This is a genomic window from Mesorhizobium sp. M1217, assembly GCF_040318275.1.
Lineage (GTDB): Bacteria > Pseudomonadota > Alphaproteobacteria > Rhizobiales > Rhizobiaceae > Mesorhizobium.
In genome coordinates this window covers 113,078-169,457 of the sequence record NZ_JAMYMA010000015.1, presented here as the reverse complement: position 1 = coordinate 169,457, position 56,380 = coordinate 113,078, and the positions used below count along the sequence as shown (strand labels likewise).

Sequence of the window (56,380 nt, the reverse complement as noted above, 5' to 3'; positions counted from 1 at the left end):
ATGAAGGGGTCAGTTCTTCAGTTCGCCAAAGGGGTCAATTCCTGGATTCGTTTGACAGCTATGGCCCAAGGGATCACGTACCGGATGCGGATGTTTGCCAGGCAGGTACGCATAGGTCGGAAGACTCTTTACGGGCAGCAAGCGAGGACGAGACATCGGCCTAGCAAGCATGAAAAGCGCGTTGATGGCAATTCATGTCACATGGGAACTGGCATTCGTCAGAGCTGAGGCCTTGAATGGGATGAGTTCCGGTTTCTGGAGATTTCCCTCCCAATTCCACACTGCCTTTCATGCGACTTTCGAAGCACAAAACATGAACATCCGTTGAGCCTGAACTTGCTAACTCAACGTCGGCTTTGCGCCTCAATGTCAGACGCTAGAGTCACCTTCTTCGTTGCCTGTAAGCAGACATTCGATCGACTGAGCCGATAGGTGACTTTTCCATACGTCCATTTGGACAACCGCTATCGCGCGTGGTCGCCTTAGATCGAGTGGTGGCGAAACAGCCACGTGTAACTTGCACCCAGCTAGGCCTTGCGAGCGAAGCCGGAAAGCGCAGGGCAAGCACTTGGCGGTTACGCGAGATCAGCACCAACACCGCGATGGCCGCCAGGTAGGGCAGGGCCCGATAGCTGCTCCGAGGGGGCCTGAAGGCCCGCGCCTGTCCCTGCAGGATCGTCAAGCCGCCGAGCAGGACGCGCAGCGGGGCGCCATATCGCGAACACTGCCAGCGCCAGCGCTATCCAACCTTTGCCGGCGGCCAGTCTGATTTGTCGTTAAGCAGTCACTAAAGCAGTCAGCCCGCCTGCGGCCGGACGGCCGCCGCGAGAGCGCTTATGCGGCTGCGAGACCGGCAGCAGGATCCGCCGATGATCACGCTTTACGATACGAGCCGTCCGGCAATTGCTACAAGTTGCTCACAGCGGCTATTCCCTGCTCGAAGCGGTCTCTTCGACGTTTGCGGGAGATCATCCGCCCTTGCAACGGTCGGTCATGGACCTTCGCATTGTCTGACCGATACTTCCGTTTGATGGTCGCGCAGGCCGCGGCGGCGCAATCTCGTGTGCAGACGCCGTGTGGCCGTCCGCCGATCCACGGGGCTAGCGGCGGAGGCGGCCGACATGGCCGTGGCAAAGGCGATCAACAGGAGACAAACATGAGCACAAACATGGACGTGGACGACATTTCCGCTCGACCGGGGCCCGACGAGCTGGTTCCATCGCGCTACGCACTTAAGATCGGCGAGATTGACGTGCTCGTGGTCAGCGATGGGATTCTACCAATTCCAGCCCCGACCATCGCATACAACGTCGACCCGGCCGTCCGGACAGCCTGGCTGGAGGACGAATTCCTCTCGCCGGAGACGCTCGAGTGGCCGCTGAACGTGGCTGTGGTGCGCAGCGGCGACCAAACCATACTCGTCGACGCTGGGCTGGGGGCGGACCCGGAGTTGCACTTGCCGCGGGCTGGGCAGTTGATCCATCGACTGACGGCCGCTGGCATCGATCTGGCATCAGTGACTGACGTGGTGCTGACCCACATGCACATGGACCACATTGGCGGGCTGCTCATCGACGGCGTGAAGGAGCGGCTGAATCCGCACCTGCGGATTCACGTTGCAGCCGCTGAGATCAAGTTCTGGGAATCGCCCGATTTCTCCCGCGTGTCCATGCCGCAAGGGTTTCCAGACGCGCTTCGGCGGGCAGCCAAGCGATTCGTCAATGAGTACCGCAGCCAGCTGCGCCCGTTCGAAGACGAACACGAGGTGGCGCCGGGGGTGGTCGTCCGTCGCACAGGCGGCCACACCCCCGGGCACAGCGTGGTCCGTCTGGCGTCAGGCGGCGACCGGCTGACGTTCGCCGGGGACCTTGTGTTCCAGGTCGGATTCGACCATCCCGACTGGCACAACGGCTTCGAACACGACCCCGAGGAGGCGGCCCGCGTCCGCGTTAGTCTTATGCGGGAACTCGCGGCGAACCGCGAGCCGCTGGTGGCCACTCACCTGCCGTTCCCGTCGGTCTGCCATGTGGCGGTCGACGGCGACGCCTTTCGTTGCGTACCGGCGGTTTGGGACTACTGACCGCTTGCCGGGTGACGACCAACCTAGCCAATCTCCGTCGAAAGCCACCGCGCCATGATCATCTGTTCATGCAATGTGTTGAGCGATCAGGATGTCCGCTCCGCCGTCGAGGCGGGGCGGACGCGCTCGATTAGTCAGGTCTATGGCTGTCTCGGCTGCAGTCCCAAGTGCGGCCGTTGCGTGCGCGGCATCCTGCAACGGCTGCGCGCGGTCCTCCCAATCGTGACTCGGCTGCCGCAGGCCGGCTTTCTGGGAGTGACGGCCGCTTGTTGAGTCAACATCGAACCACGACGAACACACGAGTTTGAACAACTGCTCGAGCGCCAAGGAGTCGCGGGTTGACGAAGGGGGCACGGACGCTGTCGCGCTGCAAAATGCGCGAGGGTTCGATAATTTCGATTAATAGAGCGTTACGGCTTCCCCACACTCGCGGATCCCTGCGATTTTTCCATGGACATGATGTATTGTCTCGCTGCTGCTAAAGAGCAGTGGCGAACGGGAAAGTCTGACCGTAGACCGACTACGTTTTCCACGACGCGAGCCGCAGCTTTGCGCTGCGCATCTCGGTCGAAGAGTTCGATTTTGCTATTTGGCCGAAAGTCGCCCTCTCCGCTGACCTCACGCTGCTGATGAATGTGGCCTTCTGATCGCTCCCTGGCCGCATGTCGGTTGGCTAGCAGATGAGACACTGTCTCCTTGCTGACTAGAGTACCCAATCTACGGATGCATCTATCCTAGACCTTCGCACGACATGACAGATGCTTCCGTTCGATAGTCTGGGCCTGCGCCCCGATGCATTGTCCGAACGACGGGAGCTGATCCGCCAGCGGTTGTCCGCTCGGTCAGGCAATCAATGCCGAAACGCCAACGAGGAAGTCGTCATGAAGATCGTGGTTATTGGTGGCACCGGGCTGATCGGCTCGAAACAGTCGAGAGGCTGCGTAACAAGGGCCATGAAGTCTTCGCCGCGTCACCGAACGGCGGCGTCAACACCATTACCGGCGAAGGCCTCGCGAAAGTGCTCGCCGGAGCGCAGACCGTCATCAACCTGGCAAATTCGCCCTCCTTCGAGGATAAGGCAGTTCCGGAGTTCTTCGAGACCTCCGGCCGGAACTTGCTCGCAGCAGAAAAGCTGGCGGGCGTGACGCACCACGTCGCACTTTCGATCGTGGGGGCCGAGCGTCTGCCCGATAGCGGCTATATGCGCGCCAAGATTGCCCAGGAAAGGCTCATTCGGAGCTCCGGCATCCCCTACACCATCGTCCACTCGACGCAGTTTTTCGAGTTTCTTGGCGGCATCGCGCAGTCAGGAACGGTCGGCGACATCACCACAGTCCCGAGTGCCTATTTTCAGCCAATCGCGTCTAACGACGTCGCGGACATCATGACCGAGGTTGCGCTCTCGCCGCCGGTCAACGGCGCGATCGAGATCGCGGGTCCGGAGCCGGTCCGCATGAGCGAGCTTGTCGCGCGGTTTTTGAAGGCTACGAACGATCCGCGCAAAGTTACCGCGGATCCCCATGCGCGATATTGGCACGCTGCTGGACGACCACTCGCTCGTGCCAAGCGACCATCCGCGCATCGGCACAACGCGCTTCGAAGACTGGTTCAGCCACGCCTCGCTCCACGGATGATGTGTGGCCCGCGCGCCTCAAGGTCAAGCAGGATGAGACAATCCTGAAGCTCAACCTCCTTCGGGTCCAGCTATGAGACCGCAAGAAATAAATGCAGGAAATGATGAAATGCCTTACCATGTAAGAGAACAAGCCGACGGCAATGGTTCCTCTGGATTCTACGTCTACAACGACGAGAAATACATCGCCGGCCCGCGGCTCGAAGGTTGTCAGGCTACGAACTACATCGAGACACTGACTGATGGCCGCTATATAGCAAAGGCTGACAGAACCACGGTCATGCGAGACCGCAGAAGTAACGGCAAACTTGTACTGCGCGAGAAACGCGATCATCAACCCCATCTGCTCGCGCCGCATCCCCTCGGCGAGAGCCTGATCGCCGGCCGCCCCTCCCATCGGCTGGCGATCCCCCATCACAACTAGGAGCCAAGACAATGACCAGGACTACACTCCTCATCGCTGCTGTCGCAGCCATCTCCGCAACCGGCGCTCTGGCCGACGATTCGCACGGCCCCAGGGCCACGCTGGTCTACGACCAGCCGCTACCCAACGTTCCAGGCAAGAGCATCAAGGGCGTGCTTGTCGAATATGAGTCCGGCGGCAGTTCCCAGGCGCACACTCACGCAAAGTCGGCATTCATCTATGCCACGGTCCTTGAAGGAGCAATCAACACTCAGGTCAATCACGGTCCGATAAAGACTTATCGGGCCGGCGAAAACTTTTCTGAGTTTCCGGGTGATCATCACACCTTCGAGGAGAATGCCAGCAAGACGGAACGCGCGCGCATGCTTGCCGTGTTCGTTGTCGATACGAACGACACCAACCTGACGACATCCGAAAAATGAGCTCGACAGCAGGCGATCTCTCGGAGGATTTTGATGCAAATCGAACAACTCAACTCGATGACGAAGGCTCGCCTGATGGTGCTCGACGCCAATGCAGCGGTGCAAGTCGCTGCTCTTTCGCTTTCGAAGCCCGGTATTGGCCTCGTCGTCGTGTATGACGACAATGGAGCGGCTGCAGGCGTGCTAAGCAAATCCGACCTCATCCGCCACCTCACCGGCGCAGGATCGCCGACGCCGCCTGCCTCGGCCGCACAATGCATGGATTTCCATAGGGTGCAGTCGGGACGTGGTGGGACTAGGTTGCTGAGGTGAGTCCATCAGTCCAGATTCAATTGCTGAGCAAGTTGCTGCACGAAGCGCCAACAATCCCCTGAAGGGAGGTCTGCGCCGTGACTGATCATATTGTCTTCGTGGTAGATGATGACGAGCGCGTTCGGGAGGCTCTGAGCGAGTTGCTCGCTTCACACGGACTGCGTGCCCTCGCCTTTGGATCGGCTGGGCACTATGTCAGCGCGGACAAGCCAGACCTTCCAGCCTGCTTAATCCTCGATGTCGAGTTGCCGGATATCAGCGGGCTCGATTTGCAGAAGCAGATCGCGGGAAGGGATCATCCACCGATCGTCTTCATAACAGGGCATGGCGACATCCCGTCATCCGTCCGGGCTATCAAGGATGGCGCGGTAGATTTCCTGACCAAGCCTTTCAGCGATTCTGATCTCATGGCCGCAATTCGCGTGGCGATCACCCGCGACCGAGAAATCAGATCGGAGCGCGCTGAACTTGGCGTGTTGAAGCAGTGCCATCAGGAACTCACGCCACGCGAGCGTGAGGCGCTGCCGCTTGTGGTGAGTGGCCTGCTCAACAACCAGGCCGCCGCCGAGCTTGGGATCAGCGAGGTCACTTTGCAAATCCACAGAAGAAACGTCATGCAGAAGATATGGCAGCATCCCTTGCCGATCTCGTGCGTATCGCCGAGCGACTGGAAATACCGATAACCCACTCGCGCCGGGCGGCAGGGAGTGAGCGTGAGTAAGCATAAACCTATTGTGGCGGTGGTCGACGACGACCCAAGACTTCTCGAGTCAATGGAGGAGCTCCTCGAATCCGCTGGCTATGTGGCCCGCAGCTTCTCGTCGGCGCAACAACTGTTGATCTGCGGGCTAACGGGGTTCGATGTGCTGATCACCGACATCGGAATGCCTGGCATGGATGGCTTTGAACTTCGTGACCTGGTGAACAGGGCACGCCCGGAGCTGCCGGTCTTCCTGATCACAGGTCGTCACGAGATAGTCGATCAGGACCGAGCGAAGGGGATGAGCGGGTTCTTCCGGAAGCCCTTCGATGCCCACGCCCTACTTGGGGCCATCGGCGAGACTTTGCGCAACCATGACGCGGAGGACGGACATGAGAGTTGACCAGCCGCTCTTATGGAGATCGGCGCCGTTATCGCAGCAGCGGAAGGGTGAAGCGGACCCGGTGCTCGTCATTATTGTCGATGACGATACGTCTGTTCGGGAGGCCCTGTCGGAATTGATCCTGTCGGCGGGTTTCCAGCCAGTCTCCTTTGCCTCGACCCGCGAATTGCTTGACTCCGATGTGTTGGACAGTCCAGGTTGCCTCATCGTCGACGTGCGCAGCGGTCTCGATCTGCAGCGTCATCTGGCCCAAAACGAAGGCGATATGGTGCAACGGCGCTGGAGCTGGCCCGGACCGAACAAGCGGCCCGTTTATAATTTCCGTTCAGAGGGCCGAGAGTTCTCGTCGAACCGGTGCCTGATCGTGGCGGACGGCTTCTACGAGTTCACCGATCCGGAAGACCCCAAGAAGAAGCGCAAGGACAAGTGGCTCTTCACAAAGAAGGAGGAGCCGATCTTCTGCATCGCCGGCATCTGGCGTGAAATGCCTGGGGTCGGCGAGGCATTCACCATGCTGACGATGGAGCCAGGACCCGACATCGCGCCCTACCACGACCGGCGGATCGTCATCCTCGAGAGCGGATTGGCTCGACCCTTCGGTGTCGGCCAAGTCGCTGATCAAGCCCCTTCCACCCGGCACGCTGCAGGTGGAGCAAGTCGGATGAAATGAAGCGATCGGCGACCGATGCCGATCAGGGATGGGGCACGGAACGCACCACCTGCCGGGCCGGCTTGTCCTGCCGCTCACCTTGATACGAGACCTGACGCAGGAGATTGTCTTCCGTCCAGGTGAGATAGGCGACCTCGACCACCATTTCAGGCCTGACCCAATGCACGCGCGACAGCTCAAGGGGCGAGCCGAACCGGCTCTCACGTGGCGGTGGGGCGTCGAGGGGCATTCGAGCTGCCTGAAGTGGTTCAAGCCGGCCAGCCAATCGCTTGAGCTCTGCAACCGTGATGCCGGTGCCGGCGCGGCCCCGTACATCAGACGACCATCATCGGTGTAGTAGCCCAGAAGCAGCGAGCCGAGATGCGGCCGGCTTCCAGTCGGATCGGTCCAGCCGACGACGATGAATTCCTCTCTGTTGAGACACTTTGACTTGATTGCCGGATGCATAGGCGCTGTCGATCCGCTTTGAGATAGCGCCCTCGAGTGCAAGCCGACAGGCATGCTTGCGGAACGCAGGCCCGTCATCGATGACGTGGTCGCTGAAGCGCAGGCTAGGCATATCGGACGAAAACAGGCCTTCCAGTCGCGCCTTGCGATCTATCAGCGGCAGCTTCGCAATGCTTTCTCCGTTGAGGAACAGAAGGTCGAAAGCAAAGAAGACAAGATCGCCCGTGCGGCCTTCGTCCATGGCGACCTGCAGGCGGCTGAACGAGGTGACGCCGTCCGCCCGGACAGCGCACAGCTCCCCGTCGACATAGGCGTCTTTCACCGGGAGCGCGCGCAGGGCCGCTATCGTCGCTCGATAGCGATGCGACCAATCGAGGCCGGTGCCGGTGAGCAAGCGGATGTCGCTGCCGTCGATCCGCGCGTGCATGCGGTATCCGTCGTACTTGATTTCGTGAAGCCAATCGGGGCCGTTGGGCGCTTCGTCGACCAGCCGCGTCAGCTGAGGCTCGGTCCATTTCGGCGGATGCGTTTTATTCGGCTTTGTGGGGTTCACCGTCTTCCGCGCCAATTGAGATAAAACGTCGTCATGCGGGCCAGACTACCACATGATGACGGTATATCCGCTGCAGCTTCTATCGGAAATCCCGCGTCTTCACCTTGATGCGATCAATGTGCTCGTCGGGATCGACGATATCGCGCGTTTTCGGCATCACGCGCGGATCGATTCCCGATCCGCCGTGATGAGCCTCGTCCCCACGGCCGCGCGGCAACGGAAACGGCGTCTCGCGGTTTCCCACGCTGGCCAGCTCGGCCGATAGATCGGTCAACTCGTGCGCGACGAGATGCACCACCTCCCCTTCCCGCTGGATGCGGCCGCGCGCGCCGAGCATGGCCGACGAGAGAAGCACGCGACGGGGACGCGAGGGCTTGGCACAGGCCGGCTCGATCTTCTGTTCTTCCGCGTCGACAATCGCATCGAGGCGATCCGTGTCGGCACCGCACTGCCGGTGCGCGATGTCGACGGCAGGACCGACACCCGCCAGCGTGTCTCGGCGGCGGTTGGCTGACCAAAATCGGTCGCTTCAGTCTGTCGCCGCCAGCGGCGAATGGCGATGCCGATGGCGCCGGAGCTTTCGGCGGCAAGCTGCAGGCGCCGTGAGGCCGTCATCGACAGCCGGGCTATCTCGGCAACGACAGCGCCAAAACCGCCACGAAGACCCTCTTCGAAGCAGGCGAGAACGGATTTCTCGTCGCCGGCTTCGACATAGATCACCCTTCCCGGAGGCAGGCCGGCCTGTTCGATCGCCGGCGCGAACAGATCGGGCCGGGTAACGCACCACAGCACCTTGCCGACAGTGCGTGCGGCAATACCGGCAGCGAAGAGTGCCGCGGCCGCGCCATCGACAGCGCCATTCCCTCCGCCTGCGACCTCGTGCAGACCGCCAAGAGCCAGTCCTCCTCCCGGCAGAACCCTGTCGATTGCGATCACTCCAAACGGCAAAACGGTGCGAGCGCGCGCGTTTCCGCCTTCGAGACGCGCAATGCGTTCTCGAAGCTCGGAAATGGCAGCAGGGGGCGCCGATACACTCATCTGACCCTTGAAACGCGGAAAGCCTGTGATATGTTCTATATTTGTTCTCGTCGTGGCTAAGAGTTAACCGGGATAATGTCGTGCCCCTGCGGAGGAGGCATTCCATACTCGGGCCACATCTTCAATGCGGAAATGCGAGTCCATTTTTGGAAAAGGCCATGCAGATCCACATGCAGCGCATCGTCGGGTCGTTCGTCGGCTCCGCCTACGGCGCCGGGCAATTCTACAGCCGCGCGGTCACCGAGGCTCGTGATCTGACCACGAAACTCTCCAACGATACCATAGACGAGGACCTGGACGGCCCTGTAGGCTTCGATATCGCGCCCAACGCAAGCGCGAGTTCGCAGCCGACATGGGCCTGCAGGCCCACGTCGTTCGCATGGCAGCCGAAGGTGCCGTCTCGGCTTACCAGGACATTACAGGCGAAACCTGGAAGCCCTACGCTCGCCCGGTCGAGCAGCCTGCAAACTCGGTCGACCAAAAGGCCGCAACGGTCCAAATGGCAGCCTTCGAATAGGACGATCGCGGGGCTTTGCCCCGCCTTCCTTCAGCGTCCGCAACGCCATTGCGACCTGGTTCTGAAAAAGAAAAAAGGGCCGACGGAAAACCGCGGCCCATAACGTGTGAAGGTCATGGACCTCCAGAGGGGAACAGCTGCTGCGGCGGAACTGGGAGGAAGCCGCCATGTGCATCAACTGAAGTCTGTATGGACGAATCACGCTGCACTTAATTTTTTGTGCAGTGCAGCTATGCGCGGCTCGTTTGACCGCAATCGTCGCGCTGGCGGTTTTCGCTTTGATAGGCCGTTCAAGCCAACCCTACCCAGTGATCAACGGCAACTTATGTAGCCACCGATCCGTGGTGACTTGATCCAGCACGAAGGCCGCAACGTTTTCGCGCGAAATGGAGCCTCCGCGGAACTGGTTCAAGTTCGTGAGCGTCTGGATCGTGGTGCGTGCAGGCTTGTTGTTGAGAACTGAAGGACGGACAATAGTCCAATCCAGATCGCTGCCCTTGATGATTGCCTCCTGACGATTCTTGTCGGCATAAACCTTGCGCAGGAGCAAAGGGAAGATCAGCTTGTCGAAGAGGAAACCGCCGTGCCCTGCGCTGTCGCCAGCGCCCATACCGGTGATGGCGACGAGACGCGAGACGTGTTCCGCTTTCATAGCGCTGACAAGCGCTCGGGTCGCGGTCGAAAGAAGGGTGACTTCGCGAAATGGGCTTGCGGGTGTGCCGAGCGCGCTAATCACGGCATCGCGACCCTTGACGGCTTGGCGCAACACCTTCTCGTCACGGGCGTCTCCAACGACGATCTTCACTCCCTTCATGTTTGCGGCCTTTTCCGGCGAGCGCACCAGGAGGGTGACATCGTAGCCGCGGCTTACGGCCTGGCTGACGATATGGCGGCCGGTCGGCCCGGTGGCACCGAGCACCAGGATATTCGGTACGGCGGCGAAACGTGTTTCAGAGACGGGTGTGGTCATGATTTTGGTCCTCTTGAAAGCCTGGCGCCTCTCAGGAGGCCGCCCTGTTGGGTTGGATGCTGGTGATAATCAGAGGCGGCCCTCTGCGAGCAGTTCGCGGGTCCGCTTCAGCGTCGACAGCAGGGCCGACTTGTAGCCCTTGTCGCTGTCGAACTGCGTCTGCTCGGCCTGTTCCTCTGGGCCATCAGCCTCCTTGCCGCGCAGGCCGAGGTAGCAGTAGAACTTCAGCTGCAGTGCGCCGGCTTCGTCCTCGAAAAGCTCATTGATAATGGCGCCTTCGCGTGGGCCGGTCGCCTGGAAGAAGGTGACCTTGCTCTGCGGCTCGAGGGTGATGATCTCCCTGATGTCAGAGCTGGCGATGGTGGCTTGGCGCACGAAGTGGGTTTCACTTTCCTCCACGACATCGCAGCGGGTGCAGAGACCCGGCGGGAGGAACAGACGCGCGTCGCGCGCCTTCAGTTCCAAACCCTTCCATACTTGCTCCCGGGTGAGCTTTGTTTCGCCTTCCGGATTCACCGGGACGGTTGCGGTCGAATAGATCATGTCGATGGTCCTTGTTTGAAATTGTGGCTGATTGCCTCAGGCAGAGGCAGCGGTTTCCGAGGCAAAGTCGCGGTAGGAGCGGAGCGGACGTCCAAGAAGCGTCGTCAGGCGCTCGACATCAGTGCCCTCGGGCAGCATGCCATCGGTCAAAAATCGCTCGCCCATCATGCGCATGTCGTAGGCCATCCATGGCGGCATGAACTGCTTGAGGTTCTGCTCGAAGGCAGCCGTATCGCCGCCGCCATAGTTGATCTGGCGAGCGAGCACGTCCGACCAGATCGCGGCGAGATCCGCTCCGGTAAGGGTATCGGGACCGACCAGGTTGATGCGAATGATCGGGAGCGGCTGTGCGGCCTGTTCGCGGCGCAGCAGCTCAAGGGCAGCAACCTCCGCGATATCGCGAACGTCGATCATGGCAAGCCCCTTGTCGCCGACGGGCATCGGGTAAACGCCGTAGCCTGCGATGACGTCCTTGATCGTCAGATCGTTCTGGATGAAGTAGGCCGGACGCAGGATGGTAGCATGAAAGCCCATCTGCTCGATCATCCGCTCGACGCCGAACTTGCCGGCGAAATGCGGCACGTTCACGTAGACGTCCGGGTGAATGACTGACAGGTAGACGATCCGTTCGACGCCAGCCGAGCGGGCGACGTTGAGGGCGATCAAAGCCTGGGTGAACTCGTCTGGTGCGACAGCGTTCAGCAGGAAGAGCGTCGAGACACCGTCGAAGGCGGTACGTAGGGAGTCGACGTCCAGGAAGTCACCTTTGACGACGGCAACACCTGCCGGGAAATTGGCCTTGGAAGGGTCGCGGACGAGAGCGCGGACATCAGCGCCGCGATCGACGAGGTGATGGATGACTTGGCCGCCGATATTGCCGGTGGCGCCGGCAACGAGAATGGTCATGGGATTTTCTCCGGGTTGGTATTGCTTGACACCCGGAATATGGCTGGTTCATTCTTAAACCAATAGGCCGTTAATTTGGACAGTTCGTCTCACAGGTGGAACGATTATGGATCTCGTCGCCCTTGCCGATTTCAACCTTGTCGCGCGTCACGGTGGCTTCGGCAAAGCGTCGCGGGCGTCCGGCCGTCCCAAAGCGACCTTGTCCCGACGGGTTACGGAACTGGAGGCTGCCCTTCAACTTCGGCTGTTTGAACGTGGCGCGCGCAACCTCAAACTCACTGAGGAAGGACGCGCCCTTCATGAGCGGACAGCCGCTCTACTGACGGAGCTCGACGAAACGGCGGCCACGATCGCGGCGGGCGGGGACAAGCCGCGCGGCAGGTTGCGCATCAGCGCGCCGCTGCTGTTTTCGCAGACCGCCATGGGCAGGATCGCGGCGGGCTTTGCATTGAAATATCCCGACGTGCGGTTGGAAGTCACGACAGAGGACCGAGCCGTGGACATGATCGAGGAAGGTTATGATCTGGTCATCCGGGTCAATCCGGACCCAGACGAAAGTCTTGTCGGCCGAGCCTTTCTGCATGATCGCCTGGTCGTCGTGGCAAGCCCCGATCTGCCCCGGCCGGCGGCAGATCTCTCGGTGCCAGGTGTCGTGCGTGGGGCCAGCGATCGGCAGACCTGGAACGTCGTGACTTCAGAAGGATCCGCGACGATCGGGATCGACCCCATTCTCGCACTGTCGTCCCTCATCATGGTTCGGGATGCCGTGCGAACCGGCGTAGGCGCTGCTCGTATGCCGATTTCGCTGGTGAGTCACGACCTGGCCGACGGCACTTTGCTGCACTGGGGTGATATCGAGAGTTCCGAGATCGCGCTGTGGGCGCTTTACCCGTCGCGGCGTCTGTTGAGCGCGCGTGTATCTGCCTTCCTGGATTTTCTGAAGCAGGCTTTTCCCAACGGAACGCCCGATGAACTGGCGGCCTACATCGGCAAGTGAGGGCCAAAGCAGCCTGCTCCACATTTTGCAATCGGGCCGGCGTTACCCAAGCGGTGTTTACCCGCGAATAGGCGCCGGGCGGCATTCCCACATGCCGACTTAACGCGACGCTGAAGGCGCTTGCCGAGCCATAGCCGACGCGTTGCGCAATCTCCGCCGTGGCAACATCCTTGCGAAGGAATTCCTTCGCCAGCGCCATGCGCCAGCCGGTCGCGTATTCCATCGGGGCCACGCCAACCTCCCTCCGGAAACGATCGAAGAAGGTCGAACGGGACATGGCGGCATCCCGCGCGAGTGTTTCCGCCGTCATGCTGCGACCTGGATCCGCGTGAATCCGACGCAAGGTCGGTGACAGCAGCGGATCGGCCATACCGCGCAGAAGACCGGGCGGGGCCGCGGCGCTTGCCGTTGAACGCAAAGCTTCGATCAACAGCACCTCCAACAACCGGTGAAGCACCATCTCACGGGCGGGTCCGGTCGGCTCTCGTTTCGTCGTTTATCATCCCGACCAGCATCATCAGCCGCTCTTCGCCCTGGACGTGGATAACCTCTGGTAGCAACGAGACGAGAAGAGTCTTGTCATCCGAGCCAAAGGCACAATGGCCAACCATCGCCTTGATTTCGGCGGTCGCTTCTGGGTCTCCGAGCCGGAAGACACCCGGGCTGGTCTCAAGACGTTGGGCAAGGGCTCCGCGAGGAGGCGGTTCCAGGCTGCTCATCGTGAACGAGAAGATTTCCGGAACCAGCACGAAGTCGCCCGCCATCAGCAACATCGGCTCACGACCGGGGATCGTCATCCGGCAATGGCCTTCGACCACGGCGCAATAAAAAGGGCTTCCAAGTTCTGTGCGCTCGACGAGCCACTGACCGCCGCCTGTCACCAGCTTTGAGATAGACGGGCTTGGCTTGAGCAGGGAAACGACTTCGGCGACTGGATCGGTCATGGTTCGGACTCATGCTAAAAATCTTGGACGACCAAATATACCTTTCGGTCCGGGCAGGCGAGCTTGGTGCCGAGGGCAGCCGGCAGCGCCGTCACGCCTGCCACTGTCGACAAGGTCGTCGCCGCCGCTCGCTCGCTCGACTATCCTCGCCGCTTGCCGGAAGCTCATCACGGGGTGATCAGGATCGAGGTCATCCTGGTGCGTCCGGGCGCTGGACGTGACCAGCGCGTATAGCATCACGAGGGGCGGTCGAAGCGGCGGGGCCGATCGATGCTCTGGTCAACAATGCCGGCGCGGCCGCCGTGGAACGGCAATTGCAGCGCTTCGTGCTCAAACTGACCCTCCGGTGGGGCTGAAACCGACTGCTTCATTCACGACAACCATCCTTTGCTCGAGGTCCACACGCAGATATTCGGAACCGGCCGCATGCAGAAATTCCGGAGAACGACCAGGCAACACTTTGTCAAGATTTCCTCATGGTGCCGGGCTTTACCCATGAGGCGTTTTGCCGGGTCAGCGGAACGAACCAGGGGAAATATCCATAGCATCGCTATTTCGCCGACACCGATGCGGTTTGGTTGGCCATCGAACTGCACCCAATCAGCTAAGTTGATCGTTGCGTGGTGGAGCGACTGTGGGCGGTTTTTGCCGTAGGCTCGAAGCGTCCAATCAATGGTAGAAAATGTCCAACCGCATCAGATCGTTCACTGACTCGGCAACGGCCCGTAGGATCGCCCTGCGCCTCCCCGACGCTCTGGCAGCGGCCCGTTTTGTAAGATCCGACGCACGGCTCGCCCCATGCTTGTCGACAAGGCGACGAGCAACGTCGTGAACCCTGGCCAAATATCGCCACCTTTGAGATATGCATTCGACTAGTAGGTCGATGTCAAAATGCTGAAATGTCAAGCTGTGTAGCGCTTTGATCTGCATTTTCGATCTCCATCGACGGAATTTTTCAGAATTGACCTGAAGTCTGTTTGTGCTTGCGGAACTTCCCTGCCTTGGTGAGTTTTATCTGAACGGCTTTTTATTGTACCTTTTTGGAATAGATGCCGTTCCAGCGCGGGCTCGATCTAGGAGCGCTTCTGCCGATTGCGGTAGACATCAATGGTCACGGCCGTGACGATGATCAGGCCCTTGACGATTTCCTGGTAGTAGGCGTCGACCCGCAGAAACGTAAAGCCTGACGACATCACGCCCAGGATCACCACGCCGATTACGGTGCCCCCTATCCGGCCCACCCCGCCGGCAAGCGACGTTCCGCCGATCACGGCTGCGGCAATCGCATCGAGCTCATACATGTATCCCATGCCGGATTGAGCCGTCTGCGCGCGCGCCGCTGTGACGATGCCGGCGAGGCCGGCAAGCATTCCGGCGATCGCGTAGACCTTAACCAGATGCCTTTCGACATCTATGCCGGAGACCCGCGCTGCCTGGACGTTCGCGCCGATGGCATAAGTGTACTTGCCGTACCGGGTGTAGCGAAGCGCAACATGGAAAATCATTGCAACGACTATGAAGACAAACACCGGCCATGCGGCCGAGCCGATGGCGGTGAATTGATCAGTCAGCCCGGAAATGGGCTGGCCTTTTGTATACCATTTCGAAATGCCCCTTGCCGAAACCATCATTCCGAGCGTTGCGATGAACGGCGGGATTCGGGCATAAGCAACAAAAACGCCGTTGGTCATACCTGCAAGCAAGCCGATCAGGACGCCGATGGCGATTGGCACGATCGCCGGCAGATCGGTCAATGAAGGATAAAGCGCCTTCGACCATTCCGCGGATTGGGCAAACCCAGCCGCCATCATTGCGCTTGCCGCTACCACGGACCCCGAAGAAAGGTCGATGCCGCCGGTGATGATGACCTGTGTCACGCCGATTGCGATAATGCCGACCACGGACACCTGGAGGATGGTGATCGTCAGGCGCTGCGGATTCCAGACGAAACTCTGCCCGATCAAAAGCCAGCCGCACACCTCGCAGAGGAGAACGATCCCCACCAGGACCAGGAAGATATTGAGTTCCTGAGGTTTTCGCCAACCGCCAAAGCTGCCGCGGTACTCAGGAATGGCGGCGGCTGTTGTGTCTTTTCCCATCGTGCAGTTCCTCTATTCCTCACTTACTTCGAAGCGAGTTCCATTATTTTGACCTGCGTCGCCTCATCTCGGTCCAGAACGCCGGTGATCTTTCCTTCATGCATCACCATGATCCGATCGCTCATTCCAAGGATCTCCGGCATCTCCGAGGAGATCAGAATGACGCCCGCGCCCGCGGTGGCGAGTGAGGAGACAAGGGCGTGAATCTCGGCTTTGGCAGCAACGTCAATGCCGCGTGTCGGCTCGTCCAGGATGAGGATGCCCGGTCTGGTCAAAAGCCAGCGTCCGATCAGCACCTTCTGCTGATTGCCGCCCGATAGGTTTTCGACCGTGGTGTGGATTCCGGAGCTCTTGACGCGCAACGTCTTGCTCATCTCACTGCATGCCGCGGCAATCACCTTGCCTTGGACGAAGCCAGCTTTGACGAATTGGCTTTGAAGAGCGGCAATCTGCATATTCTCAAGGACGTCGAGGACGAGAAAACAGCCGCTTTGTTTTCTGTCTTCTGTCAGGAAGGCCATTCGGTTGGAGATCGCATCGCGTGGCGATTTCAAATCGACGCGTTGCCCGTTTATCCGTATCTCGCCGCTGGTGGCGGGCGTCACCCCGAAGATGGTTTCGGCGACGTTGGACCGCCCCGACCCGATCAAGCCGGCGAGGCCCAGTATCTCCCCCGCCCGCAGATCAAAAGAGACCCCCGAGAAGACGCCGCGCAAAGTGAGGTCACGAACCGAAAGTAAAACATCATCGGTCGGAACATTCTTTTTCGGGAACAGTGTTGAGATGTCTCTGCCAACCATCATGTGGATGATCTCATCCCGATTAGTGGCCGCTGCCGCATGAGTGCCGATATATTTGCCGTCACGAAAAACGGAGATCTCGTCCGATATCTCGAAGATCTCGTGCATCTTGTGCGAGATGTAGACGATGCCGATGCTCTGCTTCCTCAGGTCGCCTATTATCTCGAAGAGGTGAGCAGACTCGCGCTCAGTCAGCGCTGACGTGGGCTCGTCCATGATCAGGACGCGCGAGCGATAGGAAACCGCTTTTGCGATTTCCACCATCTGCCTGTTGGCAATCGAAAGATGACGAACTTCCGCCTCCGGGTTCAGGCTGATCTTCAGCTCCGCGAGAAGATCAACCGACAAGCGATTCATGCGCCGGTGATCGATGATCCCAAATCGATTGCGCGGCTCTCGGCCGATCCAGATGTTCTCCGCGACCGTCATCGAGGGCATCAGGTTTAGCTCCTGATGGATCATCCCGACACCCTGTGTCAGCGCGTCGAGCGGGGTCTTGAACTGGGCGGAAACGCCGTCGAGGAAGATTTCTCCTGCATCGGGTTGATATATCCCCGCCAGGATTTTCATCAGCGTGGATTTGCCCGCGCCGTTCTCGCCCATCAGTGCATGGACGGTACCCCGCCTGAGTTGAAAGCTCACATCGTCGAGTGCTACCACGCCCGGAAACGACTTGCTGATCCCGCTCACGCTCAGCAGGCAAGACTGACGCTTGTCCTCAATACCAGGCGGGGTACGCGTGACGGCGACTGTGGTCTGCATCGAAGTCGTCCCAAATCCAGATCGAACGGAACAGTCCGCGCACGGGTCAAATGACCGGCGCGCGATGCTGGCGGTCAGTTCCTTTTCAGGTACTTGTCCATGTTGTCCTTGGTGACGAGTTCGAGCGTGGTGAAGACCTTCTTGTCGCTCTTCGCGCCTCGGGCCAGCTTCAGCACCGTGTCGAGCGAGCCTTCTCCCTGGCTGATCGCGTCCTGGAAAACGGTCACCTTGAGATCGCCCGACTTCATGGCTGTCAAGGCGTCCTGCGTCGCGTCGATGCCGGCAACGACGTAGTCGCCGGTTGATCCACCACTTGCCTTGATGGCCTGAAGCGCACCCAGCGCCATCTCGTCGTTGTTTGCAATAACAGCGTTGAAGTTCAGGCCTGCCGACAGCCAGTTTGTGGTCAGGTCGAGCGCCTGCGTGCGCGACCAGGTCGCCGTCTGCTCTTCGACGATCTCGATGCCCTTGCATCCATCGGACTTGAACACCTCGTGCACTGCCTCGGTGCGGCCACGCGCAACCAGGGTTCCAAGCTCTCCCATCAGAATGACGGCTTTGCCCTTGCCACCCAGCAGGCGACAGACCTCTCGCGCCTCCAGGCTGCCTGCCTGGATCTGGTCGGAGCCGACGAAAGCCTGCTTCTCCGGCAGCTGATCGACGTTGGAAGGCTGATTGTTGGCGAACACCAGAGGGATTCCGGCTTTGTCGGCGGTCTTGGACATCGCGACGCCGGCATCGGCCTCTACCGGGATCACGATCATGCCGTCGACCTTGGCGGCAATGAAGTTTTCGATCTGGCTTTGCTGCCGGGCGATGTCGCCCTGAGCATCCTCGATCAGCAACGTCACGTTCCCAAGGTCCTTGGCGTGCGCCTCCAGACCACTGCGAAGAATCGCGAGAAAATTGTCGTCGAACCGCTGCATGCTGAAGCCGATTGTTTCAGCCTGAGCAGGGACGCCGAGCAGCGTTAGACATGCGGCGGCCAGCAAAATCTTTTTCATGTTCCGTCTCCGTCGGTTTTTTTGATGATGGAAAGCTTTGTCTTTGCCGACTTCGCCCGGTACCCGTCGGACTAGCGGCAGCATCGCAAGAAAACGATCGTGGAAGTTTCAGGCGTGGCGTTGCCCCCATGCGAGACGTGTTCAGCGCCTTTAAGCCTGCTGCGAAGCTCTTTGGCTTGCTACAGTTGGTAAAACGATACACCTGATTTTTTTCACCTGTCAACTCCCTTTGACCTGGTTGTCCTCTCTTCGGAGTCGAGCTGTCACGCCAAATTTGCGATACCAGTGGCATGATCGGTGAACATCGTCAGATCGGCGATCGATTGACAGGGAGGAATTTTAGTGTACCGTTTTACCTGATTGATTGGCCGCACAGCGGCGGAGCCGGACTCGCGACCATCGAGGTTTTGTTCTCCTGCGGGAATTGTACAATGAGGGTCTCTGGGACCTTGGGAGATTTGAACGACATGCCGCCGAAGAGTGGATCGCCCACAGATGCTGCGGACCGCGCCACCATTCAGGATGTCGCGAAAGCGGCGAGCGTATCCGTGAGCAGCGTCTCGAATTACATGAACAATCGATTCCACCGGCTCGGGACGGAGACCAGGACGCGCATTGCGATGGCAATTGCCGAGCTTGATTTCCGACCGAACCAGGCAGCGCGCCAGCTAAAGACCGGCAAGGCCCGGGTTATCGCGCTTGTCGTACCCAGCATCGTTAATCCCTTCAACGGGCAGATGGTGTTTTCGATAGAACAGGCCGCGGTGAAGGCGGGCTACCGGGTCCACCTGTGCAACACCATGCGCGATCCGAAGCTTGAGAAGGAGTTTCTGGACAATCTGGCCGCCGTAGGCGTTGCCGATCTCATCACCATCGCGCCCCTGAACACCAGGCGGGGTTACTACTCGGCGTGGAGCGACCTTTCGATCGTTGCCGTGGACGCCAACAGGCTCGATTTGAAGCTTGCTCGACTCGATACGGTCAATCTCGATCATGAGGCGGCAATCGGGATGGCTGTGGAGCATCTGTTTGCTCTTGGTCATCGGCGGATAGCCTATGTGACCGATCCCCTCATCACCCACAGCCGGGTGATGCGGTTGTCCGGTTTCAAGAAAGCAATGAAGGACCACGAACTCGACGACAGTCAGGCTGTGGTGCTCGAGCGTCACCAGAGCGCACTTGATGTCGCAGACGCCCAGATGGTCGAGGTCGGTCGTGATGCCGCTTCCGATGTGGCGGCACTGTCGCCCAGGCCCACGGCCATTATTGCGTTCAACGACATGATCGCGCTGGGGTTACTGGCGACTTTCCGTTCCGCCGGCATTGCCGTTCCAAAGGACATGTCGATTATTGGCGTGGACGATGCCTGGATCAGCCAGCTGTCATTTCCTGCACTGACGACCATACGTCAGCCTATTGAAGCGATGGCCAGCGCTGCCGTCGAGCGTGTTCTCAAACCAAATGCGGCGCCGGCCAACGCCGGCTCCGACACGATTTTTCTGCCCGAACTCGTCATTCGAGACACATGTGCGAAGCCACAGGAAGATGCTGCCACGCATGTCCGGAAACGACACCTAGAACAGTAGCGCCAAACAGCGCCCTTCTTCCGACAACCCGAGAATATCCGGCCGGATACATCCGCGCTGGCACGAAAGAGGCTTGCCTTATGAATACCCACGCCACCCAGATCAAACCAAGCGCAAATCATATCAGGATGGCGTGCGACACCGGTGGTACTTTCACCGACCTTGTCGTTCAAGATGGCAACGAGATCAGGCTGTTCAAAGCGTCGACGACGCCTGATGACCCGGTGCGCGGCGTGCTCGATGCCTTGGGTCTCGCAGCCAGGCACTATCGACTAGAACTCGGAGATTTCCTGAGCCGCGGCGCCATGTTCGTGCACGGCACCACCCGGGCCATCAATGCGATCATCACCGGCAAGACGGCGAAAACAGCCTTCATCACGACCAAAGGTCATCGTGACATCCTGGTCATGCGCGAGGGCGGGCGCATTGAGCCTTTCAATTTTACGGTCGCCTATCCTGAACCCTATGTGCCTCGGCGGTATACGTTCGAAGTGGATGAACGCATCGATGCTCGCGGCAACATCGTCGAGGGACTGGACGAAACCGACTTCATCGCGACAATCAAAAAACTGCAGGCGCTGAAAATTGAAGCCGTTGGCGTTTGCCTCCTGTGGTCGGTTGTCAACCCGGTTCATGAACGGCGTATCGGAGAACTGCTGAAGGAGCATCTGCCGGATGTTCCATACACGCTCTCGCACCAGTTGAATCCAACCCTGCGCGAATATCGTCGAGCGTCCGCGACCGTCATCGACGCCTCACTGAAACCGCTGATGTTTAAGTATCTCGATGGCTTGACCAACAGGTTGCGAGACGCCGGTTTCAACGGTCGTGCACTGATGGTTACCTCAAGTGGCGGCATCATGGATGCGACGGCGGTTGCACGGGCTCCCATCCACTCGATCAATTCAGGACCGGCGATGGCACCCGTTGCAGGCCGCTACTACGCAGAGCGCGATTTCGGCAACGCCGTTGCGATTGTCGCGGACACGGGTGGAACCACCTTTGATGTCAGCCTGGTACGTGACGGGCGCATCCCCTGGAGCCGCGAGACGTGGATTGGCCAGCGCACGCGCGGCCATATGACCGGCTTTCCATCTGTCGACATCAAGAGCATCGGCGCCGGAGGGGGCTCGATCGCATGGGTCGACAAGGGCGGAATTCTGCAGGTTGGTCCGCAGAGCGCGGGTTCGACGCCGGGGCCAGTCGCATACGGCCGCGGTGGAACCGAACCTACTGTCACGGATTGCGCCTTGATCCTTGGCTATATCGATCCGGACTTCTTTTTGGGCGGCGCCATGGTCCTCGACCGGGAGGGTGCGACCCGGCAATTGCGCGTGAGGGTCGCCGAGCCGCTCGGCATCAAAGTTGAGGAAGCCGCTGCCGCCGTCTTGAGGCTTTCAACTGAAAAGATGGTCGGAGCGATCGAGGAGATCACGGTCAATCAGGGCATCGATCCCACCTCGGCCGTCATGATCGGCGGCGGCGGCGCCGCAGGACTTAATGCAGTCGCAGTTGCCAGGCGCCTTCAATGCGCTGGCGTGCTGATCCCCGAAGCAGGTGCCGTGATGAGCGCGGCCGGGGCCCTGATGTCGGAGCTTTCGTCGGACTATGCGCAACTGCAGTTTACAACCAGCGACAGATTTGCGGGTGACAAGATCAACGAGGTTCTGGCAGAGCTGCGGAAGCGATGCCTTGAGTTCGCGGAAGGGCCCGGCGCCGGGGCACTCGACTGCCACATCGAGTATTCCGTAGAGGCGCGGTATCCGCATCAGATCTGGGAAATCGACGTTCCTCTCCCGCTTGATCAAGTGAAGAGCGAAGGCGATTTGAAGCAGGTCAGGGATGCCTTCCATGACACCCACCAGCGCATTTTCGAAATCAGCGACCGCAATTCCAATGTCGAATTCGTAACATGGCGCGCCAAGGTCAGATGCAGACTGACCGATCGGGCCACCGGCACGCTCCCTCCTGAGGGTGATTTTGCCGGCGGTCGCGCAAGGCGACCGGTCTACTTCTCCGAACTCGGCTGGAGCGACGTCTCGGTTCATCGCTACGAGGCTATGCAGCCGGGCGAACCAGTTGCCGGCCCCGCCATCATCGAATCGTCGTTCACGACCGTCGTGGTCGATCCGGGCACAGTCGCAGAACGCACGGCCAGTGGTGGCCTGCGTGTGGCATTCTAAGGAGGCGCTTACATATGTCTGAGCAAATTTTGAAGAAGGCGCCGGACGGCGTTCAGATGGCGATGATTTCCAGCCGTATGGAGACCATCGCCCGCAAGATGCAGAACACTCTTTTCCGAACCGCTCGCTCCGGTATCCTCAACACGGCCCATGATTTTTCATGTGTTGTTCTGACTGCTGACTGCAAGCTGCTGGCGGCCGCGGAAAGTCTGCCGAACCACACGCTCATCGGCCCTGACTTGATGTGCCAGGCGGTCCTCAAGCACCATCCGGGGCTCAAGCGTGGCGACTGCTTCCTCCACAATAGCCCCTATGAGGGAAACTCCCACGCGGCTGACCACTGCATGATCGTCCCGGTCATCGACGATGAGGGCATCCTGCGCTTCTTCGTGCTGGCTAAGGCACATCAGGCGGACTGCGGCAATTCCCGTCCCTCCAGCTATCTCGCCGATGTGAAGGATCTGTACGAAGAGGGTGCCCTGATCTTTTCGGCGACGAAGATTCAGGAAGACTACGAGACCAACCACGACATCGTGCGCATGTGCCAGGCCCGTATCCGGGTTCCGGACCAATGGTGGGGTGATTTTCTCGCGAGCCTGGGATCTGTACGCATCGGCGAGCGCGAACTGCTCAACCTCGGCCGCGAGATCGGCTGGCATATGCTTGAAGGCTACGCCGCCCGCTGGTTCGACTATTCCGAACAAAAAATGATCGAGGCAATCAGGAGATTGTCTTCGGGACGTGTCGTTCTGGAGTCCGCTCACGACCCCTTCCCCGGCATCCCGGACGGCATTCCTGTCAAAGTGGACGTTGAGGTCGACACGATCCAGGCCAGGATCATCGTCGATCTGCGCGACAATCCTGATTGCCAGCCCTGTGGCCTCAATCTTACGGAGGCAACCGCCAAGAGCGCCGCGATGATCGGGATTTTCAACGGCATCCTCGATCATCATGTCACCGCCAATGCGGGCAGCTTTCGACGCATTGAGATTCGGGTTCGCGAAAACTGCTGCGTCGGCATTCCGAGGCACCCGGCCTCGTGCTCGGTGGCGACGACCAATCTCGCCGACCACGTCACCAATCCGGTGCAGCGCGCAATAGCCGAGCTTTCGGCTGGCTTTGGGCAAGCCGCGACCGGTCCAATCCAACCGCCAGGAATGGGTGTCATCTCTGGGCGCGATCCCTACAACAATGATGAGCCCTTCATCAATCAAGTCCATATCGGCATTAGCGGTGGCGCCGGCACGCCGGTCACCGACGGCTTTTTGACCATGATCCATGCCGGCAACGCGGGCATGTGCCATATCGACAGTGTCGAAGTCGATGAGCTCCACCATCCAATCATCGTCTACGATCGCCATATTCTCGACGACAGCGAGGGAGCGGGCACGTTTCGCGGCGCGCCGTCGGTCTACAGTGAGTACGGCCCGTGGGGCGGGAACTCCTTGACGGTCCTCTATACCGCTGATGGTACCATCACGCCTGCCGTAGGCGCTCGCGGCGGTGGCCCCGGCGGTCTGTCCAGAGCTGCAATGCGCAAGGCAGATGGTTCGGTCGTCGATCTTCCCCCTTGCTACGGGGTCACTCTGCAGCCGGGTGAGCACATGGTCTCTCACTCCGCAGGCGGCGGTGGATATGGTTCTCCGCGGGAACGCGATCCCGCGCGCGTGCTGCACGATCTTGCCGAAGGGTGGATCAGCGTGCAGCGCGCACGAGACATCTACGGAGTAGCCTTCAAGGGGTCTCCCGAAGACGACAATCTTGAATTGGACATCGTCCAAACACGCATCCTGCGCGCCGGCCGGAGCGAACTGGCGGTGGCCATATAGCCCGGCCGATACCCCCGGGTTTTGTCAGGCTGCCCGACAGCGGGCACGATTTTCAGATCAAGGAGAACTACGATGACAGACGTCGATTGGTCCGCTGGCGCGGCCTACATTGATGGTGAATTCATGCCTCTCAAGGATGCCAAGCTCGGTATCACCGAATGGGGCTACCGCCGGTCCGATGTTACCTACGATGTCGCGGGCGTCTACTACGGCGCATTCTTCCGGCTTGACGATCATGTCAAACGCTTTCGCACCTCGATGACGAAGTTGCGGATGAACCCGAAGGAAAGCGACGAAGACATCAAGAATATTCTCGCCGAACTGGTGCGGCGCACCGGGTTGCGCGAGGCCTATGTGGCGATGGACTGTGTCCGCTCCCGTCCACCGCGCGGCGTGCCGCTTCACCCCATAAACGGCCGCAGTTATTTGATTTGCCATGTCATGCCTTGGGTGTGGGTGTTCACCCCCGAGCAACAGGAACGCGGCGTGCACGCCATGATCGCGTCCCCCCAACGGATTGCGCCGGAGTCACTCGACCCGACAATCAAGAATTTCCACTGGGGCGACCTAACGCGCGGGAATTTCGAGGCGCACGATCAAGGTGCCGAAACCTGCATTTTGCTGGGTCGCGATGGAAACGTGACGGAAGGACCAGGCTTCAATGTCTTCGCCGTCATCGACGGCAAGGTCATCACGCCGAAACGCGGTGCGCTCGAAGGTATCACTCGAAGAACAGTCCTGGAACTCTGCGACGAGTTTGGAATTCGCTGTGAGGTCCGGGATATCTCCCGCGACGAATTCGAAGCCGCCGACGAAATCTTCTTCTCGACTACGGCTGGCGGCATTATGCCGGTAAGCCGTCTTGGAAAAAGGATCATGGGGAACGACCGACCGGGTCCGATTTCCGCGCGGCTGAGAACAGCCTTTTGGGAGAAGCGGAAGGACGGCTGGCATGCGACGCCAGTGTCTTACGCTTCCTGATCGCAGGGCGAAAACGCAGATGCGATCGCTTTTCGACCTCGACGGTAAGATTGCCGTGATTACGGGCTCGAGCCAGGGCATTGGCCTGGCGATTGCCCGTGGCCTGGCGGAGTTTGGTGCCCTGATTGTCCTGAACGGTCGCCGTGAACAGCCGTTGAAGGACGCCGCCAGAGATCTGCTCAAGGATGGTCTGTCGGTGGAGGTGGCCGCCTTCGACGTCACGGATGCCCGGTCTGCGCGACAGGGGGTCGAGCGGATTGAGACCTCGATTGGTTCGATCGACATTCTCATCAACAATGCCGGCATCCAGCATCGATCAGCATTGGAGGATTTCCCGGAAGAGAAATGGGACGATCTTGTTCGAACCAATCTCTCCAGCATGTTCTATGTGAGCAAAGCCGTCGCCAAAGGCATGATTAGCCGCGGCCGCGGGAAGATCATCAACATCGGCTCAGTCCAGAGCGAATTGGCTCGTCCGGGCATCGCGCCCTACACGGCGACAAAAGGGGCGGTTAGAAACCTGACCAGAGGCATGTGTGCGGATTGGGCAAAGCATGGTTTGCAGGTCAATGCCATCGCGCCAGGCTATTTCAAGACGCCGCTCAACGAGGCACTCGTTCGGGACCGCGAGTTCTCCACGTGGCTGGAACGGCGCACGCCGGCCGGTCGATGGGGCAATGTTGAAGAACTCATCGGGGCTGCAGTGTTTCTTGCCAGCGACGCCTCTTCATTCGTCAACGGCCACACGCTCTACGTGGACGGCGGCATCACAGTGACGGTGTGAACGCCTGGCGCTGCCCCAGCGCGAGCATGTTTTTTCCTTCGCTTCTCCATCATCCATGTGGACGGGGATTCTCATACAGGAAACACTCTCGACGGAACTCAGTGTGCTATCCTTCGTGAGGGTCATTGTTATCACATGAGGCTGCTCTGGCGACCTACAGCCGCGACGTTCAAAGCGGGCGTGTCGCAGCGACAGCAAGCACTTTTCCAGGCTCCAGCGACGACGACTGGCGATCAATCAATCCCCTTGCCTATCATGCCATTGCCAAGGCAGAAAATTCACTCTCCCACCTCCAAACCCGAGCGACGTTGCCTTTTCGCAGACCGCGTGGACTTCAGGCGCCGAACCTGTCCACCGCAAAGGGAGCTATGCGCGCGAGATCGCCACGTCCGGCAATGAGGTCGGCGATCAGGCGCGCCGTGATCGGCGCCAGCGTCAGGCCGAGATGGCCGTGGCCGAAGGCATGAATCACTCTTGCGCTGCCGCGCGAGCGGCCGATGACCGGCCGCGAATCGGGCAGTGAGGGCCGGAAGCCGAGCCATTCGGAAGAAGGCTTGCCGAGTTTGGGAAAGAACTGCCTGACACCGCGATCAAGCAGCGCCAGCCGGCGCGGATTGGGCGGCGCGGCAAGGCCGCCGAGTTCGACGGTTCCGGCGACACGCAGCCGGCCGGCCATCGGCGTCATGTAGAAACCGAGATCGACGGGACAGACCGGCCGGTTGAGCAGCGGCGCGTCGGTCGGGAATTCCAGGTGATAGCCGCGTTCGGTCTCGAGCGGAATCCTGTCACCGGCCTGCATGGCCAAGGCCCGCGATTGCGCGCCCGCGGCGATAACCACCGTGTTCGCCTTGATCTGAAAACCCGAGCCACTGAGCCGAACACTGCCGGTCTCAACCTGCAGCCCGGTAACATCAGCTTGCCGCGCCGACGCGCCACGGGCGATTGCCGCACTGAGCAGCAGCCGCATCACCGTTGCCGGATCGGTGACGTTAATCGAGTTTGGAAAATACAAGCCACACGCCCCGGTCGCCGCCAGGCCCGGCTCAAGTGCTGCTACCTCTTGCGGCGTCAGCACCTCCTGATGGACACCAAACCCGGCGCGCAGCGCCCTGCCTCCGGCGGCGGCGGCAAAATCGCTTTCGCCGCGATAGAGGTACAGACAGCCATTGCGGCGCAGCAGGTCGGCCATGTCGGCTTCTTTTGCCATTTCCTCCCAGGCCGGCAAGGCGTCAGCCAGCAGTCCGGCCAGCGCCAGCGCATTGGCACGAGTGGCCGCCGGCAACGATTGTCTGACAAAGCTGACCAGCCACGGCGCCAACTGGAACAGGGCCGGCCAGCGCAGCGAAAACGGGCTGTCGGGATCGAGAAGCAGCTTTGGCAGCGCGCGCAGCAGAGCCGGATTGCCGACCGGCATGCAGGCATATTCGGCAATCGTTCCGGCATTGCCGAACGAGGCGCCGGAGCCCGGCTCGTTGGGGTCGATGAGCAGGACTTCGCAACCCTCAGCTGCGAGCCGGAGTGCAGTTGCCAGTCCGACAACGCCGGCACCGACGATGGCGATTTCGACCGTTTCGGACGTCACCATCGATGACCTACACGAAGCCGGGCAGTTGCAGATGGCCAGCCGCTAGCAGCTCGGCCATCGTGTTCAGCGCGCTGCGCAAATCGTCCAGCGAGCGGGAGGCACCGACATTGATGCGTACCCCGTGCTGCACCGGCTCGCGGCCCACGGCGAAGGCATCACCTGGAAGGACAGCAACGCCGCGCTCCAGGCAAGTGCGGGCGAAACCGGCGCCCCGCCACGGTTCGGGAAGGCGCAGCCAGGCGTGGGTCGAGGTGGCGTGGCTCTGGACGTCGTAGCGACCGAGGATTTCAGTGAGGATGGCCTGGCGCTGGCGCAGCTCCTGCTTCTGCGTTTCTATGATGCGCGCCGCCAGGCCCTCTTCTATCAGCCGCGCGCCGATCAGCGCCGTCAAGGGACTGATGCTCCAGCAGTTGATGCGCAACGCCGCTGCGACCTGGCCGGCTATGGCGCGTGGCGCGATCACAAAACCGAGGCGCAGTCCTGGGGCAAGGCATTTCGACATGCCGCCGATATGGATCGTCAGTTCGGGCTCGAGGCTAGCAAGCGATGGCGGCGCATTGTCTGCCAGGGGGCGGTAGACGTCATCTTCTATGATGAGGACGTTGTGGCGGCGGGCGACAGCTACCAGCTCGTGCCGGCGCTCTTCGGATAGCGTGATGGTCGTCGGGTTGTGCAGGGTCGGCACCAGGAAGACCGCGCGTGGGCGGAGCTGCGCGCAGGCCGCATCGAACGCGTCGGCTCGCATGCCGCCACGGTCCATCGCGACGCCTCTGAGGTCGAGCCCCTGCACCCGGCACAGCGCGTTGATGCCCTGATAGGTCACTTCGTCGGCGAGCACGACCTCGCCCTGCCTGGTCACCGCGCCAAGCACGCAATCCAGCCCATGCTGGGCGCCCGCCGCCAGCACCACGCGGCCGGGATCGCCTTCCCCCGCCACCGGTCGCATCCACTCGGCGATTGCCGTCCTCGCCCAAAGCGGCCCCTCCGGCGGATGATAGTCCTGAAGCGTGGCATAGTGCCGGTCCTTCGACAGGCGCGGCAGCAGCAGCCCGAGCGCATCGAGATAGGCCGAGGTCGCAGGTCTGTTGACGGAAAGATCGATAACGCCGGTGTCGTCGCTCGGCGCCGACACGAAACCTGGCCTGTCGCCGCCATTGCGGGCGGCGACCGTTGTGCCGCGTCCGGGCCGCGCTTCGAGCAGGCCGCGCTGCTGCAGCGTCGACAGTGCGCGCGTCACCGTGGTCACGTTGATGCCCAGTGCGCGGGCGATCTCGCGCTGCGGCGGCAGCCGGTCTCCAACTGCAAGTGTGCCGGCCGTGATTCGTTCGGCAATAGCGTCCGCAAGACGCCGATAGACCGGGCCTTCATCCGAGGCGAGTTGCAGGTCCTGAAGCATGCGGATTGGCGGTTTCGGTGTGTTGACGCTCTGGCTATCGGCGCATCTAGCATAAGACAATGCTCCAGACAATAGCACTTGTCCGGCAGGTATTTTCAAAATCCAGCTCGAAAAATCTCACACAACTCCAGAGAAAGCTGCTTGACGGCCAAACTTGTCTGCATCTATGGTTCTTTAGCGATCGATTGTGTGAGCATACAAGTTTGGTTTGCCGCCATTGTGCGGCAGCGTCATGCGAGACCGACACATGCACGGCAAGCACCACCTGGTTTCAACAAGCAGCTTCTGCCGCGGCTCGACGGACTTGCGTCCGTGACCGCCGAAGCGACAGCCTTGTCATGCGACAGTGGCGAGCCTGCAGGGGCAGCCGATGCCGGCAGTCATGGATTTGTCGAATTCATCGATGTCGAGAAATCCTATGACGGGCGCACGTTCGCGGTATCGCGGCTGAACCTCGGCGTGGCGCGCGGCGAGTTCCTCACGCTTCTCGGCCCCTCCGGTTCGGGCAAGACGACGACGCTCAACATGCTTGCCGGTTTCGAACGGCCGACCAGCGGCGTCATCACGCTTGAAGGCCGGTCCGTCGACAGGCTGCCGCCGTATCAACGCAACATCGGCATGGTGTTCCAGAACTACGCGCTGTTTCCGCACATGAGCGTTGAGGAGAACGTCGCCTTCCCGCTTTCCGTCCGCAAGATCACCAAGACGGACGTCGCAGCCCGCGTCGGCCGCGCGCTCGACATGGTGCGGCTGCGGCAGTTCGGCGACCGGCGGCCGGCACAGCTTTCCGGCGGCCAGCAGCAGCGCGTCGCGCTTGCCCGCGCGCTGGTGTTCGAGCCGAGCCTGGTGCTGATGGACGAGCCGCTCGGCGCGCTCGACAAGAAGCTGCGCGAGCATATGCAGCTCGAGATCAAACAGCTGCACACGATGCTCGGCGTCACCATCGTTTATGTGACACACGACCAGAGCGAGGCGCTGACGATGTCGGACCGCGTCGCCGTTTTCAACAATGGCGGGATTGCCCAGCTCGGCTCACCGGATGATCTCTACAACGCTCCGGAGAGCTCGTTTGTCGCAAGCTTCATCGGCGAGAACAACACGCTGCTCGGCAAGGTCGAGCGCATCTCTGGCAAGGACTGCCGCGTTGCGCTGGACGGCGGCGGTTCGGTCACGGCGCTCGCCATCGGGGTCGCGAAGGGTGCGGCCTGCCATGTCGCCATCCGCCCGGAGCGGCTGAAGCTTGCGCCCGCTTCGAACGGAGCAAATGCGCTAACCGCCACGGTCGATGGCCGCATCTATCTCGGCGACCACCAGCGTCTTTTGGCCAGGCTGGAAAACGGACAGGTGCTGACCGTCAAGGTCGGCCCCGAAGCGACCATGGGCAACGGGGAACCGGTCACGGTTTCCTGCGCGCCCAACGACTGCCGCGCCTTTCCGGCAGATGCCGGAACGGGTGGTTCCATCTCGAAAACAGGGGAATAACAACAATGAAAATCACAAGAGCCCGGCTGTTCGCCTTTGCGGCAGCCACAGCATTCATCACCTCAGGACATGTCGCCTTCGCCGACGAGCTTTCGATCATGGCCAGCGGCGGCGCTTGGCAGGATGCCCAGCGCAAGGCGTGGTTCGAACCGTTCAGCAAGGAGACCGGCGTCAAGATCGTCGAGCAAGAATACCTCGGCGATCTCGGCAAGGTCAAAGCCATGGTCGACACCGGCAACGTGCCGATCGATCTGGTGACGGTCGAGACCGCGACCGTGCTGCAAGGTTGCGACGCCGGCATTCTCGAGCGCCTCGACTATTCCAAGATCGCGCCGCGCGAAAAGTTCCTCGAAGGCTCCGCGCTCGACTGCGGCGTCGGCCTGGACGCCTATGGCGACGTACTCGCCTATGACCCCAATGTGCTGAAGGAGGCGCCGACTTCGGTGCTCGACATCTTCGACACGACCAAGTTTCCCGGCAAGCGCGCAATGCGCAAGTTCCCGGCGCAGAATTTGGAATGGGCGCTGATGGCCGATGGCGTCGCGCCGGCCGATGTCTACAAGGTGCTGGCCACACCGGAGGGCGTCGACCGTGCCTTCAAGAAGCTCGACACCATCAAGAAAGACATCGTCTGGTGGGATGCCGGCGCACAGCCGCCGCAGCTCCTGGCATCCAAAGAAGTGGTGATGACCACCGCCTGGAACGGCCGTATCCAGAATGCGATCGACAAGGACGGCGCGCCATTCAAGATCGTCTGGAACAACCAGATCCTCGAATACGACATGATCGCCATTCCGAAGGGTGCCAAGAACCCAGATCTGGCCTACAAATATCTTGCCTATATCAGCCAGCCGGAAAACAACGCCAAGCTGGCCAGCTACATCACCTACGGGCCGGTTCGCACCGATGCAGCTTCCTTTGTCGCGCCGGACGCGCTGCCCAAATTGCCGAACGCGCCTGACCATATGAGCGCTTATCTGGTCGCCGACACCGAATTCTGGGGCGACTATGGCGAGGATCTGGTCAAGCGCTTCAACGCCTGGCTCGCGCAGTAGGAAAAATGACGGCGCTTGAGCCCACGGAACTGGACCGGCCGCGCATCGCGCGCGACCGGTCGGCCGCCAATGCCAAGGCGGCGAAATCCGTCACGGCAAAACTTCGGCGCGCCGAGTTCGGCGATCGGCTGCGGTCGCTGGCGCTGGCGGCGCCTTTGCTTGTGCTCCTGGCGCTGAGCTTCGGCATCCCGATCGTCCTGCTGCTATCGCGCGCCGTCTACGATCCGACGATTGCCGACGCCTTGCCGCAGACCAGCCAGGCGCTGCGCGGCTGGAACGGCGCGGGACTGCCAGGAGATGCCGCCTTCCTGGCCCTTGCCGCCGACCTCAGGGACAATCAGGCCATGGGCACGGCATATGAACTCGCCAAAAGCCTGAACGCCCGCGTGCCCGGTGCGCGCAGCCAGGTGCTCAAGACGGTACGCCAACTTGAGGCTGCCGACAGGCCGCCGCTGGAGGTGATGAAAGCCGTGCCGTTCTGGTCGGCGCCCGGCACGTGGCCGGTCATCGAGAGCGGCACCCATAGCGTGACGTCGTTCTACCTGCTGAGCGCGCTTGATCTGCATTGGAACGCCGATGGCGGCATTGAAAGAGTGCCGCCGCAACAGGCGATCTTCCTGCAGGTGTTCATGCGCACATTCTTCGTCGCCGCGGCGGTGATGCTGGCCACGCTGATACTGGGCTTCCCCCTCGCCTATCTCATCGCCTCGGTACCCAAGGGCCTCGCCGCCATCCTCATCGTCGCGGTGCTGCTGCCATTCTGGACGTCGATCCTGGTGCGAACCGCGGCCTGGACCGTGCTCCTGCAGAAATTCGGCCTGGTCAACGACCTGCTTTTGTGGGTCGGCATTGCCGACGACCGGCTTGACCTGATGTACAGCCGCATCGGCCTGATCATCGCCATGACCCATATCCAGCTGCCGTTCACGCTGCTGCCGATCTATAGCGTCATGCGCACGATCCCGGCCTCGCAGATGAAGGCCGCCTATTCGCTCGGCGCAAAACCCTTCACCGCGTTCCGCCGCGTCTATCTTCCACAGGTTTTTCCGGGCGTTATGGCCGGTTGCCTGCTCACCTTCATTCTGTGCCTCGGCTACTACATCACGCCGGCGCTCATCGGCGGCGCAAGCGACCAGCTGATCAGCAATTTCATCGCCAACTACGTCAATGTCGAGCTGAACTGGGAGATGGCGGCAGCGCTGAGTTTCATCCTGCTCGTCTTCACCCTCGCGCTGTTCGGCATCTTTGCCCGCATCCTCGGCCTCGACCGTCTCAAGCTGGTGTAGCCATGCTGCTGTCTCCCTATCCGACGCCAGGCGAAAGAATCCGCATCACCCTGCTCTGGCTGTGGTGCGGCATGGTGATCCTGTTCCTCCTCATGCCGATCCTCGTTCCCGTCCCCTTGTCGTTCAACAGCGGCGCCTTTTTCATCTTTCCGCTGGAGGGGATTTCGACGCGCTGGTACGCGGTCGTGCTTGGCACCCAACGCTGGCAATCGGCGATCGGCAACAGCCTGATCGTTGCGTTCGGGACGACGCTGATCGCAACCACGCTCGGCACATTGACGGCGATCGCGCTTTCCGACGAAAAGTTCCCCGGCCGCCGCATCGTCATGCCGCTGTTGCTGTCGCCGCTGATCGTGCCGGTGGTGATCACCGCCGTCGGCTCGTATCTGTTCTATGCCCGCGTCGGCCTGGCCAGTACCTATGCCGGCATCATCCTGGCGCACACCGCGCTCGCCAGCCCGTTCGTCGTCGTCACGGTGGGAGCGAGCCTCACTGGCTTCGACCGCAACCTTATGCGCGCTGCCGCCATCTCCGGAGCAAAGCCCATCACATCATTCTTCAGGGTCATGCTGCCGCTGATCCTGCCCGGCGTGCTGTCAGGGGCCGCTTTCGCCTTCGTCACCTCGTTCGACGAGGTCGTCGTGGTCCAGTTCCTGGCCAGTGCCAACCAGCGCACCATGCCGCTCGAAATGTTCATAGGCCTGCGCGAAAAGCTCTCCCCGGCAATCACCGCCGCGGCGACACTGATGATGGGGCTGTCGATCATCCTCCTGGTCGTCGCCAATCTTCTGGCCCGACGCAGCCGGCGTCGGCCAAGCGCGAGCGAGTAACTCATGGCCTTGCCGCCCTGGTCGGCGATCGTCGGAAGAGACGGGATGGGCACGACGCGGTCATTGAAAGGTCCATTCGGGATCTTCGCCTTTGCAGTTGAGACTTCAATCCCACCTGCTTGAATGTCTGCCATCGCTTTGGGATGCCAGAAGCTGCAAGTCCGCTCTCGGCCCCACGACAGCCGCTGAATTGCCGGACCACCTTGGCCGCGGATAGCGCGTGCCGACGTTCTCTCCAAGTCGCAGAAGATGCAGTCGTGAACGCAAGGTGCGACAACACGAAGGCGACTGACTCATTGGGTGATGGCGCCGTTGGCGGCAGGACAACGAACGATTCGATTGAGCCCGGTGCGGTCGCTGGTGCGCGGTCCATCAACTAGTCACGTGCCAGAATGACGCCGTTCTTTACCAGAAGGAGAAGCCTGCTCGCCGTCCAATACTGCGAGGATGGGAAACCAGTTCAGAATCTAAATGAGGGCAGAACCGCTCCCCGTCCCCAGGCCCTTACGGACGAACGCGGATGATCGTCTTCCCCGTGCGTCGCTCGGTCGGGTTGAAGGCGGCGACGGCGTCATCGAGGGTCGAGACGTTGCCGATGTTTGTCCGTAGCCGCCCGTCCCGCACCCGCTGGACGATCTCACTCAGTTGAGCACGATCGGACTCGACAACGAAGTCGACCGCCAGGCCATTGTCGGGCCGCGCGTAGGGGGGCCCGACGACGGTCACCAGCGTTCCTCCGGCTCGAAGCAGGCCCGCGGACCGCTTCTGGATGTCGCCCCCGATGACATCGAACACCAGATCGACGTCGCCGACGTCTTCCAGAGCATCGTTCTCGAGGTCGACGAACTCGTTCACGCCGAAGTCGAGCGCCTTCTGACGGTCGGCAGAGCGTCCGGTGCCAATGACGTAGGCGCCGGCCTCTCGTGCGAGTAGCGTCACGATCGAACCGACTGCGCCGGCCGCGCCGTGCGCGAGGACGCTCTGCCCCGGCTGAAGGCGGCCGTGCTGAAACAGTCCCTGCCACGCAGTCAGGCCCGAGATTGGCAGGCTCGCGCCCACCGTGAAGTCGACATCGCCAGGTAGTGGCGCGAGGTTGCGTGCCTCGACGGCCACATACTCCGCCAGGGTGCCGTCGCGATACCAATCGGCGAGGCCGAACACCCGCTGGCCCACAGACAGTCCCGTCGTGCCGTAGCCGAGGGCGATGACCACTCCGGCCAGCTCGTGCCCGGGGATCGACGGTGTTCGGTCACGGTCGAGGCGATCAGTCCAGGTCGAGGGCCACGTCAGCTCAGTCGGGACGAATCCCGACGCATGAACCTGAACGACGACGTCGTTTGTCGCTGCCTGCGGCTCGGGTCGCTCGGCCAGCTTCATCCCGGCCGTTCCCGCGGCCCGATCCGCTACTACGATTGCCTTCATCGGAATTGTCTCCTCGGTCATCTGTCACCTGGCGATGGCCGGTAGATATATGTCCGGCTCTGGTCATGAAACAGGACCAAGATTGGCGGAAATGATGGTACCATTGCGCCATGGCCGCCATGCCCATCCATCTCGACCGCGCCGCAAGGACGCCGCTGGCGACGCAGATCTACCGGGCGGTCCTTCCGGCGGGCCTTGCAGCCGGCCTTTACTTCGCCGGGATTGTGAATCGAGGAAATATCGGGGTTATTGCCGCTATCCGAAAGCTGGCTGCGCGATAGCTTAGGCAACCAAGTTGATCACCTGATCACATTGAATGATGGCCACTTGGTCCTCGAGCGCGCTTTGGTGAGACGGCAACGCGTACAAGCAATTTTCGTTGTGTTTTCTATTTGGCGGCAACGACCAATGGGCACCCTCGATCGTTGCCGTCCGCCGCCGCTCCTATTCAGTTCCAAGCCGGAGCTCGCTCGTCGACATCGGAGCCGGTGTTAACCAGCTTCCGCGCCGAGCCCTCACTTCACGATCGCTACGTTCCCACCGATCACCGCTTGGCGCTGTCGCTGTCCGCTTCGGCCCGCGCAAGGAACTGCTCGGTCGTTGAGGCAAGATGGGTTTTCAGCCAATCCGCCATCGCGACTTCCTCTCGCAGGTTCTCTTCGCAAGCCCGAAGAACCTCGGTTTCGCCGAGCGATCGCGCAGCGGCAATCAGGATCGTGTAGGAGGCGATTTCCATGTGCTCGAACGTGTAGCTCGCCAGCGATCCTTTCATCACCTCGTCTCCGGCGAAGACACCGCTCAGCGATTGCGCCATCGCCGTCAGCTTGCCGCCAGCGTCCTTCATCGTGGATGAACCCTCGTCCATCTGATCGAGACAAGTCCTCAGCCGAGCGGCCTGCTGCTTGGTTTCGTCGAGGTGCTGTCGGATCCGGTCGCTCAGTTCGGGATAATTCTCGATACGACGCAACTGCCCGTTCAACATCGTCTCTGCCTGCTCTTCCATGGCATGAGCGTCTCTAAGCCATTGGACAAACCATTCCCGGCTTTCTGACATTTCGAATCTCCTTTGCTACTTAAGGAAAAACTTTCGGAAGAAGACATTGTTCCGGAGCAAAGCCCGCCGAACGGCCCTTGACAGTCCCAGAGGATCAGCGACGTAGCGGATCTCAATTCACCTCACGAAGATTCCTCAGCAATGCGGGTGAAGGCCAAGATCGCGGAAGACCGGCGCAAGGAAAACGGCCCGTGGACGCTCGCCGCTGCGCCGCTCCATTACAAAGTCCAACTGGCACTGGCCCGCTTCCTGGCCATCGGACGCGGCGACATACGGCGACATATTGAAGTGCCGCGCATGGCATACTGCGACCGCTGCATGTCGTTCCTGGCAAGTAAGAACGGCAAGCAGATGAAGCTACCAGTGCTCGGCGAAGCTGAAGTGGATTCTCGACGAGGCGCTGATCGCGGCGGCTGGCGCTCCGCATTGAGCCTTGTGCCTCACCGCACCACCGCAGTCACAAGGAACGCGACGGCCTTTCCGCTCGTTGATTGGTTTTCGAATCGAGCCGCCGTCATGCCCTCCATATCGATACGCAAAACGGAATACGATCTCGAAAGAAGAATCCTCTCGGTCTGGTTCGTGGCCAGCGGTAAGCGGTACGAGTTTGAGGGCGTAGCAGTGAAGGAAATGCTTCGCACATTGCGCGGCGAACGTGCTCCGCAGGGATTTCCGGCAGAAGCTCTGTTGCGGCGGGGCCGAACAAGGGGCGAGCTTCTTGCCGGGCCTACGCCAACACCAGAGTGAGTTCAGGGTCCGAGACAAGCTCTAGAATCTCGCCTGCTTCGAATGCTGCCCGTAATCACACGAAAACTCATTCCCGACCGCCTGTGCCGATGATCTCCGGGGATACGCCACGACGCCTGCTTGATTTATGCGGGAGTCTCCCGACTACGTTGCTGGATGGTAGCACGCCACAACTTGAGACGGTTTTGATCGAGATGATTGTCCAAGCTGCAGACTTTCCGGCGGCCAGCTTCGATTCCGTAGCAGGCGACTGCGCCGATAAATCTGGAGGCCGAATACTCTTCAATGTTCGCGTTAACAGCCATGCGGATGTTCAGCGAGTTGCCGCCGTCGCGAGCAAATCGGACGGGGGGATGACTCCTTTGCTTCTGCTGTTGGATCGTACGGGGACATCGATCAAGATCCATGAGGTGCCGGTTGAAGACTACCCGTTGGTAGTCTCCATCGCCCGTTGGGCCAATCAGCCCCTTCACTCGCAAGCCATTACCAGCGTCAATGTCGAGGTTACCCCAATCTGTAAGGATGCGCCGGGAGTCCGGATAAATCTCAACGCGAAAAGTGCCAGTGTGCGGGTTGGACCGAAAGGGCTTGGATATACAGTTAGCACAACAGGCAAAAAGCGCCTCAGTGCGAGCATCCCGGGCACCGGACTTTCTTATTCAAAGGTTGTTTCGTCGAAGCGACAGCCAGTGCCTAGCGTGCCGTCGCAATTAGTTGCTTCTCAAACTAAGCCGTCTTCGAAGGGCCCGCTCGCCCTTGTGCTATTCGCCATGGGCGCTGGACTGGTTTGGTGCAGCACGCCATATAATGAAACCTAGATTACCGGAGGACGGTTATTAACTACTTCCGACTCGGAAAAAATACGAAATCCGAACGGGCCGATGACGACGCCGGCGACGAGGTAGCCCAGGATCGAGCCCAGCCCCATGCGTTCTGAAGATCGAACGGCGACGACCCCTGCGGCAAGCAGCGCCACCACCTGAACGAGATCGCTACCCGATGCTTCCGCCGCCATGCCTCTTGTCCCAGTGTCTTGCAGCACTCCTTGCATGCACTGGGAGCGGGAGGCAAGGGCGAGAAGCCTGCCAGGAACGGTACGTGCCGTTGCAGCGATTCCTCTGGTGAAACGACGGTCCCCACTTGCTTGCCGGACGTTCGGCATTTATATCTGCCAAATGCTTGACCATTCGTCTCGACCGTCTTCGCTGCCAAATATCCCGATGGATGCGCTCAGCGAAGTTCTGCAAGACTTTCGCTTGAGTGGTGTCAACTATGGCCGCTGCGAACTCCGACATCCATGGAGCATAGAATTTCCGCAACAAAAGCTGCTTCGGTTTCATTTTGTCGGCCAAGGTCCATGCTGGATTCATACCGACAGCCAAGGCTGGCAGGAGTTGCGCGATGGCGATCTGGTGCTGCTGCCGCAAGGCATCGGCCACCGGCTGGCGAGTGCGCCGGACGTGGTAGGCGACTCGCTTGAGGGTTGCCAGGTGATCAAGTTGGGGGGCAACGTATGCGAAGTGGTGCGGGAAGGAACGGGCGCCACAAGCACCCTTTTCTGCGGCTCCATGGCCTTGGGCTCTTGTGCGCTCAACCCATTGATCACGTTGATGCCGTCTGTCATCAAGGGTTGCGACGTGGCTGGCAATGACCCTGTCGTAGGTCCTTTGCTGGCGGCTATGACGGTGGAGGCCGCGCAACCGCAGATGGGCAGCGCCACCATCTTGTCGCGTATGGCGGATTTGCTGACAGCCAGGCTCATCCGCTGCTGGGTCAATTGCAACGGAGCCTCGACCACCGGTTGGCTCGCAGCCATCCGCGACCCCCATATTGGCCGGGCTCTGGCAGCCATGCACCGAGATCCCGGCCACAACTGGACGCTGGGAAGCCTCGCTAGCGTGGCAGGCCAATCGCGATCGATTTTCGCCGAGCGCTTCAGCGCTGTCCTGGGGGAGGGTGCTGCACATTATCTCGCCCGCCTGCGCATGCAGCTTGCCCGCGAGTTGCTGGGCCAAAACGGCTTGTCGGTTGCCGAAGTCGCTACCCGTTTGGGCTACGATTCGGAAGCATCCTTCGCGCGCGCATTCAAGCGCATCACCAATGTCTCGCCGGGTGTTGTGCGCCGCACAATTCCCGGACGATTAGATATGAATTTCGGATTCTGAGACACATATCATCCGGGCGGACTCGTCTATGAAGATCTCTAAACTTTGGAGATCTTCCCGTGACTGACACAACATTACAGCTTGAAGAGGCCGCGATTGGCCTTGATGCCGATGCGCCAGCCACATGGAGCGTGGCCACCTGGTTCGCGGTCATTTCATTGGCGGCCACCAGCTTTGCCCTGGTGTCAGCCGAATTCCTTCCGGCAGGTCTGTTGACGCCGATGGCGCGCGACCTCGGCATCAGCGAGGGAACGGCCGGCCAGGTCGTCACCGCCACCGCTTCCGTCGGCGCCGTGACGGCCATGTTGAGCAATGTTCTCATCGGCCGGTTGAACCGCAAGACGGTGCTGGTTGGCCTCATGGCCTTGGCGGTCGCGTCCAATATTCTTGCGGCGTTGGCGCCCAATTTCTGGCTGTTGTTGTTGGGCCGGGCCGGGCTGGGGATCGCGCTTAGCGCTTTCTGGGCACTTTCGGTTGCCGTCGTAGCGAGGCTGGTTGGCGCCAATGCGACGGGTCGGGGCATGGCTATCGTTACCCTCGGCGTCTCACTCGCCACCATTGCCGCGCCGTCGATGGGTGCATTGATAAGCGACTGGCTGGGATGGCGCAGCGCCATGGCCATGACAGCGGGGCTGGCCGTGATTGCCATGCTGCTGCAGTTGCTTAGCCTGCCGACCTTGCCTGCGGCAGCAAGCAACAGTCTTGCCGACGTGTTTCGGCTGACACGGCGGCGTGGCATTCAACTCGGCATGCTTGCCATTGTTTTGCTGATGACGGGGCATTTTGCCGGCTCTGTCTATGTGCGCCCGTTCCTCGAACAGGTGACGCTCCTTGGCACCGGGCCAATTGCCTTGGCGTTGCTCGGATTTGGCAGCGCCGCTGTGATCGGCAATATTGCCGGCGGCCGCATGGCCGATGCCAATATCCGCATGGCTCTCGTGGTCACCGCCGCGCTGATGGCGTTTGCGGCGCTGGCATTGGTGCTTTTGGGGGCGCACATTGGCGTTGCCTTCGGGTTCGTTACGCTTTGGGGCTTCGCCTTCGGCATGGGGCCGGTGGTGCTGCCGACCAATCTGTCCCGTGCGGCACCTGATGCGCTGGAAGCGGCGGGCAGCCTGATGGTCGTCTCTTTCCAGGTGGCCATTACTGTCGGCGCGGTTGTCGGTGGCTATGTCGTGGACACATATGGGGCCACGGCGCCCTTGACGCTTACCGCCGTCCTTGCCGCCACGACGGCTGTGCTGGCGCTGCTGCAGCCTCGCAGCTGAGTTTTTGCCGCAGTTGACGCCGGCGGCCTCAAATCCGGGCCGCCGCGATGTCGCAGCCGCGTTACACAAGCTTTATGCAGTTCTCGCGTTGCGTTTTGCCGCAATCGGCGGCTATGGACGCTCGGCTTCGGCACGACACTGGGCGAGGCCTGCAAGGCCTATGACGAGGTAACGGCCAGCATCAAGGGCTGATTTCGGTTGGGGATCGAAGGCCGCCCCATCGGCGAATACAGCGCCGCCAAATCCCCCTCTAACGCCGCCAGCGCCTCATTCACAATCGCCCGATGCGGCGCAATGGATGATCGCGCCGCACCCGAGCCTCGAGATCAACATAACTGAACAGTTCGCCAGACCGTTCGTCTCCGCCGCGCATGCCTCGTTCTCCGAATCTCTCCGGAGACACTGAATCACGCTCACAACCTCGCTGCGAGCCACTTTTTCAACAGATGGGGTGATTGGGGTCTCGCCCGAGCCAAGGTGCGGGCGGCTGCTCCTGTATGGATGTTAGAACGTGGTCGCCTTGGAGCGCCACAAACATCGGGAAGGAGCAGCCGTGAAGTATTTTGCTGGATTAGACGTATCTTTGGAAGAGACCGCGATTTGCGTCGTCGATGAGAGCAGTCAGATCGTGAAGGAAACACGAGCGGCGAGCGAACCACAGGCCTTGTCCGATGCGTTGCGGAAGCTCGATCTGCCGCTGGAGCGCATCGGGCTTGAAGCGTGCTCGCTGACGGCCTGGCTTCACGATGGATTGTGCGCCGAAGGTCTGCCTGCGATCTGCATCGAGACGCGCCAAGCCAATGCGGCCATGAAGACGATGCCGAACAAGACCGATCGCAACGACGCCCGCGCGCTTGCGCAGATCATGCGCACGGGCTGGTATCGGCAGGTGCATGTCAAGAGCCGGCAATGCCGGCTGTGGCGTGCGCTGCTGGTTGCCCGCCGGACGGTGCTGAACGAGATGCGCAGCATCGAGAATGTCGTGCGCGCCATGCTGCGAGAGGCCGGCGTCAAGCTCGGTACGCCGTCGCGCACCGCCTTTGCTGATCGCGTGCGCGAACTGGCCAGTGCCGAGGTGATGGCGATGGTCGAGCCGCTGCTTACGATCCTCGGCACCATGCTCAAGGAGTTCGCCCGGCTGACCAAGAAGGTTCTCGACATCGTCCGCAAGGAGGAGGTCTGCCGGCGGCTGATGAGCGCGCCAGGCGTTGGTCCGATTACGGCGCTCGCCTTCCGCGCCACGATCGACCGGCCGGAGCGGTTCGGCTCCTCGCGGGCGGTGGGAGCGCATCTGGGGCTGACGCCAGCGCGATACCAATCCGGTGAGACCGACATCCAGGGCAAGGTCAGCCGCTGTGGCGACGAGCTCGCCCGCACAGCACTCTACGAGGCAGCCCATTCACTGCTTGTGCGTTCCAAAAAGTGGTCGAGCTTGCGCGCCTGGGGCATGAACATCGCCAGACGCCGCGGCATGGCGCGGGCGCGGGTGGCGGTGGCCCGCAAGCTGGCCGTCATCCTGCACCGCATGTGGGCCGACGCAACCGAATTCCGCTTTGGAAAGGAAGCCGCCGGATCGGCATGAAATAGCGCAAGGAACAAAAACGAACACAGACAGTGGTTCGCCCGCGAGGGTGATCTGGATCGTTCCCGTGGGGACGATGGGCAAGGCGATCTCGTTAGCAGGCACGATCCTGGGCGAAGTCTCCCAAGGTCGTTCAACAGATTGAGACGCCTCGCTCTCCTGACCCCATCATGCGGCGGCTCCGCGCCGACCGCGAAGAGAAGCGAGTGACCCGCGGGGCGACATGGTCCGGAAAAAAGACAGGAAACGCTTGACCTCACCGACCCCAATCAGAGAAGCCTGCTAGGCGCCCGAGCAGCTGCCTCGGGTTGTGTCGCTATCGACAGGTGTGAATTCGACAGCGGCGTCCTGTTCATCATGGGTGCAATAGCCAGGTCTAGGGTGCGCTGACCTGGACATCCACGACCTTCATTTTCATGACTTGCGGCACGAAGGGACAAGCCGCCTTTTCGAGGCCGGGTTCACGATCGAACAAGTTGCGCTGGTAACTGGGCACAAGGACTGGAAAATGTTGAAGCGCTACACCCATCTGAAGCCGGAGGCTCTTCACGCGCTGTTGGCAGCGCGCGCCGCATAGATGTGAGTGTCAAAAGGTCGCCCGCAGAGTCGCGGGCATACACTGCTGCCCGCGTTCATCATTGCAGCTTCTTGTCTTGTGCAACGGGTGCGCTTTGCTGTAGCGAGGTTGCTGAGGTAGATCGGGGCTACGGCACCTGGAGAGCAAATGAAAGGTTGGCCAAATGCCTTCAGATCTTATCAAGTCCGACGCGGAATTGCTGGAGATGACCACTGACATCGTTTCCGCCTATGTCAGCAACAACCCGGTTCCAATCGCGGAACTCGCTCGCGTAATTTCCGATACCTACGGAGCAATCCGCAAGCTGCAGGGAGCAGCCCCGCCCAAAGCGGAAGAGAAGCCTACACCTGCTGTCCCGATCAAGAAATCGGTGACGCCTGACTTCATCATCTGCCTGGAAGACGGCAAGAAGTTCAAATCGCTCAAACGACACTTGGGCATCCATTACGGTCTGTCACCGGATGCGTACCGCGCGAAATGGGGCCTGCCCTCCGACTATCCGATGGTTGCGCCGAACTACGCCGCGGTGCGATCGGCGATGGCGAAGGCGATCGGCTTGGGCCGCAAGCCTGTAGCGCCTGAGCCTGAAGCGGCGCCAGCGAAGCGCCGCAAGATCGGCATCAAGGCGAGCTAACATCGGGACAATTTTGCTCAAAAGCCCGCGTTCTGTTGCAGGGGTGCGGGCTGATCGTTTTCTGATAGGGATGAACCCTTACCCCTCATTCAAAGGCAGCCGCTGTTGAAGACACCATCCTCTAGGGATGATCACCCGCTCACAGATGGCATCTGCAAAAACGCGGCGATGATCGCCTCGAGCGACACATTCAGTGCATTCGAAAAGGTCCGGCCCTTCTGCCAAATCGCGACGTAGTGATAGAGCGCGGACGGTTCCACCGGTTTTGCTTCGAGGTTAAACGCCGCGTATTCACGCGCGATGATCTCATTGGTTATCGAAATGCCTAGGCCAGCCGAAACGTATCCGGCTTCGTGACCGTTGCAATCGAATTCCACGAGTATGTCCGGCTCAACGCCGGCGAAGCGTAAGGCATTGAAGTTCATTTGGTGGGCGGCGAACTGGGGATCGATATCGACGATCGTTTCGCCTGCCAGGTCGTGAGCCTCAATGCAGGTCTGTTTTGAGAAACGGTGGTCGGGATGAAAGATGCATAGGTTTCGTGCCGACCCGAGCGGCGCCCATTCAAACAGACGTGGATCCAGGGGCAATCTCGAAATTCCGAGATCCGCCCGCCCTGCCAGGATGTGCTCGCCGATCTGCTCGTAGCTTCCCGAAATCGAGCGGACATTCGAAGCGGTCTTTGAGTGGATGATCGCCACAACCTTGGGCAAGGTCACGAAACCGAAAACAGAGGGCGCGGCAATCGCAATCCGTTGCTTTTCCTCGTTCTTCATAGCGAAGATCGACGCTTCCAGCCGATCCAGGGACGTTAGGCCAAGTTCTACGTTTCGTAGGAGTTCCCAGGCTTCCTGCAAGGGGACGATGCGGTTGGCTGATCTCTTGAAGAGTGTGATGCCGAGCGTGGTCTCGAGTTGCTTGACATGTTGACTGACGGCCGGCTGGCTTATCCCGAGCGCTGCCGCTGCTCGCCGTGTCGAACCGGCCCGCAACACTTCCCGGAAGACCTTCAGCTGACTCAGCAGGCGCCGGATCTGCTGCGGCTCCTTCGACCAGGAGTTTTCGAGCGCCTCCCAGACCTGCTCCTGACGGGCGTGATCGTCGGTCACGGTAAAGGCCATGAGATGCTCGAGTTGCATTCCCTCCTGCTCGTAGACCTCGTGCAGCTTGGGCGAAACTTTTGCGAGCCGCAGGCGCTGCTGGACAAAGGTAGCGGACACGAAGAAGCGTGCCGCAATCTCCTCATGACTGGCGCCCTGATCGTGCAGGGTCTGGAAGGCCCGGAACATATCCAGGGGATGTAAATCTTCGCGCTGAAAATTCTCGGCCAGCGAGTCCTCCTCGATCGGGACCGCGCTGTGGGCGTCGCTGACGACGCAGGGAACTGGCTCGGTCTTGATCATGCGCTTCTGCTTGACCAGCAGTTCCAGCGCGCGATAGCGGCGCCAGCCAGCCGGCACCTCAAACATGCCGGTCTCGTTACCCTCGCCATCCAATACTGGCCGGACGTTAAGGCTCTGGAGCAGGCCGCGCCGTGCGATCGACGCGGCGAGGTCCTCTATCGCGCCATGTCGGCCGGCTGGGTGACTATCTTTCGGAAAAGCGCGATGCGTTACTGGGCCTTGGGCGCGCCATCGATTTCGCATGCGGGATGACCGCTGACTGGGGCGACGTGCAAATCGCGTCGCGAATGAACGGCCTGAAGCAAGATGGCTTCGCTCGACGACTATGAGGTCCATCTCTCTGACAAGGTGCAATTCCTGCTAGATGCCATGGTCGGGCTGATCGGCATCGCCCAGAACGACATCTTCAAGATTCTCACCATCGTCTCGATCGTCGGCATTCCCCCAACGCTGATCGCGGGCATCTACGGCATGAATTTCAAGACCATGCCCGAATATGACTGGGCCTTCGGCTACCCCTATGGGTTGGCAATGATCGGCCTCAGCGCCATTGTTCCACTGGCGTGGTTCAAGTGGCGGGGATGGTTCTAGCTAAGCATCGGGATGCGCCCCTTTGCAGGGGTGAAGCGGGAACCAGCGAATGAGCCTCGACGAGACCACTCAAGCGACGATCGCTTTTATCCGCGCGCATGAGGCATGGGGCATTCCGGTGGTGGCCATGCTGGCCTTCGGGGAATCGCTGGCGTTCATTTCGCTGCTGCTTCCCGCAACCGTAATCCTTGTTGGCGTCGGTTTCCTGATCGGCGAAAGCGCTATCGTCGGCGCTGTGCTGGGCGACTGGCTGTCCTTCTGGATCGGCACTCGCTTGGGCGACAGGGTATCGCACTACTGGCCGCTGAAGCGGTAGCCGGACCTGATGCCCCGTGGCCGCGCCTTCTTCGAACGCTGGGGTGGGCTGGGGGTGTTCATCGGGCGCTTCTCAGGTCCGTTGCGCGCCTCCGTTCCATTGGTTGCGGGCGTCTGTGAGATGCCTACTTTGACGTTTCAGATCGCCAACGTCACCTCGGCCTTGCTGTGGGCGACAGCGATACTCGCGCCCGGTGCGTTCGGCCTCAAATGGCTGCAGGCTTGGATGTAGGCGACTCACGCCGGGCGAGCAGCTTGTCGATCCGCCTTCCGTCCATATCGAGGATCTCGAAGCGCCAGCCCTGATAGTCAAAGTGCTCGCCAGCTTCCGGAAGGTGACCCAGCTGGGACAAAGCGAATCCAGCGATCGTATGAAAATCACCCTCTGCCGCCCCTGATCGAAAGCCCAGGCGAGCGAAGGCATCATGCGCCAGCATCATCCCGTCGATCAGCAGGGAACCGTCATCACGCTCCAGGACATCGGGGTCTTCACCTTCCAGGTCTGGAAGGTCGCCTGCGATGGCCTCGAGCAGATCGGTCTGGGTGACGATCCCCTCCAGAGCGCCATATTCGTCGATGACGATCGCCAAGCGCACCGGCGCCCGCTTGAACTGATCGAGCACGCGGAAGATTTGCGTTCCTTCGTGGACGATCACGGGTTCGCGGATAACCGCCATCGGATCGAGCGTTTTTCCATCGAGCACCTGGTCAAGGAGATCCTTCTTCAGGATCATGCCGAGCGGTTCGTCGATCCCGCCGCGGCCGACCAGAAGCTGCTCATGACGACATTCGCGGATGGTGCGCAGAATCTCATCTGGGCTGTCGTCAGCGTCGATCCAGTCGATATCGCGTCGCGGTGTCATGATATCCGCGATGCGCCGATCGCCGATGTTGAAGACACGCTCGACAAGTTCCTGCTGAGTTTGATGGAGCAGCCCTGCCTCCTGGCTTGCCGCTACGAGCAGCTTCAGCTCTTCAGGCGAATGCAAGGACTCCTCCCCTGTGCCAGGGCGCAGACCGCAGAGACGCAGCACCAGATTGCCGAGACCGTTCAGAGCCAGGATCGCCGGTCTCAGCAGAAACAGAAACAGGCCGAGCGGGCGTACGACCCAGAGTGCCGTGCCTTCGCTGCGCTGAAGCGCCAGGCTCTTCGGCGCCAATTCGCCCAGGACGATGTGAAGAGCGGTGATGATGATGAAAGCGATGACGACGGCGATCGTGTGCGAAGCTGCCGTGGCCAGGGACCCCATTACTCCTAAGAGGAGTGGCTCGATCAGATGGGCAAGTGCGGGTTCACCGACCCAGCCGAGCGCCAGCGATGAAATGGTGATGCCGAGCTGGGTCGCGGCCAGATTGGCATCTAGATTGACCAAGGTTTTTTGAAGCTGCCCGGCGTTCAAACGCCCGGCAGCTGCAAGCTCGTCGACGCGGCTGCGTCTAACCGCTACCAGGGCAAACTCGGCGGCGACAAAGAAGCCGTTTGCGCCTACGAGTACGAGAACCAACAAAATTCCAAGAATGTCGCGTAGACTACCATCGTCCGCCGGCATGAGATCCTCTGTATGAAAAAGCTACGGTCATCTCTGAAGCGTATTTGCCGCTATCGCGCAACCGCCGTTCGGCCTTGAACAGCGTCGCTGACTGCCGGTCAATGAGTGGCAGATTGACCAAATCCTCTCTGCAGACGGCCGAGCTCAAACTGGCTTCTCGGTGATCAAAGTCAATGGCAGCGCTGCGGACAGGTCGCCCCTGATCCAGTGATTTAGTAAAATCAGCGCGATCCCGGCGAGGATCGCCAGCACTATCATCCAAATGATCTTCTGAAGATCGGTCATCTCATCATCTCCCGAGGCGCACCATAGGGCCTGGTGCGAGCCAGCATCCGGTCTCGCCGACTGCGGTTGAACTCAGTATGAATAGCCACCCCGGACATCGCGGCTCACCATCCTGAAGGTCGCGCTGGCGCGCTAGCGGACTCTTATCTACGTTTATCGCCGTTCGTCCGAATTACCTCTCGCGGCCGGTAATCGGACGTTCGCCCGTCGCAGAAGCCCGTTGAACAATTGAGCCCTTCAAGCCTATGGACCGAGCGTTTTGAGGCGGCGCACATCATCGGCGGTCTCAGCCAACAGCCAGTCACGGAATGTCGTAATTTTAGGGAGCGTCGACGTCGCCTTGGGACAGACGATCCAGTAGGTCTTGGACAATCGCAGCGTCGTGGCGAACGGCCTTACGAGGCGCCCGTTGATGAGGTCCCAAGCCGCAAGCGTGGTGCGGGCGAGTGCGACGCCCTGGCCGTCGATAGCGGCGTCTATGACCATGCTGGCGCGGTTCAAGACCGGCCCATGGGAGAGTTCGGCATCGACCACGCCAGCGGCCTCGAGCCATCCCGACCAGTCCTTTCGGTCATCAAGATGCAGCAACGGAAAGTTCAGCACATCGGACGGCTCGCGCATCCGCTGGTGAAGTTTGGGACTGCAGACCACGAACAGTTGCTCGGAGCACAGGCGGACAACATCATGCCCCGCCCAGTTGCCATCGCCATGCCGCACGGCAAGATCGACGTCCTCTCTCGCGAAGTCGACGTGATGCATGGTTGCGGAAATTCTGAGATCAATGTCGGGGTGCGTCTCGGCAAACCTGCCAAGGCGGTTTACCAACCACTTGGCGGCAAAGTCGGGCGACGTGCTGACCGTCAACGCTCCGGCCCGGGATAGATGCTGGATGCGTTGCGTGCCGAGAGCTATACGGTCGAAGGCATCGCGCACCACCTCCAGATAGGATAGGCCGGCCCGCGTGATGCTCAGCTTTTGATGTTCGCGATCGAACAGCCTGATGCCCAATTCGAGTTCGAGCGCCTTCACCTGATGGCTCACCGCGCCCTGCGTGACGGAACGTTCGTCCGCCGCCCTAGTAAAGCTCTCGTGGCGCGCCGCCGCCTCGAAGGCTTTGAGGGCGTTGAGTGACGGCAGTCGGCGGGCCAATTTCACACCATGTCATGAGAAAAATTGGGCCAAGCAGGAGAAACCATGCTTTGCGCCCGAGGGCAGATTGGAGCATTTCCGCAGCACACGTCAACCAGCGCACTGCGGAAGGATGAGAAATCTTGAACCCCTTGCTGATTGAGACGCCGAGGCGTTCATCGCCACAGGCAAGTGCCCATCGCGCCATGGAAAATTTAGTGCGTTCGAGGGCATCGGTGGCGCGCTGGATCGAATTCCATCGTCAACGGAACAGCTGGCCGAACTCGAAGATCATCAGCTGGCAGACTTGGGTCTGAGCCCTGCGCAGATTCGGAAGGAATGTGCGAAGTGGCCGTGGCAGGCCTAATTCTCGGCTGAGGACTTCCTCGCGGGCAGCGCGCATTCAGTCGTGCCTTCGTCAAATCAGCGAAGCAAGATTTCGTGGATCGCGAGGCGATCCAGGCAGCGTCAACCAAGCCCTCGACGGGCGGGTGATCTGCTCGGCCGCATTTTGCACCTGCTACTGCCAGTCCCGTCGTTCTTCCGGAGGGCGAACCTTGCGGAACATTGCAAGCAGAAGCATATCGTAGACAATCTTCAAGACGCCCGCGATGAGCAGCGGCCAACCGAAACCGGACATTGCGAGCAGCGAGCCGGCAAGCATCGGACTGGCGGCCGCCGCGAGGCTACGAGGCACGGCAGTGACACTCGCCGCTGCGGCACGCTCACCCGGCGTCACCACCGCCATGACGTAGGAGGTGCGGGTCGGTACATCCATCTGCGACAAGGCGCTTCTGATAAGCAGAAGGAGGACGACCGGACCGAGGCTCGGCATGAAGGGAATGAGCAAAAGGCAAAGACTGGACGGCAGGTGGGTAAACACCATGGTGTTTACGAGCCCGAACCGTTTGGAGATTTGCACTGCCACCAGATACGACCCGGCTGACAGGATGCCCGTCAAGAAGAAGATCGCACCTGTAGCAGCGAGCGATAGGCCGAACTGTTGGAAAAGCCAAAGAGCTAACAATGACTGGACCACGAAGCCTCCCGCAAAGGCATCGAGGCTGAAGAGCGCAGCGAGCGTGAGGACAATGGTTCGAGACTTGCGTAGTGGTTCCGCTGGCACCGCAGCCAAATCGAAGGGCTCGTCTGGCAGTCGGCGATAGAGCAGCAGCGCTCCAACCCCCAGAAAAGCATAGAGCAGGAAGGCGATCTGGAGCGCTTGCTTGATGTCCAGACCGACAACCTGTCGGAGAATGTCAGGGGCTCCGGCCGCAAGAGCACCGACGGCCCCTACAAGTGAGCCAACAAGGCTGTAGCGGGCAAAGAGCGCGGTGCGGTCGCGATCAGTGACACTGTGGGCGAGTTGCGCGTGCTCCAGCGGCAGAAACACACTGACGTCGCCGGAGGATGGGTTGAACGTGCCGACGAATGCAATAAGGAGGAGTGGCCAGAAATCGTGAACCAATGCGAAGGCGATCCCCGTGACGACCATCAGGACGGCGGCTGCAATCAGCAGAGAGCGGCGGGAGAAATGGTGCGCGACAAACCCGACTGCCAAGGTGAGCGCCGCCGAACCCGCGAGCGTCGCCGTCGCGAGTATCCCGATCTCGAAAGCGTTGAAGCCGAGCGCGGCCAGATAGGCGGGAAGCAGGAGACTGACGAGTCCATCGCCGAACGCCCGTAACCCCCTCGAAGTCAGCAGATACGTAGCTGCCGGCCCGGCACCGGAAGGCAGGAGTGCAAACCTCCGTCTCGCGGCCGGTTCGCGCACAGCATGCATCGGCCTTTGGGCTGTCAAGGATGCCTCCTGCCCGGAGAATGATTACGCCGACCGCACAGCTTAAATCGATCCGCTGACCACCCCGTAGAGCAGGCCGAGGACCGAGCATGCCGCCAACACCGGGATCATGCCGATCTTGAAACGAAACACAGCCAGCAGCGCGCCGAGCGTAAGGACCAGCGACGGGACATTAACGGAGTTGAACACCGGCACGTCCAGCGTCATGCCCAGCCAGTTGACCTCATGCAGTTCGCGAAACAACACGTGAAGCGCGAACCACACCGCCAGGTTCAGAATTACACCGACCACCGCTGCTGTGATAGCAGACAGCGCTGCGGATAGGGCCTTGTTGCTGCGCATCGTTTCCATGAACGGCGCACCAAGGAATATCCACAGGAAACAGGGGACGAAGGTCACCCACGTCGTGAGAAGACCGCCGAGCGTTCCGGCTACGAGCGGGCTGAGCGCTCCCGGCGCGCGGTAGGCTCCCATGAAGCCGACGAATTGGGTGACCATGATCAGCGGGCCAGGCGTGGTCTCGGCCATACCGAGGCCGTCCAGCATTTCTCCCGGCTTGAGCCAGCCATAGTGATCCACGCCCTGTTGCGCGACATAGGCGAGCACCGCATAGGCACCGCCGAAGGTAACCATCGCCATCTTGGAGAAGAAGATCGCAATGTCGGTGAAGACATTGCCTTGCCCAAGAAACACCAGAAGTGCCAGGACCGGCACGAACCACAGCGCCAGAAAAACTGCCGCGATCTTCAGCGACCAACTGACGGACGGCCGGGCGTGCGCCGGCACCCCTTCGCCGAGCGCTGTATCGGCATCGGCGACCTGCTTGCCGCCGACCTTGCCATGTCCATTGCCCGACTGGAATGCAGCCCACCCAGCTCTTCCCCCCACGTAACCAATCACGCCCGCGATCAAGATGACCAGTGGAAACGGCGCATCGAAGAAAAAGAGAGCGATGAAGGCTGCCGCCGCGAGCCCGACCATTGCGTTGTTCTTGAGCGCCCGCCTGCCGATCCGCAAGACCGCCTCAAGCACGATCGCGAGGACCGCCGCCTTCAAACCGAAGAAGAGAGCCTGAACGGCGCCGACGTTGCCGAAGATGGCGTAAATCCAGCTGAGCGCCATGATGGCAATCGCGCCTGGCAACACGAACAGAATCCCGGCGACAAGGCCGCCTCTGGTCTTGTGCATGAGCCAGCCGATGTAGATGGCCAGCTGCTGCGCCTCCGGTCCGGGCAGCAGCGTGCAATAGTTCAGCGCATGCAGGAACCTGGTCTCGCCGATCCAGCGCTTTTCCTCGACTATGATGCGGTGCATCATGGCGATCTGGCCGGCCGGCCCGCCGAAGCTGAGCGCGGCCACTCGGGCCCACACCCGCGTGGCCTCAGCGAACGAAACGCCATGACCCGGCGTGTCGTTTCGTCGGTTTGGCGCTGTCACGATACTCTCCGCATTGGCCATGGCTCAGATCACCCGCGTTTCGAACGGAAATATCGATAGAGATTGTCGAACACCGAAGCGCCCTCGGCGATCCGTTGCTCGTCTCCCGCGTTTGCCATGGCGATACCAGCGATCAGGCTGGCGATGCCGGTGGTTTCCTCGCGACTGAACTTGCTGTCCTTAAGATCGATATCGTGGACGACCTCGGCGATGGCCTGCAAAGCCGTATCGGTGATGCCGGCGCGGGCCAGCAGCACCTCGAAGCTGCAGCGGTCTCCCTCATGGGTGATTTCGCCCTCGAACATGTCGAAGCGCAATTCCCCCTCTTTCGGCACATATCCCTTGCCCGCCACGAAGCGAATGACCGCATCGGCATCGATGAAGCGACGGATCAGCCAGCTGCAGGCGATGCGGTCGACATGCACATCCCGGCGTGTGACCCAGATCCGGCCCCTGAGCTCGCTCGGCTCGGCCGCCTTCTTCGGTCCCTTGGTCATGGCCTTGTCCTCTATAAGCTGTGTCTCGAGCTCGGCGATCAGTCCCTCGACGGCGAGGCGACCGCTCGCCCCGAAGAAGTCAATTGTCACGACTTCGGCGAGCCGCTTGCGCAAGCGGCCGAGTTGCGAACGCGCCTCCGCATGTCTTTCCGATGTCGGGTTCGTCTTGATCGCATCGGCCAGATCGCGCGCTTCCTCGACGATCTCCGCGTAGTCGGCGTCACGGGCGGCGTCGAACATCGCCCGGACCTGTGCGTCCGATAGACCGTCGACAAGGCGTGCCTCGCACATCATGGCCTCGCCGCTGCCAGCGACGATCTCCTTGAGAAGCCATTCGAAATCCTCCTGCATCTCGGCATTCGCAGGCAGGGCGTAAACGGTGCTTTTGACTGCGACCGCGCCGATGCCTTGCAACCGTCGCCAGATCTTCACCCGGAAATAGGCGGGTTTGCTTGGCAGTTGATGGATCAGGAGCAGCCAGCGCTGCTCCTGCGATTGCCCCTCACTCATAAGTGAACCGTATCACGAAGAATGAAGAATGCAACACTTGTATCATTTTCCATTGAGGCATAGCGTTCGCCTCCTCACGGATGGGCCGTGCCGCAGAGTGGGGAAACCGATGCCACACCAGATCATGCCGCTGCCGTTCAAGCCGCCTCGCCTCGTCGGCCTCTCCGAGCGGCTGTTGGCAAGCCACTATGAAAACAATTACGGCGGTGCCGTTCGTCGCCTGAACGCCATCGAACAGCGGCTCGACGCACTCGACTGGGGCGCGGCACCCGTCTTCGACATCAACGGGCTGAAGCGCGAAGAGCTGGTCGCGGCCAACTCGGCGATCCTGCACGAAATCTATTTCGATGGGCTCGGTGGCTCCGGCGATGCCGGAGACGATCTCGCGGCTGCCCTGGAGCGCGACTTTGGCAGTGTGGCGGCCTGGCGCGCGAAGTTCATGGCTTGTGCGAAGGCGCAAGCCGGCGGTTCGGGATGGACCCTGCTGACCTGGTCGGAGCGCCGCGATCGGCTGACGATCCAATGGGCAGGGGATCACACCAACTGCCTTGCCGGCGGCATTCCGATCCTCGCGCTCGACATGTACGAACATGCCTACCACATGGATTTCGGCGCCAAGGCCGGCGCCTATGTCGATGCCTTCATGAAGAACATCCATTGGGAACGGGTCGCTGCCCGCCACCGCCGGGCCATCGCGCAGCATGATCCTTCAACAGGATCGGCATCGGACGACGCGGTTCCAGCGATCGCGCCAGAGGAACTGCGGGCGCGCCTCGTTCAGGGAGAAGATCTCGTGGTGCTCGACGTCTGCCTCGCCGAGGATTTGGCAAAGCGCAGCGATATGCTGCCAGGGGCCAAGCTCCGAGCCCCCGAGAAGATCGCCGATTGGGCGGATGAACTGCCGAAGGGCAGACCGGTCATCGTTTATTGCGTCTACGGCTTCCAGGTCAGCGGTGACGCCGTCGCCGAACTGCGTCGCCGCGGCATCGATGCAAGTGCGCTTTCCGGCGGCATCGCCGCCTGGCATGCGATCGGCGCGCCGACCGTCCCGCTGATACTCAAGGAAGGAGATGAATCATGAAATGGGTTACCCGAGAACGGCCTGTCATCGACCGCATCGCCTGCCCCTGGCTGATTGCGCGCTTTATCGACAAGGAACCGGAGTTCCTCTTCGCACCGCCCGATCAGGTGATCTCCGTTGCCCAGGAGACGGGCGCGACACCGTATGATGTGCCCGGCGTCGAATTCACGCATGTCGGTGACGGCTGCAGTTTCGACACCTTCGTCTCGAAATACGGCCTTGAGCGCGACCCAGCGATCGTGACCATTGCCGCAATCGTGCGCGGTGCTGACACGGACCGGCACGATCTCACGCCACAGTCGGCAGGGTTGCTCGCGATCTCCATGGGTTTGCGGGACCTGACGCCTGACGACCACGAGGTGCTGAAGCACGGCTTCGTCGTCTACGACGCGCTCTATGCCTGGGCCTCGCGCCGCAAGGGGGAGACGCACAGCTGGCCGCCGGCCTCGAAGCCAGCAGCCGCATAACGAATTGGGCAATGGGGGCAGATCACAAGGAGAAATCCCATGCATGCAAAACTCGTGACCGGAACAATGCTGATTGCGATGTCGGCGCTGCTCCAACCGGCATCGGCGGCACCCGATTGGCAAACAATCGCACAGGCGCTCGGCAAATCCGGAGCCCAAATGCCTGGCGGTGTCTACCGGGTCGGCTTGCCTCGAACGGACCTGAAGGTATCGCTCGATGGCATATCCCTGAAACCAGGATTTGCGCTTGGAGGCTGGATCGCGTTCGAACCCATGGGAGATCAGGCAATGGTCATGGGCGACATCGTTCTGACGCAGGACGAGGTGAACCCGGTCATGAAGAAGCTTGAAGAGGGTGGGATCGAAATCACCGGGTTGCACAACCACTTGCTGCGCGCGGAGCCGATGACACTCTACATGCACGTCTTCGGCCAAGGCGACCCAGTTGCGCTCGCAACAGCGCTTCATGCCGGATTGGCGCTGAGCAAAACACCGATGGGAGGCGGCGCCCAGCCGCAAACCGCTCCGCAGATCGAGTTCGACGCCGCCGGTGTCGACCAAACCATGGGCTACAAGGGTAAGGCCAATGGTGCGGTCTACCAATTCACCATTCCGCGCGCCGAGCCGGTCGAGGAAAATGGAATGGAAGTGCAGGCGGCCATGGGCTCGGCAATAGCGATCAATTTCCAATCGACAGGTGGCGGCAAGGCGGCGATCACGGGTGATTTTGTGCTGACGGCAAAGGAGGTCGATCCGGTTATCAAAGCCATGCAGCACGACGGCATCGAGATCACCGCGCTGCATAGCCACATGCTCGATGAGCAGCCCCGGCTCTTCTTCATGCATTTCTGGGCGAACGACGATGCGCAGAAGCTGGCGAAAGGTCTGCGCGCAGCCCTCGACAAAGTTGCGGTCAAGAAGAGCTAGGTCGGCCTCTGGCGAGTTGCAAGGCGGCTCTGGCAAACGGTCACGCTGAGTTCGGACGGATGGCGCTATTGCGCCGTCCAGCCCGCCATCCATCGGCGAGGCCACGCTTTGCGTCCGGCCGTCTGCTTGAACGTCTTTCAGCGCGCAGAGATTTGCCAGATGGCTACACCGGCGAGCACAAGGCCTGCCCCGCCTTCGATAGAGCGGGAAATGATATCGAACAGGCGTGGCCTGCTGTCGAAAAAATGCACGAGACGCTCCCGAAACAGGATCGACAACACGGCTACGCAAGACAGCGTCAACGCCACGCCGACCATCATGGTGATTGCGAAGAGGATGCCGGCGACCGGAACGCCTCTGGATATCGCGAAGGTCATCACAAAAAGCGTGAGTGGACACGGGATCAAGCCCGCCATGACGCCGACGGCCTCACCTTCATGCTTGTGGTGATGGCCATGGCTCAAAGCGCGCCAGAGCATCCAGACGCCGAGCAGGCCGAGCAGGCCGCGACTGACATCTTCCAAAAGCGGCGCCCGGCCAACGCTACCCAAAGCAATCGAGACCAGCGGCAACGAGAGGGCTGCGATCAGCACGGCTATCGTCACATGCGTGAACGAGAGTGTCAGCGACACGAGAAGGCCGCGCGAAACCTTGGCATCCGAACCGGCCAGATACGTCGCCAGCACGGCTTTGCTATGACCTGGCGTCAGAGCATGCGCCGCACCAAACAGCACTCCCATCGGCAAGAAGGCCATGAACGCCAGCCAGTCGCCGCCCGCCGACAGCAATTTGATCTGCTCGGCCAGCGCGAGGTAGATCGTGCGCTGAAACTCGACAAGGGTTTGGAACATCATCCGCAGGTCAATTCAAGGCACATGGCGAAGACTCACTTCGGGTTTCCTGTTCAGGCAGGACAGCTGCCATTGCAAGCAGGCCGAATTGGGACGTGCCAACGCCCATATGTGATTGTTCCGCCTCAGAACGGGTCGCCATTCAGCCAGTGCCTGAGCATGATCACGGCGATGCCGGCGACGCCTGGCCTGGCTGGTCCTTATTCGTCGTGGCGCGAATGTAGTTCAGGTTCTTGGTGCCGACCGCGCCGATATCGCTGACCTGGAATCCGCTCTCGGTCAACAGCGAGGCGACCGAATGCATATCGACATGACCATGCTTGTGGAGCCTGGGTAATCTGGACACCGGCCTGCCGAAATCGATGAGCAACAGCCGGCCTGCCGGCTTCAAGACGCGTGCCGCCTCGCGGATGAAGGCCGATCGAACGGGCTTCGACAGGTGATGCAGCATGAGCGTGCCGACGACGATGTCGAATTGCGCGTCCTTGAAGGGAAGCTTCTGCGCCGTCCCGTTGACGAACGTCAGATCGAGACCGGACCGCTCGGCCTTGGCGCGCGCCCTCTCGATCATTTCGGCCGACGCATCGACGCCGGTGACGCTTCCGTCCGAACCGACCAGCCGCTTCGCGGCAATGGCAAGGGTGCCCGTTCCACAGCCGACATCGAGCATCGCTTCGCCGGGCTGGAGCTTTGACGGGCGAAGCATGAACTCGCGAAAGCGGCCCTCGCGCCCGAAGGTCAGAACGCGCGCGAGCAAGTCATAGGCGGCCGCACGGTGCAGGACGATGCCAATGCCCCTGTCGCTCGCGCTCTGCGCACCGTTCCCGACGAGCCCCCTGTGACGCAGGCTGCCCCACAGCGCCAGTC

Annotated in this window: 52 protein-coding genes and 11 pseudogenes (2 of these 63 cut by a window edge); 35 read left to right on the top strand and 28 right to left on the bottom strand. The window is 60.8% G+C overall.

Annotation, left to right across the window (positions count from 1 at the left end; translation table 11 throughout):
- From istB to NKH37_RS24210, 10 genes and pseudogenes are all read left to right on the top strand, one after another.
- Positions 1-4, top strand: the 3' end of a protein-coding gene (istB, locus tag NKH37_RS24255) for an IS21-like element ISSme2 family helper ATPase IstB (protein WP_352483443.1). 797 nt of this gene lie to the left of the window's left edge; the window shows 4 of its 801 coding nt (coding positions 798-801); its start codon lies off the left edge, out of view; its stop codon occupies positions 2-4.
- 1,152 nt (positions 5-1,156) lie between these two features.
- A complete protein-coding gene (locus NKH37_RS24250) occupies positions 1,157-2,080 on the top strand; it encodes an MBL fold metallo-hydrolase (protein ID WP_353004385.1) in 924 nt (307 codons plus the stop codon).
- Between the two features lie 54 nt (positions 2,081-2,134).
- Positions 2,135-2,353: a (2Fe-2S)-binding protein gene (locus NKH37_RS34095; RefSeq protein ID WP_502895853.1), complete on the top strand. Its 219-nt coding sequence runs from the start codon at positions 2,135-2,137 to the stop codon at positions 2,351-2,353.
- 608 nt (positions 2,354-2,961) lie between these two features.
- Positions 2,962-3,714 (top strand): annotated as a pseudogene (locus NKH37_RS24240) (SDR family oxidoreductase).
- A gap of 108 nt (positions 3,715-3,822) precedes the next feature.
- Complete coding sequence (locus NKH37_RS24235; RefSeq protein WP_353011169.1) at positions 3,823-4,137, top strand: hypothetical protein; 315 nt, start codon at positions 3,823-3,825, stop codon at positions 4,135-4,137.
- A gap of 11 nt (positions 4,138-4,148) precedes the next feature.
- Entirely contained in the window at positions 4,149-4,559 is a 411-nt protein-coding gene (locus tag NKH37_RS24230; RefSeq protein WP_353011171.1) for a cupin domain-containing protein, read from the top strand.
- A gap of 33 nt (positions 4,560-4,592) precedes the next feature.
- Positions 4,593-4,871 carry a CBS domain-containing protein gene (locus NKH37_RS24225; protein ID WP_353004378.1) on the top strand — a complete coding sequence of 93 codons (279 nt, stop codon included), beginning with the start codon at positions 4,593-4,595 and terminating at the stop codon, positions 4,869-4,871.
- A gap of 77 nt (positions 4,872-4,948) precedes the next feature.
- Positions 4,949-5,592: pseudogene (locus NKH37_RS24220) on the top strand (response regulator transcription factor).
- Entirely contained in the window at positions 5,585-5,974 is a 390-nt protein-coding gene (locus NKH37_RS24215; protein ID WP_353004375.1) for a response regulator, read from the top strand. The pseudogene NKH37_RS24220 and the gene NKH37_RS24215 overlap by 8 nt, the downstream one beginning before the upstream one ends.
- Positions 5,964-6,644 (top strand): SOS response-associated peptidase family protein, encoded by a 681-nt coding sequence (locus NKH37_RS24210; RefSeq protein WP_353011173.1) that lies wholly within the window; start codon positions 5,964-5,966, stop codon positions 6,642-6,644. Before NKH37_RS24215 ends, NKH37_RS24210 begins: the two co-directional genes overlap by 11 nt.
- Positions 6,645-6,666: 22 nt before the next feature.
- Here NKH37_RS24210 and NKH37_RS24205 read toward each other — a convergent pair.
- From NKH37_RS24205 to NKH37_RS24190, 4 genes and pseudogenes are all read right to left on the bottom strand, one after another.
- Positions 6,667-6,942, bottom strand: a pseudogene (locus NKH37_RS24205) (ATP dependent DNA ligase); the annotation flags it as partial.
- Between the two features lie 27 nt (positions 6,943-6,969).
- Positions 6,970-7,659, bottom strand: coding sequence for an ATP-dependent DNA ligase (locus NKH37_RS24200; protein ID WP_353041645.1), 690 nt, complete (start codon positions 7,657-7,659; stop codon positions 6,970-6,972).
- A 64-nt stretch (positions 7,660-7,723) separates the two neighbouring features.
- The gene (locus tag NKH37_RS24195) at positions 7,724-7,942 is read right to left on the bottom strand and encodes a DNA polymerase (RefSeq protein ID WP_353004367.1); all 219 of its coding nucleotides are present in this window, start codon (positions 7,940-7,942) and stop codon (positions 7,724-7,726) included.
- Positions 7,915-8,682 carry an ImuA family protein gene (locus tag NKH37_RS24190; RefSeq protein ID WP_353041644.1) on the bottom strand — a complete coding sequence of 256 codons (768 nt, stop codon included), beginning with the start codon at positions 8,680-8,682 and terminating at the stop codon, positions 7,915-7,917. Before NKH37_RS24190 ends, NKH37_RS24195 begins: the two co-directional genes overlap by 28 nt.
- Before the next feature lie 149 nt (positions 8,683-8,831).
- Between NKH37_RS24190 and NKH37_RS24185 the strand changes: the two are divergent.
- A pseudogene (locus NKH37_RS24185) lies at positions 8,832-9,199 on the top strand (hypothetical protein); the annotation flags it as partial.
- Between the two features lie 301 nt (positions 9,200-9,500).
- Here the strand turns inward: NKH37_RS24185 and NKH37_RS24180 are convergent.
- The 3 genes from NKH37_RS24180 to NKH37_RS24170 all read right to left on the bottom strand — a co-directional run bounded on the left by NKH37_RS24180 (position 9,501) and on the right by NKH37_RS24170 (position 11,618).
- On the bottom strand, positions 9,501-10,169 hold the full coding sequence (locus NKH37_RS24180) for an NAD(P)-dependent oxidoreductase (RefSeq protein WP_353041642.1): 669 nt from the start codon (positions 10,167-10,169) through the stop codon (positions 9,501-9,503).
- 69 nt (positions 10,170-10,238) lie between these two features.
- Complete coding sequence (locus NKH37_RS24175; protein ID WP_353011177.1) at positions 10,239-10,712, bottom strand: SRPBCC family protein; 474 nt, start codon at positions 10,710-10,712, stop codon at positions 10,239-10,241.
- 36 nt (positions 10,713-10,748) lie between these two features.
- Complete coding sequence (locus tag NKH37_RS24170) at positions 10,749-11,618, bottom strand: SDR family oxidoreductase (protein WP_353041641.1); 870 nt, start codon at positions 11,616-11,618, stop codon at positions 10,749-10,751.
- A gap of 106 nt (positions 11,619-11,724) precedes the next feature.
- Between NKH37_RS24170 and NKH37_RS24165 the strand changes: the two genes are divergently transcribed.
- On the top strand, positions 11,725-12,615 hold the full coding sequence (locus NKH37_RS24165; protein WP_353011180.1) for a LysR family transcriptional regulator: 891 nt from the start codon (positions 11,725-11,727) through the stop codon (positions 12,613-12,615).
- A 61-nt stretch (positions 12,616-12,676) separates the two neighbouring features.
- On the opposite strand, the pseudogene NKH37_RS24160 reads toward NKH37_RS24165, so the two are convergent.
- A pseudogene (locus NKH37_RS24160) lies at positions 12,677-13,559 on the bottom strand (AraC family transcriptional regulator); the annotation flags it as partial.
- A 66-nt stretch (positions 13,560-13,625) separates the two neighbouring features.
- Here NKH37_RS24160 and NKH37_RS34090 point away from each other — a divergent pair.
- Positions 13,626-13,793 carry a hypothetical protein gene (locus NKH37_RS34090; protein ID WP_502897832.1) on the top strand — a complete coding sequence of 56 codons (168 nt, stop codon included), beginning with the start codon at positions 13,626-13,628 and terminating at the stop codon, positions 13,791-13,793.
- Positions 13,794-13,795: 2 nt separating this feature from the next.
- On the opposite strand, the gene NKH37_RS24150 is transcribed toward NKH37_RS34090, so the two are convergent.
- From NKH37_RS24150 to NKH37_RS24135, 4 genes are all read right to left on the bottom strand, one after another.
- On the bottom strand, positions 13,796-13,930 hold the full coding sequence (locus tag NKH37_RS24150) for a hypothetical protein (protein WP_353004359.1): 135 nt from the start codon (positions 13,928-13,930) through the stop codon (positions 13,796-13,798).
- Positions 13,931-14,632: 702 nt separating this feature from the next.
- Positions 14,633-15,658, bottom strand: coding sequence for an ABC transporter permease (locus tag NKH37_RS24145; protein ID WP_023721540.1), 1,026 nt, complete (start codon positions 15,656-15,658; stop codon positions 14,633-14,635).
- A gap of 23 nt (positions 15,659-15,681) precedes the next feature.
- Positions 15,682-17,220: a sugar ABC transporter ATP-binding protein gene (locus NKH37_RS24140; RefSeq protein WP_353011183.1), complete on the bottom strand. Its 1,539-nt coding sequence runs from the start codon at positions 17,218-17,220 to the stop codon at positions 15,682-15,684.
- Positions 17,221-17,294: 74 nt separating this feature from the next.
- A complete protein-coding gene (locus tag NKH37_RS24135) occupies positions 17,295-18,224 on the bottom strand; it encodes a sugar ABC transporter substrate-binding protein (protein WP_353004353.1) in 930 nt (309 codons plus the stop codon).
- 467 nt (positions 18,225-18,691) lie between these two features.
- On the opposite strand from NKH37_RS24135, the gene NKH37_RS24130 reads away from it, so the two are divergent.
- The 5 genes from NKH37_RS24130 (at position 18,692) to NKH37_RS24110 (ending at position 25,587) form a co-directional block, all read left to right on the top strand.
- Entirely contained in the window at positions 18,692-19,810 is a 1,119-nt protein-coding gene (locus NKH37_RS24130) for a LacI family DNA-binding transcriptional regulator (RefSeq protein ID WP_353041657.1), read from the top strand.
- 80 nt (positions 19,811-19,890) lie between these two features.
- The gene (locus NKH37_RS24125) at positions 19,891-21,993 is read left to right on the top strand and encodes a hydantoinase/oxoprolinase family protein (protein WP_353041639.1); all 2,103 of its coding nucleotides are present in this window, start codon (positions 19,891-19,893) and stop codon (positions 21,991-21,993) included.
- Positions 21,994-22,007: 14 nt separating this feature from the next.
- Positions 22,008-23,822: a hydantoinase B/oxoprolinase family protein gene (locus NKH37_RS24120; RefSeq protein ID WP_353011185.1), complete on the top strand. Its 1,815-nt coding sequence runs from the start codon at positions 22,008-22,010 to the stop codon at positions 23,820-23,822.
- Between the two features lie 72 nt (positions 23,823-23,894).
- Positions 23,895-24,803 carry an aminotransferase class IV gene (locus NKH37_RS24115; protein WP_352641907.1) on the top strand — a complete coding sequence of 303 codons (909 nt, stop codon included), beginning with the start codon at positions 23,895-23,897 and terminating at the stop codon, positions 24,801-24,803.
- Positions 24,804-24,822: 19 nt separating this feature from the next.
- A complete protein-coding gene (locus tag NKH37_RS24110; protein WP_352641905.1) occupies positions 24,823-25,587 on the top strand; it encodes an SDR family oxidoreductase in 765 nt (254 codons plus the stop codon).
- Positions 25,588-25,921: 334 nt separating this feature from the next.
- Here the strand turns inward: NKH37_RS24110 and NKH37_RS24105 are convergent, their stop codons facing one another.
- Entirely contained in the window at positions 25,922-27,172 is a 1,251-nt protein-coding gene (locus NKH37_RS24105; RefSeq protein WP_023721550.1) for an NAD(P)/FAD-dependent oxidoreductase, read from the bottom strand.
- Positions 27,173-27,179: 7 nt separating this feature from the next.
- A complete protein-coding gene (locus NKH37_RS24100; protein ID WP_023721551.1) occupies positions 27,180-28,568 on the bottom strand; it encodes an aminotransferase-like domain-containing protein in 1,389 nt (462 codons plus the stop codon).
- A 312-nt stretch (positions 28,569-28,880) separates the two neighbouring features.
- Between NKH37_RS24100 and NKH37_RS24095 the strand changes: the two genes are divergently transcribed.
- From NKH37_RS24095 to NKH37_RS24080, 4 genes are read left to right on the top strand one after another with little or no spacing between them, the layout of a single operon-like run.
- Positions 28,881-30,050 (top strand): ABC transporter ATP-binding protein, encoded by a 1,170-nt coding sequence (locus NKH37_RS24095; protein ID WP_502897833.1) that lies wholly within the window; start codon positions 28,881-28,883, stop codon positions 30,048-30,050.
- Positions 30,051-30,055: 5 nt separating this feature from the next.
- On the top strand, positions 30,056-31,105 hold the full coding sequence (locus NKH37_RS24090) for an ABC transporter substrate-binding protein (protein WP_352641901.1): 1,050 nt from the start codon (positions 30,056-30,058) through the stop codon (positions 31,103-31,105).
- 5 nt (positions 31,106-31,110) lie between these two features.
- Positions 31,111-32,391, top strand: coding sequence for an ABC transporter permease (locus tag NKH37_RS24085; protein ID WP_353004344.1), 1,281 nt, complete (start codon positions 31,111-31,113; stop codon positions 32,389-32,391).
- 2 nt (positions 32,392-32,393) lie between these two features.
- Positions 32,394-33,221, top strand: a complete 828-nt coding sequence (locus NKH37_RS24080; RefSeq protein WP_352641897.1) for an ABC transporter permease — start codon at positions 32,394-32,396, stop codon at positions 33,219-33,221.
- Positions 33,222-33,725: 504 nt separating this feature from the next.
- Here the strand turns inward: NKH37_RS24080 and NKH37_RS24075 are convergent.
- The gene (locus NKH37_RS24075; protein ID WP_353004341.1) at positions 33,726-34,643 is read right to left on the bottom strand and encodes an NADP-dependent oxidoreductase; all 918 of its coding nucleotides are present in this window, start codon (positions 34,641-34,643) and stop codon (positions 33,726-33,728) included.
- 544 nt (positions 34,644-35,187) lie between these two features.
- Positions 35,188-35,697, bottom strand: a complete 510-nt coding sequence (locus tag NKH37_RS24070; protein WP_352641893.1) for a ferritin-like domain-containing protein — start codon at positions 35,695-35,697, stop codon at positions 35,188-35,190.
- A 141-nt stretch (positions 35,698-35,838) separates the two neighbouring features.
- Here NKH37_RS24070 and NKH37_RS34085 point away from each other — a divergent pair, with 141 nt between their 5' ends.
- Together NKH37_RS34085 and NKH37_RS24060 are read left to right on the top strand one after the other, a co-directional pair.
- Complete coding sequence (locus tag NKH37_RS34085; protein WP_502895851.1) at positions 35,839-36,444, top strand: hypothetical protein; 606 nt, start codon at positions 35,839-35,841, stop codon at positions 36,442-36,444.
- Positions 36,445-36,638: 194 nt separating this feature from the next.
- The gene (locus NKH37_RS24060) at positions 36,639-37,262 is read left to right on the top strand and encodes a DUF4236 domain-containing protein (protein WP_352641969.1); all 624 of its coding nucleotides are present in this window, start codon (positions 36,639-36,641) and stop codon (positions 37,260-37,262) included.
- Positions 37,263-37,282: 20 nt separating this feature from the next.
- Here the strand turns inward: NKH37_RS24060 and NKH37_RS24055 are convergent.
- A pseudogene (locus NKH37_RS24055) lies at positions 37,283-37,459 on the bottom strand (monovalent cation:proton antiporter-2 (CPA2) family protein); the annotation flags it as partial.
- A 160-nt stretch (positions 37,460-37,619) separates the two neighbouring features.
- Between NKH37_RS24055 and NKH37_RS24050 the strand changes: the two are divergent.
- Both NKH37_RS24050 and NKH37_RS24045 read left to right on the top strand, forming a co-directional pair.
- Positions 37,620-38,609: an AraC family transcriptional regulator gene (locus tag NKH37_RS24050; protein WP_352641891.1), complete on the top strand. Its 990-nt coding sequence runs from the start codon at positions 37,620-37,622 to the stop codon at positions 38,607-38,609.
- A 59-nt stretch (positions 38,610-38,668) separates the two neighbouring features.
- A complete protein-coding gene (locus tag NKH37_RS24045; RefSeq protein WP_031195279.1) occupies positions 38,669-39,877 on the top strand; it encodes an MFS transporter in 1,209 nt (402 codons plus the stop codon).
- A gap of 200 nt (positions 39,878-40,077) precedes the next feature.
- Here NKH37_RS24045 and NKH37_RS24040 read toward each other — a convergent pair.
- Positions 40,078-40,250 (bottom strand): annotated as a pseudogene (locus tag NKH37_RS24040) (transposase); the annotation flags it as partial.
- A gap of 180 nt (positions 40,251-40,430) precedes the next feature.
- On the opposite strand from NKH37_RS24040, the gene NKH37_RS24035 reads away from it, so the two are divergent.
- From NKH37_RS24035 to NKH37_RS24025, 3 genes and pseudogenes are all read left to right on the top strand, one after another.
- Positions 40,431-41,459, top strand: coding sequence for an IS110 family RNA-guided transposase (locus NKH37_RS24035; RefSeq protein WP_352532767.1), 1,029 nt, complete (start codon positions 40,431-40,433; stop codon positions 41,457-41,459).
- A gap of 382 nt (positions 41,460-41,841) precedes the next feature.
- Positions 41,842-42,036 (top strand): annotated as a pseudogene (locus tag NKH37_RS24030) (tyrosine-type recombinase/integrase); the annotation flags it as partial.
- Between the two features lie 163 nt (positions 42,037-42,199).
- On the top strand, positions 42,200-42,670 hold the full coding sequence (locus NKH37_RS24025; RefSeq protein WP_352643291.1) for a Ros/MucR family transcriptional regulator: 471 nt from the start codon (positions 42,200-42,202) through the stop codon (positions 42,668-42,670).
- Positions 42,671-42,801: 131 nt separating this feature from the next.
- Here the strand turns inward: NKH37_RS24025 and NKH37_RS24020 are convergent.
- Both NKH37_RS24020 and NKH37_RS24015 read right to left on the bottom strand, forming a co-directional pair.
- A pseudogene (locus tag NKH37_RS24020) lies at positions 42,802-43,428 on the bottom strand (LysR family transcriptional regulator substrate-binding protein); the annotation flags it as partial.
- Positions 43,429-43,539: 111 nt separating this feature from the next.
- Positions 43,540-44,235, bottom strand: a pseudogene (locus tag NKH37_RS24015) (LysR family transcriptional regulator); the annotation flags it as partial.
- A 144-nt stretch (positions 44,236-44,379) separates the two neighbouring features.
- Between NKH37_RS24015 and NKH37_RS24010 the strand changes: the two are divergent.
- On the top strand, positions 44,380-44,664 hold the full coding sequence (locus NKH37_RS24010) for a CorA family divalent cation transporter (RefSeq protein ID WP_502895850.1): 285 nt from the start codon (positions 44,380-44,382) through the stop codon (positions 44,662-44,664).
- Positions 44,665-44,713: 49 nt separating this feature from the next.
- Positions 44,714-45,211: pseudogene (locus NKH37_RS24005) on the top strand (DedA family protein).
- Here NKH37_RS24005 and NKH37_RS24000 read toward each other — a convergent pair.
- The 3 genes from NKH37_RS24000 to NKH37_RS23990 all read right to left on the bottom strand — a co-directional run bounded on the left by NKH37_RS24000 (position 45,186) and on the right by NKH37_RS23990 (position 47,969).
- The gene (locus tag NKH37_RS24000; RefSeq protein ID WP_352643289.1) at positions 45,186-46,529 is read right to left on the bottom strand and encodes a hemolysin family protein; all 1,344 of its coding nucleotides are present in this window, start codon (positions 46,527-46,529) and stop codon (positions 45,186-45,188) included. The pseudogene NKH37_RS24005 and the gene NKH37_RS24000 overlap by 26 nt on opposite strands.
- 144 nt (positions 46,530-46,673) lie before the next feature.
- On the bottom strand, positions 46,674-46,814 hold the full coding sequence (locus NKH37_RS23995; RefSeq protein ID WP_352643287.1) for a hypothetical protein: 141 nt from the start codon (positions 46,812-46,814) through the stop codon (positions 46,674-46,676).
- A gap of 243 nt (positions 46,815-47,057) precedes the next feature.
- Positions 47,058-47,969 (bottom strand): transcriptional regulator GcvA, encoded by a 912-nt coding sequence (locus NKH37_RS23990; RefSeq protein ID WP_352643285.1) that lies wholly within the window; start codon positions 47,967-47,969, stop codon positions 47,058-47,060.
- 151 nt (positions 47,970-48,120) lie between these two features.
- On the opposite strand from NKH37_RS23990, the gene NKH37_RS23985 reads away from it, so the two are divergent.
- Positions 48,121-48,309 (top strand): DUF1127 domain-containing protein, encoded by a 189-nt coding sequence (locus NKH37_RS23985; protein ID WP_353041655.1) that lies wholly within the window; start codon positions 48,121-48,123, stop codon positions 48,307-48,309.
- 153 nt (positions 48,310-48,462) lie between these two features.
- Here the strand turns inward: NKH37_RS23985 and NKH37_RS23980 are convergent, their stop codons facing one another.
- The 3 genes from NKH37_RS23980 to NKH37_RS23970 are packed head-to-tail and all read right to left on the bottom strand — an operon-like array spanning position 48,463 to position 52,187.
- Entirely contained in the window at positions 48,463-49,743 is a 1,281-nt protein-coding gene (locus NKH37_RS23980; protein WP_352643283.1) for an MFS transporter, read from the bottom strand.
- A gap of 42 nt (positions 49,744-49,785) precedes the next feature.
- Positions 49,786-51,201, bottom strand: coding sequence for a chromate efflux transporter (gene chrA, locus NKH37_RS23975; RefSeq protein ID WP_352643281.1), 1,416 nt, complete (start codon positions 51,199-51,201; stop codon positions 49,786-49,788).
- An 8-nt stretch (positions 51,202-51,209) separates the two neighbouring features.
- Positions 51,210-52,187: a chromate resistance protein ChrB domain-containing protein gene (locus tag NKH37_RS23970; RefSeq protein ID WP_353004331.1), complete on the bottom strand. Its 978-nt coding sequence runs from the start codon at positions 52,185-52,187 to the stop codon at positions 51,210-51,212.
- 109 nt (positions 52,188-52,296) lie between these two features.
- On the opposite strand from NKH37_RS23970, the gene NKH37_RS23965 reads away from it, so the two are divergent.
- The 3 genes from NKH37_RS23965 to NKH37_RS23955 are packed head-to-tail and all read left to right on the top strand — an operon-like array spanning position 52,297 to position 54,662.
- Positions 52,297-53,268 (top strand): Fe-Mn family superoxide dismutase, encoded by a 972-nt coding sequence (locus NKH37_RS23965; RefSeq protein WP_352643277.1) that lies wholly within the window; start codon positions 52,297-52,299, stop codon positions 53,266-53,268.
- The gene (locus NKH37_RS23960; RefSeq protein ID WP_352643276.1) at positions 53,265-53,735 is read left to right on the top strand and encodes a chromate resistance protein ChrB domain-containing protein; all 471 of its coding nucleotides are present in this window, start codon (positions 53,265-53,267) and stop codon (positions 53,733-53,735) included. The genes NKH37_RS23965 and NKH37_RS23960 overlap by 4 nt, the downstream gene beginning before the upstream one ends.
- A gap of 39 nt (positions 53,736-53,774) precedes the next feature.
- Entirely contained in the window at positions 53,775-54,662 is an 888-nt protein-coding gene (locus tag NKH37_RS23955) for a DUF1259 domain-containing protein (protein ID WP_352643274.1), read from the top strand.
- A gap of 137 nt (positions 54,663-54,799) precedes the next feature.
- Here the strand turns inward: NKH37_RS23955 and NKH37_RS23950 are convergent, their stop codons facing one another.
- The gene (locus tag NKH37_RS23950; RefSeq protein ID WP_352643297.1) at positions 54,800-55,513 is read right to left on the bottom strand and encodes a HoxN/HupN/NixA family nickel/cobalt transporter; all 714 of its coding nucleotides are present in this window, start codon (positions 55,511-55,513) and stop codon (positions 54,800-54,802) included.
- A 163-nt stretch (positions 55,514-55,676) separates the two neighbouring features.
- Positions 55,677-56,380, bottom strand: partial view of a class I SAM-dependent methyltransferase gene (locus NKH37_RS23945; RefSeq protein WP_353004327.1) — the 3' portion only. It continues 187 nt past the right edge of the window; only the last 704 of its 891 coding nucleotides appear in the window; its start codon lies off the right edge, out of view; the stop codon is at positions 55,677-55,679.

Excerpts from the sequence above, each read along its gene's own strand:
- NKH37_RS24080 (WP_352641897.1), top strand. The coding sequence starts at position 32,394 with ATGCTGCTGTCTCCCTATCCGACGCCAGGCGAAAGAATCCGCATCACC.
- NKH37_RS24225 (WP_353004378.1), top strand. The coding sequence starts at position 4,593 with ATGCAAATCGAACAACTCAACTCGATGACGAAGGCTCGCCTGATGGTG.
- NKH37_RS24090 (WP_352641901.1), top strand. The coding sequence starts at position 30,056 with ATGAAAATCACAAGAGCCCGGCTGTTCGCCTTTGCGGCAGCCACAGCA.
- NKH37_RS34095 (WP_502895853.1), top strand. The coding sequence starts at position 2,135 with ATGATCATCTGTTCATGCAATGTGTTGAGCGATCAGGATGTCCGCTCC.
- NKH37_RS24000 (WP_352643289.1), bottom strand. The coding sequence starts at position 46,529 with ATGCCGGCGGACGATGGTAGTCTACGCGACATTCTTGGAATTTTGTTG.
- NKH37_RS23970 (WP_353004331.1), bottom strand. The coding sequence starts at position 52,187 with ATGAGTGAGGGGCAATCGCAGGAGCAGCGCTGGCTGCTCCTGATCCAT.
- NKH37_RS24145 (WP_023721540.1), bottom strand. The coding sequence starts at position 15,658 with ATGGGAAAAGACACAACAGCCGCCGCCATTCCTGAGTACCGCGGCAGC.
- NKH37_RS24250 (WP_353004385.1), top strand. The coding sequence starts at position 1,157 with ATGAGCACAAACATGGACGTGGACGACATTTCCGCTCGACCGGGGCCC.
- NKH37_RS24105 (WP_023721550.1), bottom strand. The coding sequence starts at position 27,172 with ATGGTGACGTCCGAAACGGTCGAAATCGCCATCGTCGGTGCCGGCGTT.
- NKH37_RS23955 (WP_352643274.1), top strand. The coding sequence starts at position 53,775 with ATGCATGCAAAACTCGTGACCGGAACAATGCTGATTGCGATGTCGGCG.
- NKH37_RS24235 (WP_353011169.1), top strand. The coding sequence starts at position 3,823 with ATGCCTTACCATGTAAGAGAACAAGCCGACGGCAATGGTTCCTCTGGA.
- NKH37_RS24150 (WP_353004359.1), bottom strand. The coding sequence starts at position 13,930 with ATGAAGCAGTCGGTTTCAGCCCCACCGGAGGGTCAGTTTGAGCACGAA.
- NKH37_RS24120 (WP_353011185.1), top strand. The coding sequence starts at position 22,008 with ATGTCTGAGCAAATTTTGAAGAAGGCGCCGGACGGCGTTCAGATGGCG.
- NKH37_RS34085 (WP_502895851.1), top strand. The coding sequence starts at position 35,839 with ATGCGGGTGAAGGCCAAGATCGCGGAAGACCGGCGCAAGGAAAACGGC.
- NKH37_RS24180 (WP_353041642.1), bottom strand. The coding sequence starts at position 10,169 with ATGACCACACCCGTCTCTGAAACACGTTTCGCCGCCGTACCGAATATC.
- NKH37_RS23960 (WP_352643276.1), top strand. The coding sequence starts at position 53,265 with ATGAAATGGGTTACCCGAGAACGGCCTGTCATCGACCGCATCGCCTGC.
- NKH37_RS24135 (WP_353004353.1), bottom strand. The coding sequence starts at position 18,224 with ATGAAAAAGATTTTGCTGGCCGCCGCATGTCTAACGCTGCTCGGCGTC.
- NKH37_RS24140 (WP_353011183.1), bottom strand. The coding sequence starts at position 17,220 with ATGCAGACCACAGTCGCCGTCACGCGTACCCCGCCTGGTATTGAGGAC.
- NKH37_RS24110 (WP_352641905.1), top strand. The coding sequence starts at position 24,823 with ATGCGATCGCTTTTCGACCTCGACGGTAAGATTGCCGTGATTACGGGC.
- NKH37_RS24060 (WP_352641969.1), top strand. The coding sequence starts at position 36,639 with ATGATTGTCCAAGCTGCAGACTTTCCGGCGGCCAGCTTCGATTCCGTA.
- NKH37_RS23965 (WP_352643277.1), top strand. The coding sequence starts at position 52,297 with ATGCCACACCAGATCATGCCGCTGCCGTTCAAGCCGCCTCGCCTCGTC.
- NKH37_RS24230 (WP_353011171.1), top strand. The coding sequence starts at position 4,149 with ATGACCAGGACTACACTCCTCATCGCTGCTGTCGCAGCCATCTCCGCA.
- NKH37_RS23950 (WP_352643297.1), bottom strand. The coding sequence starts at position 55,513 with ATGTTCCAAACCCTTGTCGAGTTTCAGCGCACGATCTACCTCGCGCTG.
- NKH37_RS24165 (WP_353011180.1), top strand. The coding sequence starts at position 11,725 with ATGGATCTCGTCGCCCTTGCCGATTTCAACCTTGTCGCGCGTCACGGT.
- chrA (WP_352643281.1), bottom strand. The coding sequence starts at position 51,201 with ATGGCCAATGCGGAGAGTATCGTGACAGCGCCAAACCGACGAAACGAC.
- NKH37_RS24130 (WP_353041657.1), top strand. The coding sequence starts at position 18,692 with ATGCCGCCGAAGAGTGGATCGCCCACAGATGCTGCGGACCGCGCCACC.
- NKH37_RS24050 (WP_352641891.1), top strand. The coding sequence starts at position 37,620 with ATGCTTGACCATTCGTCTCGACCGTCTTCGCTGCCAAATATCCCGATG.
- NKH37_RS24025 (WP_352643291.1), top strand. The coding sequence starts at position 42,200 with ATGCCTTCAGATCTTATCAAGTCCGACGCGGAATTGCTGGAGATGACC.
- NKH37_RS23995 (WP_352643287.1), bottom strand. The coding sequence starts at position 46,814 with ATGACCGATCTTCAGAAGATCATTTGGATGATAGTGCTGGCGATCCTC.
- NKH37_RS24190 (WP_353041644.1), bottom strand. The coding sequence starts at position 8,682 with ATGAGTGTATCGGCGCCCCCTGCTGCCATTTCCGAGCTTCGAGAACGC.
- NKH37_RS24175 (WP_353011177.1), bottom strand. The coding sequence starts at position 10,712 with ATGATCTATTCGACCGCAACCGTCCCGGTGAATCCGGAAGGCGAAACA.
- NKH37_RS24125 (WP_353041639.1), top strand. The coding sequence starts at position 19,891 with ATGAATACCCACGCCACCCAGATCAAACCAAGCGCAAATCATATCAGG.
- NKH37_RS24115 (WP_352641907.1), top strand. The coding sequence starts at position 23,895 with ATGACAGACGTCGATTGGTCCGCTGGCGCGGCCTACATTGATGGTGAA.
- NKH37_RS24170 (WP_353041641.1), bottom strand. The coding sequence starts at position 11,618 with ATGACCATTCTCGTTGCCGGCGCCACCGGCAATATCGGCGGCCAAGTC.
- NKH37_RS24010 (WP_502895850.1), top strand. The coding sequence starts at position 44,380 with ATGGCTTCGCTCGACGACTATGAGGTCCATCTCTCTGACAAGGTGCAA.
- NKH37_RS24070 (WP_352641893.1), bottom strand. The coding sequence starts at position 35,697 with ATGTCAGAAAGCCGGGAATGGTTTGTCCAATGGCTTAGAGACGCTCAT.
- NKH37_RS24210 (WP_353011173.1), top strand. The coding sequence starts at position 5,964 with ATGAGAGTTGACCAGCCGCTCTTATGGAGATCGGCGCCGTTATCGCAG.
- NKH37_RS24075 (WP_353004341.1), bottom strand. The coding sequence starts at position 34,643 with ATGAAGGCAATCGTAGTAGCGGATCGGGCCGCGGGAACGGCCGGGATG.
- NKH37_RS24100 (WP_023721551.1), bottom strand. The coding sequence starts at position 28,568 with ATGCTTCAGGACCTGCAACTCGCCTCGGATGAAGGCCCGGTCTATCGG.
- NKH37_RS24085 (WP_353004344.1), top strand. The coding sequence starts at position 31,111 with ATGACGGCGCTTGAGCCCACGGAACTGGACCGGCCGCGCATCGCGCGC.